This is a genomic window from Catenulispora pinistramenti (assembly GCF_018274385.1).
GTDB lineage: Bacteria > Actinomycetota > Actinomycetes > Streptomycetales > Catenulisporaceae > Catenulispora > Catenulispora pinistramenti.
On sequence record NZ_JAAFYZ010000017.1, the window covers coordinates 1 to 57,671 of the forward strand.

Here is a 57,671-nt window from a genome sequence, read left to right on the forward strand (position 1 = left end):
CGGACATGCAGGTAGGCGGCGGTTTCGCACGGCGCGAACTTGACCCCCGGCCACCGGCACTGTAGGCGAAGCCCTGCCGACGCGACCGAGGGGAACGAACCGAAAACCAGCCGGAGAAATACAAAACGGGGGGTTCGGTACCGGCGGCTCGGCGAGTTCGGCCGCCGGTTCAGGATGCTGGCATCGCGACAGTCGCAGGGTGCGCATTCTGGGCTGGCGGGTGCGGCTGCAGGTGTGGGCTCGCGTGGCCGCCGAGATGGCCGCCGCCGGATGGGTAGATAGACCCGGCCGCCGCCACCAAGATGAAGTCTGCTGGATAGCTGATTGGCCTGGCCGCCAGGCTGCTGCTGGCGGAGGGTGAGACCTGCCAGAGGATGTCGGTAGTCGGTGGCCGGTGGCCGGTGGGCTGGCTGCTGTGATGAGCGCAGCCGGTCCGTTACCGCACACGGCGCCCGGGCATGTTCTCGACCAACTGACCACCGGCCCGCCGCCCGCAGCCTCACCGGCAGCCGCATCGCCGACCTGCGTTGTTGGTCCCTGCGATTGCTATTCTTCCGGCTGGTTTTCGGTTCGTTCCCCTCGGTCGCGTCGGCAGGGCTTCGCCTACAGTGCCGGTGGCCGGGGGTCAAGTTCGCGCCGTGCGAAACCGCCGCCTACCTGCAGGTCCGCAAGCGCGCGGACTTTACCCCCGGACACCGGTGCTGTACCCCCCGGGCTGCCGACGCGACCGAGGGGAACGGACCGTAGCCACCTCAGGAACCGCCGCCGCTGAGACTAGATCGGCCACCCGAGGGAACCGCGCTAGTTTCCCTGAGGTTGCCGAGGCCCGCCGGAGGCCCGGCCCTTCACCATGGGTTTGACCTTGCGCTGGCTTACTGGAGTTGAAGAGGCCTGAGGTGGGGCGGGGTTGTGAACGCGGAAACCGGCAGCCGACACACAGACTCGCCGACCCGAACCCCGAACCGGCACACCTATAACCGAAGGCCGTAAAATGCATTTTAAGCCCACAGCTCAACAGCGACCCGGCTCACAAACTCCAGCCCTCAGCTAACTCCACCCGCCATGCACTCAGGCGACACCGAGCAACTCCCCGAGCGCCGCAAGAAGCCCGCCCTCCTCATCGGCAGCACGAACGCGGCAGCCTCCCAGAGCGCGTCCGGCAAGGGCGACGGCGATCTTCCAGGCGGTGCCGCCACCAAGCCCGGCGACCCGCTGCCGACCTCCAACGGCGCCCCACCGGCCGGGAGCAGCACCAGCTCGGCAGGCGGATCGGCACCTACCCAAGGCGCCCCGACCGGTCAAGGGCAGCCCTCGTCGACCGCCCACACGTCGGCCTCGTCGAGCGCCCCGGCCGGGCACGCCAGCACCTCGCAGCTGCCGCCAGTCACGCACACCAGCGTCGTCGTACCGCCGCCTTCGACAACGAGCAGGCTCCCGCTCCCACCGCGGTCCCGTGCAGCGGCTCGGTGTCGACGCCACAGGGCGCCGGGGTCAGGTGTGGTTTCGACGCATCGGGCAACGGCTACAGCGGAGGCTCGCCGGTCGTCAACGGCGGCACCGTCGGCTACCTTCCGCAGGGCACGAACTGGGTGATCTGCCAGGCCCAGGGCAGCACCGTGACTCATGGCCAGTACTACAACAACTGGTGGGGCTGGACCGAAGCCGACAACCAGAAGCGGGGCCGGGGCAACGCGGTGAACGCGCACGGCGGCGTCAACAACGGCGCCTACGGCAACGTCCCCCAGTGCGACGGCAGCCACGGCTCGCCGCCGTAAGCGCGATAAACAGGATCCTTATCTCGTCCCAGATAGCGTCATCACCGCATCAACGCAGAACGCGGACAACCGCCAACGCGCTCCCTGGGGGGAGGCATCAGGGGCCTGGTTCAGCCGAACCAGGCCCCTGATCGCGATCACGCCGCCAACATCATGACGGCGACATCATGACGGCAACGTCCACATCTGCCTCGGCGCGTTGTCGCACGTGGAGATCTGCAACTGCGTCCCGTCCGTCGTGGTGCCGTTCGGATCGTCCAGACACTTGCCGGACGGCAGGTTCAGCAACTCCCCGTCGGGCAGCGGCAGCCATACCTGCGATCCCGTTCGGCTGCAGGCGTTCCGCTGTACCAGCGTCCCGTCCGCGGTGCCACCCTGGGCGACGTCCAGGCAGCCGCCCATGATCTCCAGACCGCCGTCGGAGTTCGGGGTGAACTTCTGCGCGAACGAGCCGTCGCAGGTGCTGAGCTGAATCTTGGTCCCGTCGGTGGTGCCGAAGTCGCTGTCCTGCGCGCACTTGCCGGCGATGCCCGACGTGAGCGGGCCGGTGCCGGGCACGGTGCTGGTGTCGTACGACGGCGGCGCGTCGCCGGCCCCGGTGCCCCAGTTCGACGGCGTGGAGCCGAGGGTGAAGTCCAGCGTGACGCCGGACTTCCAGGTCGCGGCCGGCAGCCAGGTGTGGGTGCTGGCCGTGCCGTTGACGGTGAGCGACTGCACGTAGTAGTTGCTCGCCGAGGCGGCCGGGGCGTTGATGGCGATGGTCTTGCCGGAGTCCAGGTGGATGGCGATCTGCGTGAACAGCGGGCTGTTGAACGCCAGGTCCGCGCTGCCGGGGGTGACCGGGTACATGCCCAGCGCGCCCCAGACGTACTGCGCGGACTCCGCGCCCAGGTCGTCGTTGTTCGGGAAGCCGCCGGGAGAGTCCTGATACAGCAGGTTCTCGATCCGGTTCACCACCGACTGGGTGTGCGAGGGCTCGCCGGTCCAGTCGTAGAACCAGGGCGTGCCCAGGTCCACCTCATTGGACAGGCTCGCCTGGTCGGGCTTGGCGTTGGCGGCGGTCGGGAAGTAGTAGTCCAGGTCGGCGTTGATCACGCTGTTCCCGCCGTAGAGGGCGGCCAGCGCCGGCTGGTCGAAGCCGACGTCGAAGCGGTTCTGCGCGGCCGTGGCCTCGGTGAAGCCGGTCGTGGTGTCGGGGGTGATGGGGTCGAAGGTCCCGTTGCTCTCCCTGGGGTTCAGCAGGTTGTTGGCCGGGTTGAAGATGTTCTTCCAGTTGTTGGCCTGGGCGGTGAACTTGGTGGCGTCGGACCGGTCGCCCATGGACTTGGCGAACCGGGACAGCGCGAAGTCGGCGTTGTCGTACTCGATCAGGCTGGAGGCCGAGTCCCGGACGTGGCAGCAGCCCAGCGCGCTGGTGTAGAGGTCGGATGGCAGGTAGCCGTAGGTGTCCTCCAGCGCGTTGCCGGGGCGCACGTGGTTGGTCGTCGAGGCCTCGGTGACCATGTCCGACAACGCGGTCGAGGTGTCGAAGTCCGTGCCGCCGAAGGCGTAGTAGTTGGCGATCGCGGCGACGGCCGGGTCGCCGTCCATGGTCCAGTTGTAGGAGTTCATGAAGCCCCACTGCGGGAAGAGCCCGCCCTGGGTGTAGTCGTTGACCAGGGACTGCGCGTGGTCCGAGGCGACTGACGGGTCGAGCATCGCCTCGAGTTGGGTCTGCCCCTTGTAGACGTCCCAGCCCGAGAACTGGTCGTACTGCGCGTGGCCCGGTGGCGCGGTGTGCACGGCGTTGTCGAAGCCCATGTACTGGCCGTTGACGTCGGTCACCGTGTTCGGGTGCAGCATCACGTGGTAGAGCGTGGAGTAGAACAACTGCTGTTGCGCGGTCGTGCCGCCGGCTATCTGGACCTTGCCCAGCAGGGCGTTCCACGCGTTGTGCGCAGCGGCGTGGGTGGCGTCGAAGTCGAAGCCCGGGTTCTCGGCCGCCAGGTTCGCCGAGGCGTTCGCGGCGCTGACGAAGGAGATCCCGACCTTGGCCTGCACCACCTGGTGGACGCTCGCGTCGAACTGCAGGAACACCGAGTTCGGGCCGGGCTGGCCGGACTCGGTGACGATCTGCGAGGCCGCGGTGAAGGGCTGGTCGAAGACCATGTCGAAGTGCAGCGTGTAGGGGCCGGGCTGGGTGCAGAACCCGCCGGAGTCCACGGTGCCGACTACTTCGTTGTTCCCGACCAGCTGCACGCTGGAGCCGGTGGTGCCGTTCTCGCTGTCCAGCAGCTTCATCAGCAGGTCGGCCTGGTTGGTGGCCGGGAACGTGAAGCGGGCCATGCCGGTGTGCGCGGTGGTGGTCAGTTCGGTCTGCACCGGGGTGGTGCCGGTCTTCACCGTGTAGTAGCCGGCCTGGCCGACCTCGCTGCTGTGGTCGAGGGGCTCGTAGACCGTCTCCGGGTTGCCGGAGGGCAGGGCGCCGGTCAGCGGCAGCACCGGCAGGTCGCCCATGGCGTTGCAGCCGGGGCCGGACATGTGGGTCAGCGAGAAGCCCCGGGTCTGGGTGTCGGTGTAGTCGTAGCCGCCGCCGGGGGTGCGGTCGGTCGCCGAGTCCGGGCTCCACTGAACCATGCCGAACGGCGTGTCCGCACCCGGGAAGTCGTTGCCGCCGGCGGAGGTCATCAGCAGCGTGCTGACCGTCGAGGCCGGATCGGCGACGAAGGCGGGGTGCGAGCCGGCGTGTGCGGCGCCCGCTGACAGCCCGGTGGTGCCCAGGGTGGCCGCGGCCACCAGGGCACCGCTGGATATCAGGGAGCTGAGGCGTAGTTTCCTGCGCCTGGAGTGGGATGGATCGGTCACGGTGTCTCTTCTCTCGAGGTGTTGGCGTATTCGAGGATTGACGCGGATTGTGAACGTTCACAGAAGGCCGGAACTCTCCGGCCACTGACAAAGCCTGTCGGCGGCGCACATTGCCGAGGCATGGATGGTAACGTTAACCAGCTGAACTAGGGGGATGGGATGGCAGCCAGGCCCACGATGAAGGACGTGGCCAAGGCCGCGGGCGTGTCGCTGATGACGGTCTCGCGGGTGGTGGCCGGCGAGGCAGGCGTGGCCCCGCAGACCGCGGCTCGGGTCGAAGAAGCAATCAGGGGACTGGGATATCAGCGCAACGACATCGCCCGCAACCTTCGGCGCAAGGCCCAGGACTCACGCACCATCGGCTTGGTCGTCGACGACCTGGCCAACCCCTTCTTTTCCGCACTTGCACGCTCGGTGGAGGACGAAGCGTACCGCCGCGGCTTCCTGGTTCTGGTAGGTAGTACCAACGACGACCCCCGCCGGGAACGCGACGTGGTCTCGGCTTTCAGCGCCCGCCAAGTCGACGGTCTGGTCCTGGTCCCCACCGGCGGGAACCGGGCCTTCTTCCGCGCGCAGATGACGCGGGGGGTGAAGGTGGTCTGCGTCGACCGCCCGGCCACCGGCCTGGACGTGGACTGCATCGCCGTCGACAACCGGGCCGGCACCGCGACCGCCGTCCGGCACCTGCTGGACCGCGGCCACACCCGCATCGCCTACCTCGGCGACCGTCAGGAGATCTGGACGCAGAACGAACGCTTCGTCGGCTACACCGAAGCGATCACGAAGGCCCGCCTGGAAGTCGATCCCGTTCTGATCCGCCACGGCCTGCGCGGCCATCGCCAGGCCGCCGCCGCGATCGGCGAGATGATGGCCGGTCCCAACCCGCCGACCGCGTTCTTCAGCGGCAACGACCTGATCACCCTCGGCGCGGTGGAAGCCGGGGCCTCCCGCCGCTTCGGTTTGGTCGGCTTCGACGACTTCGTGCTGGCGGACAAACTGGATCCGCCGATTTCGGTAGTGAGTCAGGACCCTGCGGCCCTCGGCCGCACCGCCGCTCAGCTCCTCTTCGGCCGGATCGACGGCGACGACGCGGCTCCGCGCTCGGTGGTGCTGGCGACCCGGTTCATCGATCGGGGATCGGGCGGGATGGCGGCCGGGATGGCGGCCGGGTCGACGCCGGTGCGCGGCGGTTGAGCGCCCGGCCCGGTCGGGCTTGACCGGGCCGGGTTGGTCGGCTTGGCTGTCGGGTGCTGGTTCCTGCCCGGCAGCCTTGTCCCCTCAACCTAAATGAGTTGTTCCGAAGTCGGGGCCCGAAAACGAGGTGAGGGCCTCTCGTGCCTCGTTCCTGGACTTCCCGCTGGGCTGTCCGGCGGGTCGGCCGCGGGAGAAGGCGCAGCAGCGGGAGATCGTCAAGGCCGCACTCCGGCATGCCGAGCAGGCCGGGTCGGACTGGGAGTTGAAGCGGCTGCCGTTCCAGTGGGACGCGGACGGTAACCGGGCACTGGGAGGCGCTCGTCGCGGACGTCTACCGCCTCGACAACGCGATCCGGGGCTCGGCCCTGGCGAACGCGGCGGCCCACGCGCAGGTTCTGGGCGGCGGGAACGAGCGGGAGTTCGCCGTAGACGGCGACGCCGATATCGAAACCGATGGCAATGTCGATACCAATGTCGATGTCGCCGTGATCGGTTGTGGGACAACAGGTCTGGCGCTCACCCGCTTTCTGGAGTTGGAGGGTCTGCGGGTCGCCGTCATCGACCGGGGCCGGATGCCGATGGCCCGTCCGCGCGCGACATATGTCGACGACGAGACGATGTGGGCGTTCCAGACTCTCGGTCTGGAGCACCTCGAGAAGGTTTTCTCCTCGATCGGCACCTACCGCCACTACGACGACGATCGACGATCGGCGGTGCGGAGTGTGTACGAGAACTGATCGTCGGCGGCGCGGCGGGGGAGTGCCCTCAGCGGTGCGCGGGAGCCGACGGCAGCAAGCGCGCGACGGCGACACGCAGCGGCTCGAGGTCCACGTCCGCCGCGAGCGTTTCCTCTTCCGGCCGCACGGCCAGCGGTGTCCTGCACCCGAACAGGGCGCCCACCAGCTCGGGGTAGACGGCACGGCCGAACAGCAGTTTCGCAGCCTCCTGCGCGGTCTCGGCGTCGGCCTGGTAGCGGTCGGCGATATAGGCCGCGAGCCGCTGCTGCGGGATGTCGAAGATCGCTTCGTGGTACAGGGCGGCGGCGTCGGGCCGTCGTTCGGCCTCGGCGACCCCGAGCCGGAAGGTGCGCAGCGCCGCGGTCCACAGCTGGAGCTGGAGGAAGCGGCCGCAGAATGCCACGACCGCCTCGGCCGGATCGTCGCCGTAGTCGGCGGGGGTCTTCAGTCGGCCGAGGTAGAGCTCCCGTACGAGCTCCAGGACCGACTGGAACAGTACGTCCTTGCTGGGGAAGTGCGCGTACAGGGAGCGCTTGGAGGTCTCGGCCCGGGCGGCGACGACGTCCATCGAGGTGCGCTCGAAGCCCTCCTCGATGAACACGTCCTTGGCGGTCCACAGGATGTGCTCCCGCAGTTCCGCACCCCTGCGCGCCATGGTTCGCCTTCCTGTGATGATCCTCGGAGCCGCGGCGACGATCTGATCGCCGGCGTTTGCAGCAGCATAAACGGTGGGCCTGCCGCGGGCAGGCCCACCGATCCGCGTGCGAGTCCCAGGTCTCAGGCCTGAAGAACTCAGGTCCTGCCTCAGGCCCCGGTTCTGGTCAGCCCCCCGTCGACGTGCAGGACCTGGCCGGTGATGAAACCGGCGGCGTCGGAGACCAGGAAGCCGAGGGCGTCGCCGAGATCGTCGGGCACCGAGGCCCGTTTGATCGTCTGCATGGACGAGACCCGGGCCAGGACGTCCTGGGCGCTCGACCCGGCGGCCCGGGAACGCCCGGCGAAGCCCTCGGTGGCCACGACGCTCGGCGCGATCGCGTTGACCGTGATCCCACTCTCGCCGAGCTCGTTGGCCAGTGCGCGGGTGAGCGCGTGTACGGTGCCCTTGCTGGTGACATACGCCAGGTCACGTGTTTGCAGCAGGGTGTTGGCCGAGCCGGTGTTGACGATGCGGCCCCAGCCGGCGGCCTTCATGCCCGGGACGAACGCCTGGGCGAGCAGCAGCATCGCCTCGACGTTGACCGCCTGGACTCTCCGCCACACCTGGAGGGTGACCGTCTCCAGATCGGTGGTCGGGAAGATCGCGGCGTTGTTGACCAGGATGTCGCAGCGTCCGAAGCGTTCGAGCACCGCCGCCGCGGCCGCCTCGATCTGCTCCGGCCGGGCGAGGTCGCACACCTGGCCGACCTTTTCACCGGGGCCGGTCAGCGCGGCGAGGGCTTCGGCCGGATCGTTGACGTCGAGCGCGACGACATTGGCGCCGTCGGCCGCCAGCCGTCGGCAGTACGCGAGCCCGATGCCTCGGCCCGCTCCGGTGACGACGGCGGTCTTCCCGCTAAGACTCATCTCAGGACTCCGTCTCAAGCGTTCGCGCTGAAGGTGGCGCCGAGCTGCCCGAGGAGCCCGAAGAAGTCCTCCAGGTGCCAGGACTGCACGATCCGGCCGTCGGCCACCCGGTGGATGTCGCAGGCCCGGTACTCGGCCGGCCGACCGGTGGCCGGGATGCCCATGAGCTCGGCGCTGTGCGTGCCGCGGGCGAGCGTGCGCACGGCGACCTTGTCCCCGTCGACCAGGACGTCCTCCACGGTGACGGCCATGTCCGGGAACGCCTTGCGCAGCCCGTCGATCAGCTGCTTGTAACCCTCGGGCCCGGTGCCGTGGCGCAGGGGCGGGACGCATTCCCAGCCGACGGCGAGGGTCTGGTCGACTGTGGCCTCGTCGCCGGTCTCGATGGCCTGGTAGAAGCGGCGCGCGACGGCTTCGATCGCGCTGCGGTTGTTCGTGGACGCGGTGTTCGCGGACATGATGGCTCCTTGGTGAAGTAAACTCTACTGTACCGTTTACTTCACTCTGCCATCGCCGCCGGGCCGAGTCAAGACTCGGTAAAGAGTTCTTGACGGCTTGTGTTGGAAGTTGTTCGCTGACGTCCTATACAACGTTGTAAAGCCGAACAGGCTCCAACAGACGCCGATCCGAACTCCAGCTGTCCCGGCTCGGAAGGAACTGCCTGATGTCCAGCCCTCGTCATCAGCCACGCCGCAAGCCACCCCGTCGTCCCCTGCGTCTGTCGGCCGTGCTCGCGGCCCTCGCCGTCGTCGCCGGCCTGTGTCTGCCGACGGCTGCCGCGGCCGATGCCGGCAGCAGCACCCTGCGTTCCGCCGCATCGACCGCGGCATCAACCACCGCATCGACCGCGGCATCAACCACCGCGTCAACCACCGAATACCCAGGCCTCGAAGCCCAATACGGCCCTGCCACAGGCACCCCCGGAGGCAGCGACTGGACTCTGGGGCCGGTGAAGAACACCATCGTCGACCCCGACATCGACTTCTCGAACCTCCTGCCCCGCCTCCAGCAGTTCACCGGCGGGAGCACTGACGCCGGGATCCAGTGGAGCGGCGTCATCCACGTGCCGACCACCGGCAGCTACACCTTCCAGTGGTACGGGGACAACGGCTTCCGGATGACGATCGACGGCAGCTCCGTCATCAACCACTGGGTCGACGACTGGGACGTCCCGATCACCGCCACCGTGAACCTCACCGCGGGCGAGCACGCCTTGCAGGCGCAGTACTTCCAGGACTACGGCGGCGCGTCCGCGCAGCTGTCCTGGGCCCCGCCCGGCCAGTCGATGACCCCGGTCCCCGCCTCGGCCTTCACGTTGCCGCCTGGTTACATACCGACCCTGACCGACGCCTCGCTCTCCAGCGACGGCACGCGGGTCCGGATGACGTTCAGCAAGCCGTTGGCCGCCTGGCCGTCGGCGGCGACCAGTCACCTGAGTGTCGGCGGGTTCCCGATCTCCTCGGCGGCGCTGGACCCCAGCGATCCGGCGACGCTCGTGGTCACCCTCGGTGGCCCGCTCTATAAGACCTGGACCGACCTCACCGTCGGCTATGACGGTACCGGCGGCGCCGCTTACGCCGACGGCACGGCCGTCCCGCTGTTCTACAGCGGTCTGGCGAACACCTCGACGGCGAACATGACCACGCCGTGGGCATCGCAGGTCGACCCGAACAACCCGCTCCCGGACTACCCGCGCCCGCAGATGACGCGCCAGCGGTGGCAGTCCCTCAACGGCAAGTGGGGCTTCGAGGGGTTGCCCGAGAGCACCGGCGCGACCGACGTCCAGAAGCCGCCGGCGAGCAACGCGCACCTGACCGGATCGATCGTCGTGCCGTATCCGATGGAGTCGGAACTGTCCGGCGTCCAGCAGCACTACGACTACTCCTTCTACCGGCGCACGTTCACCGTCCCGGCTTCGTGGCGCAGCGACGGCCAGCGGGTCGTGCTCAACTTCGGCGCGGTCGACTACCAGACGACGGTCTGGGTGAACAACGTCCAGGTGGCCACGCACACCGGCGGCTATCTGCCGTTCAGCGCCGACATCACCGCCGCGTTGAAGGGTTTCGGCCCGCAACAGATCACCGTGGGGGTCACCAACACCGACGCGCCCAACCAGCCCCAGGGCAAGCAGCAGCTTGATCCATCAGGGATCTTCTATACCGCCTCCAGCGGCATCTGGCAGACCGTGTGGATGGAGCCGGCCCCGGCCAAGCGTCTGGACCAGGTGGTGTTCACGCCGAACCTGCCGAACGCGCCGAGCACCGCGAACGCCTCGGTGACCGTGGACGCGGTCAGCAGTACTTCGGCCGGCGGGCGCGTCGTCGTGGCCATCACCGACGGCGGGCGGATCGTGGCCGTGGGCACCGGGACGGCGAACACCCCGTTCACCATCCCGCTGGCCAACCCGCACCTGTGGTCGCCGTCGGATCCGTTCCTGTATCACGCGACGGTGGCGCTGGCTGACGGGTCCTTGCCGGACGTGGTCGGCTCGTACTTCGGCGAGCGCACGGTGAGCGTCGGGAAGGTGAACGGGGTCAGCAAGATCCTGCTGAACGGCCGTCCGACCTTCGTCGACGCGACCCTCGACCAGGGCTTCTGGCCGGACGGGATCTACACCGCACCGACCGACGCCGCCCTGAAGTGGGACATCACCGAGACCAAGGCGATGGGCTTCAACGCGATCCGCAAGCACATCAAGGTCGAGCCGGCGCGCTGGTACTACGACGCCGACACCACCGGGATGCTCGTGCTCCAGGACATGCCGTCGATGAACTCCGGGTACACCCCGACCCCGGCGGACGACACCGCGTTCCGGTCCCAGCTGCACCAGATGGTCCAGGACCTGCGCGGGGAGACGTCGATCATCTCCTGGGAGCCCTACAACGAGGGCTGGGGCCTGGACCGGAACACCGTGTCCAACGCGGTCAGCGAGGTCAAGACCGCCGCCGCGCAGGTGCACACCGACGACCCGAGCCGGCTCGTCGACGCCGAGTCGGGCTTCAACTGCTGCGGCAGCGTGAACACCGACACCGGCGCCGGCAACGTCGTCGACTGGCACACCTACACCGGCCCGGCCGACCCGCAGCCCGACAACGCGGACAACCGGCCCGCCATCGACGGCGAGCACGGCGGCTGGGGGCTGGCGATCCCGGCCCACGACTGGGACCAGGGCTTCATCAACTACGCCGGGGCCGCCGACAGCGCGCAGCTCACCCAGAAGTTCGTGCAGACCGCCGATGCGCTCAGCGAAGAGGCCCAGTGTCAGCTCTCAGGGGGCGTATACACCCAGTTGACCGACGTGGAGGGCGAGGTCAACGGGCTGTGGACCTACGACCGCCGGGTGTCGAAGATGGACGTCTCCCAGGTAGCGGCGGCCAACGCCAAGGTGATCGCGGCCGGGAGCACCGCCGGTGACTGCGGCCAGAACGTCGTCAGCAAAGCAGGGCACTGGCCGCTGGCCGACGGTTCCGGGACCGTCGCCAAGGACACGTCCGGCAACGGCGACGACGCGAGCCTGCCGAACGGCGGGGCCTGGGAAACGTCCGGGCCGAACGGCGGCGGGCTCCAGCTGAACGGAACCGATCAGTACGCTCAGACCCAGGGACCGCTGCTCAACAGCGGCCAGAGCTACAGCGTCGCGGCGTGGGTCAACCTGAGTAAGAAGGGCGCGTTCGCCACCGCGGTCAGCGAGGACGGCACGGTGAACAGCGTGTTCTTCCTGCAGTACGACTCCGCCGACGACCGGTTCGCGTTCAGCAATGCCAACGCCCGCGCGGTCGGCAGCAGCGGTGCGAACGGCGGGTCCCCGACGACCGGCACCTGGTACCACATCGTCGGGGTCCGGGACGGGGGAGCCAACACCATGTCCATCTACGTCAACGGCGCGCTCGCCGGCACGACGACCGTCGCACCGGCGGACCTGGCGGCCGGCCCGCTGGTCATAGGGCGCGGCAAATTCGGTGCGCAGCAAACGGATTTCTGGCCGGGAGGCCTGGACGACGTCCAGATCTTCCCGACGGCCCTCACGGCCGCTCAGGTGTCCGCGCTCGGCTGATCCACCCGCGGTCAGGCTGACTCATCCGCGGTCAGGCCGGCCCAGTGGCAGCCGGCTCTGTTCGTGACGCGCCGGCCAGACCGCCGGCGCGTCACGAACAGGGGTTGCGCCGCACTCGTCAGTACTCGACGTCGGCCGCCACGTATCCGAGGTCAAGCGATCGGGTCTGGCTCGGTGACCCGCGCCGTCCGCGCGGCTTGCTCCGAGAAGTCAACCCGCTCCAGCAGTTCCGCGGTCATTCGCCTCGCCTCGACCGTCGTGCCGATCGAGGCGGCGATGACCACCGAGCACAGCATGACCTCGAGAACAGCCCAGGCCCGCAACTGACCGTCGTTGCTGGCGGCGTTGCGGAACGCGATGTTCAGAAAGATGATCGAGAGGTAGCCGAAGAGCTGTGCCCACTGCCAACGCTGGAAGGTCTTGCTGCTCGGCGCAGTGCGGAACCAACTCAGGCCGACGTCGGGTCGGGTCAGCGCGTTGGCGTTTCCGGCATTCACCCACCGATGCTGGAGCCGTACGAGCACGAATGCGCTGACCACGGTGGCCCACCAGTCGATCGTCATCCACGTGTGATACGTGTTGATCTTGTCGATCGCGGTGAGGTCGCCATTCTGTAGATCGCCGACCGCGAGGTAGCTGAGCGCATAGAGCACGGCCCGGGCGCCGAAGACCACCGTGTTCGCCACCACGGTCCCGCCGACGAAGACCTTCAGCGCGCCGTCCATCGATACCCGGCCCGGGGATACCCGGGCCTTGGCGCGTTCGCAGTAACGACACGATCCATCCGCAGCGCGCCATGGCGCGATGCGGCATTCCGGGCACTTGGCCACGGTTCCCCCACCCTCTGAGATCGAACAGATCAGCGGGAATCTAGGGCCTGGGACTTCCCAGGTCAAGGCGTGATACTCCGGCGGCCGACGGCCATGGAAGCAGTTGTCTCGGGCGCCCGACGGGCCACGCCCGGCGGCGCTGGTGGGGGGATCAGCGGCTCGTCGCGCCCGGCCCGCACCTCAGTCGGCTCAGCCGGCTCAGCCACCGGTCAAGCGCTTGCCCATCTGTGCCGTCACCAGATCGATCCACCCCGTCTCTTCCGCGCCGCCGGGCATGACGGGGACGACCGCCGAGGCCACCCGGTCGCCGCTTCGGACGAGGATGTAGCAGTTGTTTCCCCCGGTCGTGTAACCGATCGAATCGTCGGCGACGGTCGGCGTGTCCAGCGTTCTGACGGCCTCTGGTTGCTCGCAGAAGACCCCGAGGGCTGCGTTCACCCGGTTCATGACCGCGCGCCCGGTGCCCGGGGCGAAGGTGTAGACGGCTTCGAACATCTCGATGGCCGGTTTCCCGGGCGGCGAGGAGGTGTAGAGGTAGTCCACAGCGGGTGCCACCGGTATCTGCGGGTGGAAGACGCCCTCCTGCTCGCACGCGCCGCCCATGTCCAGCTGCGGGCTTGGCGTGGCGCCGACCGGACCGGTCCATCCGGCGCCTAGATCCGTGGCTCGCAGGTAGTCCGCCGTCGACGTAGCCAGCGAAGGGGAAAGGGAAAGCGAAGGCGAAGGCGAAGGCGTCGGCCAAGGTGTCGTCGTCGGGGCGCCGTCGCCGCCGTCCCGCCCCGGCGCCCAGACCAGGGCACCGCCGACCACCGCGCTCGCGGCGGCGATGCCCGACAGCGCCTGAACCATCCGGCGCCGGGTCCGGCGCTGCCGTGCGCGCTGCCGAACCGCCGGGATCGGCGGCACGGAGACCGTGACGAGATCGGCCCGGGTCCGCAGCCCCGACCGCAGCGCGTCGGTGTCCGGCTCGGTGTCGTCGTCGATGGTGTCGTACATGGTCACGCGGCTCCCTTCTGGTTCTTGGACGTCTGCGCGAATTCTGCGAGCCGGCCGTTCTTCCGCAGCCGGGCCAGCGCCTTGGCCGTCTGGCTTTTGACGGTCCCGACCGAGCACCGGAGGATGTCAGCGGTCTGAGCTTCGGTGAGGTCCTCGTAGTAACGCAGGACTATGACGGCCCGTTGCCGGGGCGCGAGGTCGTTCAGCACCGCCATCAGGGCGTCGCGTTCGCCGTGCGCCTCCGTGTGGTCCCCGACGAGTTGCAGCCCTTCGGGCAGCACGGCTACCGGATTCTCGATCACCCGGCGCTTGCGGAACCGTCCGCGATGGCAGTTCACGAGGACGCGGTGCAGATACGCGTCCGGGTTGTCCGCGCGCCGTACTCTTCCCCACGCGGCGCACGCCAGCTCGAACGCCGCCTGCGCCAGGTCCTCGGCGTCGTGCTGGTTGCCGGTGAGCAGGAACGCCGAACGGACGACGCGCGGCCACCGTTCGGCCATGAAGCGGTCGAAGCCGTCATCGGGCGAATCTTGTGTGTTGGGCATGCCGACCCCCCTTCACTTTCGCACGATGCGGGACAGGGCGGGAAAGGTTGTCCCCTCGGCTGGCGATCATGAACGTGAGAATTGTTCAGCTGCCTCTTCCTACCGACAGGTAGCTGGGGCTACCCTTCCGGACACGGCTCGCTGTGACGACGGTCACAGCGCCGGTTTTCGCGGTTCACCCTGTCCCCGGGCGTGTCAGGAATAGACAAATATGCGTAAATCAGTTCTCGTATTCACCGCCGGCGCCATCGTGTGCGCCGCCGTCGCCGGGGTGATCCGGTTCAAGCTGGTGCCGGACGCCGAGCGCGTCCAGAGCGACCAGAACACCGTCACCCGCTACGCCGGGACCGCCTCGTATCTCGACCAGCACGCGGTCGCCGGCGGTGATCTGGCGAACGCGTTCGTCAAGAACTCGCCGTTCACGGCGGTGGAGACCGTGAAGGCGATCGGCATGCACGGAAACGTCGCGGTGCTGTCGGACGTCACCGCGATCAACGGCGCCGGCGGTGTGCTCGGCAACCCCGCCTCGACGTGGGCCGTCGACCGCAAAACCCTGATGCCCGCCGCCGCGCCGGCCGGCGTCACCGCCGACGCCCACCAGGGCCTGGCGGTCGGTTTCGCGTTCTCGCCCGACAAGCACGACTACCCGTGGTGGGACGGGGCGACCGGTACGCAGGCCACTGCCAAGTACGTGCGCAGCGAAAGCCACGTCGGCCGTTCCACCTACGTGTTCACCGTGGACGCCTCCGGGGCGGAGAAGGACCCGGCCACACTGGCGCAACTGCCGCCGGCGGTGCCGGTCTCGGTGCTCAAGGGCCTCGCCGCGACGATGGCCCCGGCCATGCAGGGCGCGCTGGCGGCGCTGCTGCCGCCGGGCGGGGACAGCGTGTTGGTGCCGCTGACCTACACGTCCTCGACGACGACCACGATGTGGGTGGACCAGCTCAGCGGCACCACCGTCGACGCCGACGCCCACCAGACGGTGACCGCGCAGATGAAGACGAAGCTGGGAACGGTGCCGCTGACGGCGGTGCTGGACGTGGACACCAAGATGTCGCCGGCCGGGATCGCGGACGCGGTCAAGCAGTCCAAGGACGACCAGTCGAAGGTGCTGTGGGAGGGTATTGTCGCGCCCCTGGCCCTGGCGGTCCTCGCCTTGGCGCTGCTCGTCGGCGCGGTGCTGGCGGGCCGGCGCCCCCGGACCGCCGACTCGGCCGACACCGCGAGCGGCGGTGCGGCCGGTGCGGCTGGTCCTACCGATACAGGCAGTGTCGGCGAAGCGGGCGAAGCTAGCCCCGAGACCTCCGAACCGACTACCAAGGAAGAGTGAAGCGGCACATCGCTTCGAGATAGCCAGGACGGGCACGCCGATCCGGCCCGAGCACGTCGTTTCCGGTGAGTACACAGAGGAAAGCAGCTATGCCACCCGCCCCCGGAGCGGCGTGCGGCCGGACCGCTGCTCGTGCCCACCCGGCTCGTGATCCGCGAATCCCGCGCCGCCGTCGCGGCATCCTGATCGGCGAGATCGTCGCAGGGGGCGTACCCGGTGAGTCTGCCGCGGGGTCCGCGGCCAATCTCAAGAGAGCGCTCTCACGCATTTCGGGCGGGCGGCCCGCCGCGCGGTGGGAGCGCCGGCATCGCCGCCGGAACCTCGATCATGGCGTCCACCTGTGCGTTCCAGGTGGATGACCGCACATCAGCCTCCTGAAGCCAAGATCAACGGGGCGTGGGAGGCGGTCCGACGGCAGCTGGTAACGCCTGGGTAACGGCTCCTGGAGCCTTGTGAGAGCGCTCTCTTTCGGTTACGGTACCGGCATTCCGCAAGGCGAGAGCACCATCGCGAGTCCCACCCGGCCGCCGTCCGTGCCACCCCGTCCGAGTCCAGCGCGCGGTCCCCGAAACGTAGGCAGTCTCATGATTCGTATTCCGGCGACGACGTCGCGGGCGAGAAGAAGGGGGTGCGTGCTGTGAGAGCCATTCTGCGCAGGCTCGCGTTCTACGTTCTCGCCGCCTGGTCGGCCGTGACGCTCAACTTCTTCCTGCCCCGCATGCTCCCCGGCAGCGCCTTGCAGGCGGTGCTCAGCTCCATCCGGTCCGCGCCGATCACGCCGGACGAGCTGCACGCGCTGGAGGCCGAATACGGTTCCGGCGGCAAAGGCCTGATGTCCCAGTACGCGACCTATATCAGCAACCTGCTGCACGGCGATCTGGGCACCTCGACCAGCAAGTCGGTCCCGGTGACCGACGTCCTGGGCGCGGACCTGCCGTGGACCATCGGGCTGATCGGGACCGCCACGGTCATCGCCTTCGTGCTCGGCACGTTCCTGGGGGTGCTCGCCGGCTGGCGCCGCGGCGGCCTGCTCGACACGCTGTTGCCGGTCGCGACCTTCTTCCAGGCGATCCCGTACTACATCCTGGCGTTCCTGCTGCTGATGACGATGGGCTACCTGTGGCAGTGGTTCCCGTTGGCCGGCGGGTACGACATCACCCGGGACTCGACGGTCACACCGGGGTGGAACACCGGCTTCATCGGCAGCGTGGCGGACCACGGCGTCCTGCCGGTCCTGACGATCGTCCTGGCCTCGATAGCCGGCTGGATCATCGGCATGCGCAACGTGATGATCACGACGATGGACGAGGACTACGTCCTGGTCGCCGCGGCCAAGGGGCTGCCCCGCTGGCGCGTGGTGTGGGTGGCGGCGCGTAACGCGATCCTGCCGTCCATCTCCTCGCTGGCCCTGTCGGTCAGCCTGATCGTGACCGGCTCGATCGTCACCGAGATCGTCTTCAGCTATCCGGGCCTGGGCCTGGCGATCAACAACGCCACGCTCGACGCCGACTATCCGCTCATGCAGGGCATCCTGCTGTGCGTCACCTTCGCGGTGCTGGCCGTTAACTTCCTGGCCGACATCGTCTATGTGATCCTCGACCCGCGCGCCCGCCGGGAGGCCTGAACCATGTCCGTCGTGGGTGTCGCCACCGCAGAGCCCGCCGGGAACCGCGCCAGACGGCGCAAGTCCCGCGTCACCAAGTCACCGAAGATCGTCGTGGGTGCCGCGATCCTCGCGTTCTTCGTCTTCATCGCCATCTTCGGTCCGACCCTGGCCCCGCACTCGGCGAGCTGGCAGGCCAGCAACTCCAGCGCCTTCGCGCAGCCGCCGTCGGCGAAGTTCTGGCTCGGTACGGACCGCCAGCAGCACGACATCCTCTCGCAGGTGCTCTCCGGCGGCCGCTCGACGATGGTCATCGCGTTCGTCGCCGGCATCGTCGCCAGCATCCTGTCGATCCTGTTCGGGGTGACGGCCGGCTACATGGGCGGGCTCGTCGACGACGTGCTGTCCATCATCGCCAACATCTTCCTGGCCCTGCCGGGCCTGCTGATCCTCATGGTCGTGATGAAGCCGCTGCCCGCCGGGGACACCGACAACCCGATCCTGATCGGGTCTGTCATAGCCCTGACGGCCTGGGCGTACGGCGCCCGGGTGTTGCGCGCGCAGACGCTCGCGCTGCGCGACCAGGACTATGTGGAGTCGGCGCGGATCATCGGCGAGCGCCGGCCACGGATCATCGTGTCCGAGATCCTGCCCAACCTGCTGCCGATCCTGGCCTCGTCCTTCATCTTCACCGTCATCTACGGCATCGGGATCTACGTCGTGCTGTCCATCCTCGGCATCATCAACCCGGCGCAGGCGTCCTGGGGCACGATGATCCAGAACGCCCAGGGGGCCAGCGCGATGATCTCCAACGACTGGTGGTGGTACGCGCCGCCGGCCTTGTGCGTGGCGCTGCTGGGCATCGGGCTGGCGCTGCTGAACTTCGGCATCGACGAGATCGTCAACCCGCGGGTCCGGTCCCGCAAGGGCAGCCGCCGCGGCGTGCGGTTCCAGTTGGGGCTGACACCGGTGGTGCGGGCCGCACGGCCGCACGCCCCATCGAGTCCTGATACAGCGGCGCCGGTCCTGGAAGGAGAGAGCTGATGGCCGATCCGGTCCTGGAAGTCCGCGGCTTGTGTGTCGACTACGGCCTGGGCGCGGAGGCGGTCCGTGCCGTGACCGACGCCGATCTGGTGCTGCGCCGGGGCGAGGTCCTGGGGATCGCGGGGGAGAGCGGTTCGGGCAAGTCCACGCTCGCCTACGCGCTGACCCGGCTGCTGCGCGCGCCCGGCGTGATCACCGGCGGCGACGTCGTGTTCCACTCGCGGTCGGCCGAGACCGGCGAGGTCACCGAGGTGGACCTGCTGGCCGCCGACGGGCACCAGCTGCGGCGCTACCGGTGGTCGGAGATAGCCGTGGTGTTCCAGAGCGCGATGCACGCGCTGAACCCGGTGGCCCGGGTCGAGAACCAGCTCACTGATGTGCTGCGGGTCCACCGGCCGGAGATGTCCGCCGAACAGCGGCGGGCGCGGGCGGTGGAGATGTTGCGGATGGTCGGTATCAACGCCGACCGGCTGCGCAGCTATCCGCACGAACTGTCCGGCGGCATGCGCCAGCGCGTGATGATCGCGATGGCGCTGATCCTGCAGCCGCAGATCGTCATCATGGACGAGCCGACGACCGCGCTGGACGTGGTCACCCAGCGCGAGATCCTCGAAGAGCTGATGGCGCTGCGGGACAAGCTGGGCTTCGCGGTCATCTTCATCACCCACGACCTCTCGCTGCTGATCGAGCTCGCGGACTCCATCGCCATCATGTACGCCGGGCGGATCGTCGAGCGGGCCAGGGCCGCGGAGCTGTTCCACGCGCCGCGCCACCCCTACAGCCTCGGCCTGCTGAGCTCGTTCCCGAGCCTGCACGGCGAGCGGGTGCGGATGGAGGGCATCCCGGGCTCGCCGCCGTCGCTGGCCGCGATGCCGGACGGCTGCAAGTTCCACCCGCGCTGCCCGTACGCGATGGACCGCTGCCGTACCCAGGAGCCGCCGTTGACCCGGCTGACCGATGACGGCGGTGTGGGCGGCGAGGGCGGCGACCGGGTCACGGCCTGCTGGCTTCACGACGGCCGGCAGGATCCGCCCGAGCCGCTGGGCCGCGCCTTCCCACTGCTCGCCTCGCCTCCGGCGCCCCGCCCCGGCGATCTGTCCAGGAGCACTTCATGACCGCCGAATCCGCCGAGTCCGAATCCGCCGAGCCGGTCGGCGGCACTGAGCCGGCCGAGGCCGCCGAGTCGGCTGAGCGCGCCGAACACAGTAAGAGTGCTGAGTCCGCCGAGCGTGCCGAACCCACCGAACCCGCTTCGCCGTCCAAGGTGGTGCACGGTCCCCGGCGTCCCGGAATCCCGGCGCTGGAGGCCCGCGGTCTGGTCAAGCACTTCCCGATGCACAGCGGAATCGGCCGGGGCCAGGTGGTGCACGCGGTGGAGGACATCTCCATGGTGTTGCCGGCCGGCACGGTCACCGCGGTGGTCGGCGAGAGCGGCAGCGGGAAGTCGACGCTGGCCCGGCTGCTGACCGGTCTGATCAAGCCCACAGGCGGCCAGGTCCTGCTGGACGGCGAACCGGTCGGCACCGGGGCGCGGGCGCGGCGCAAGTACACCAGCAGCGTGCACCTGGTGTTGCAGGACCCGTTTTCGTCCCTGAACTCGGTGCACACCGTGCGCTACCACCTGGAGCGTCCGCTCAAGCTGCACACCAAGCTGGGCCGTGCCGAACGGGCCGAGCGGATGCGGCAGCTGCTGGAACGCGTCTCGCTCACTCCGGCTCAGGACTACCTCGACAAGTACCCGCACGAACTGTCCGGCGGTCAGCGCCAGCGGGTCGCGATCGCCCGCGGCCTGGCGGTGGGACCGCGGGTCCTGCTGGCCGACGAGCCGGTCTCGATGCTCGACGTGTCGATCCGGCTCGGGGTGCTCAACCTGCTGGACGATCTGCGCTCCGGCGAGAACCTGGCCACGATGTACGTCACCCACGACATCGCCTCGGCGCGCTACCTCGCCGACTGCATCGTGGTGATGTACGCCGGCCAGGTCGTGGAGTCCGGGCCGGCCACCCAGATCACCGACAACCCCGCCCACCCCTACACCCAGCTGCTGCTCAGTGCCGCGCCCGACCCGGCGCGCGCCGAGACCCCGGTGCTGCGCGGCCGGGGCGCGCCGCCGAGCCTGGTGAACCCGCCGGCCGGCTGCCGGTTCCATCCGCGCTGCCCGTTCGCGATGAAGGTGTGCGCGGTCCGGTCGCCGGAACCGCGGCCGGTGGGCGAGGACCACGTCTCGGCGTGCTGGCTGCACGCATCAGAGCTCGACGACGACCAGCGCGAACCGCTGAGTGCGACCGCTACCGGCCCTGCTATCGGCACTGCCACCGCCGCCACCGTTGCCGCGCAAGCGGAATCGGCGGACGGAGCCACAGACGCGAACTAAGGCACTAAGGGCACTGAAGGCACTAAGGCACTAAGGCACCAAGGCACCAAGGCACCAAGGCACCAAGGCACGACAACCAACAGGAGAAACGCATGAAGAGCAACAGCGGTGAAGGGGGTCCGAGGGCGACCGCCGCCCGCCCCCCGCCGGGGGACGGGCGGCCAGGCTTCGCTCGAGGGGCAACTCGCGCGAAGGGGAAGTCAGACCCGTTCCACATCCCGTACAGCCACAGTTATCGCCCATGTCCGAGAACAGGACAGGCCGGCCTCATCGCCGGTCCGGATCTTTAGGGAAGTGTACGCAATGCGTCGTACAGCTATCAAAGGGCTAGCCCTGGTCGCGGCCGTCGGCCTCAGCCTGGCGGCCTGTAGCAGCAGCAAGGGTAGTAACTCGTCGGACAAGAGCAGCGGCTCCGGCAAGGTTCGCACGCTGGTGGTCGAGGACAAGCCGGTCGCCTCGTTCACCGACGACTTCAACCCGTTCGACGGCAACTCCTTCCTCAGCCAGGAGAACGCGCGCTCGTTGTTCTACGAGCCGCTGTACCAGTTCAACACCCTGAACTCGGCCCAGGCCCCGATCCCGTGGCTGGCGTCGAACTACACGTGGTCCAACGGCAACAAGACGCTCACCTTCACCCTGAAGCCGGGCGTCAAGTGGAGCGACGGGCAGGCGTTCACCTCTGACGACGTCGCCTTCACCTTCACCATGCTGAAGAACTACAAGGCGGCCAACACCGACAGCACGCCGATCCCGGACAGCGTCGCCACCCCGGACCCGAACACCGTGGTCCTGAACTACTCCAGCTCGCAGGCCGCCAACTTCCAGGGCATCGCCAACCAGATCATCGTGCCCAAGCACAAGTGGTCGGCGATCACCAACCCGGACAAGGCCGTCGTCACCGGCGCCGACTCGGTCGGGACCGGGCCGTATCTGCTGGACAAGTTCACCCCGCAGAACATCACGCTCAAGGCGAACACCGGCTTCCGGGACGGCGCGCCGGCCGTGAAGAAGATCTCGTTCCCGGCCTACGCCGACAACAACGCCGCGACCCTCGCCCTGGCCAACGGCGACATCGACCTGACCGGCAACGACATCAACGACGTGCTGAACACGTTCGTGGCCAAGAGCAAGGACAACCACCTGTTCCAGACCACGGCGCCGTACTTCCCGGCGTCGAACACGGTGGCCCTGCTCATGAACGAGAAGAGCCCCAGCGCGCCGGCCCTGGCCGATGTCGCGGTGCGCAAGGCGATCAGCGCCGCGATGGACCGCACCTCGATGGCGACCCAGTGCGAGACCAACTACGAGCTGCCGGCCACTTCCTCCGGCGGTCTGACCCTGCCGATCGACCAGAAATCGCTGGCCCCGGCGCAGACCAACGATCTGAAGCCCGGCCCGGACCCGGACGCCGTCAGCTCCCTGTTGACCGCCGACGGCTACGCCAAGAACTCCGCCGGCAAGTGGGCCAAGAACGGGGCCACGATCAAGTTCACGATCATCGACCCCAACTCCTTCACCGACTACTGGTGTGACGCCGAGGCCCTGGTCAAGCAGCTGAACGGCGTGGGCTTCGACATCAAGGACAACGGCGCCTTCGACTACAACAGCTGGAACACCGCGGTCACCACCGGCAGCTATGACGCCACGCTGCACTGGGGCCAGGGCACCACGCCGTTCCAGCGCCTGCAGTTCATCCTGGACTCCACCCTGGCCTCGCCGGCCGGACAGAACTCCGCCGGTGACTTCGGGCACTACCAGAGTTCGGCGGCGGACGCGGCGGTCGCCGCCTACGAGGGCGCGACCTCCCCGGCCGACCAGACCACGGCACTCAACACGCTGCAGGGCGTGTTCTCCTCGGACGTGCCGGCCGTCCCGGTTCTTTACGGAGCCGCCTGGTACGAGTTCAGCACGGCGAACTTCACCGGCTGGCCCACCAGCGACAACCCGTACATCAACCCCTCGCCGCGCAGCCAGGACTACGAGTACCTGATCCTCAAGCTCACTCCGAAGCCCTGATCACCGGCGGAAGACCGTGAGCGTCCCGGTCGGCGCGGCCCCGTCGGGCCGGGCCGACCGGGACGCTCGGGCGAGCAGGACATCACCACCGCGGCCCGGCAGGGCGGCCCAGGTTTATCGCAAGGAGTTGTCTGACAATGAGAACAGGTACGCGGGCTGTGAGCGGTGACACGTCGTCCGCGGGCAGCCGGAGGGCCCGCGCCAGGGCGTTCCCGACCGACTTCGTGTGGGGCGCGGCCACCGCCGCCTACCAGGTCGAGGGCGCGTCCTTCGACGGCGGGCGCACCGCCTCGATCTGGGACACCTTCAGCCGGGTCCCCGGCAAGGTCGTCAACGGCGACAACGGCGACATCGCCGCCGACCACTACCACCGGTTCCGCGACGACGTCGCGCTCATGGCGGGCCTGGGCCTGGGCGCCTACCGCTTCTCCTTGTCCTGGAGCCGGGTCCAGCCCGGCGGGCAGGGGGCGCCGAATCCCGCCGGGCTCGACTTCTACTCGCGCCTGGTGGACGAGCTGCTGGCTAAAGGCGTGCAGCCGGTGGTCACGCTCTATCACTGGGACCTTCCGCAAGAACTCGAGGACGCCGGCGGGTGGGGGAGCCGGACTACCAGCGAACGGTTCGCCGAGTACGCGGCCGTCGCCGCCGACCGCCTCGGTGACCGGGTCGAGCTGTGGACCACGCTGAACGAGCCGTGGTGCTCGGCGTTCCTGGGCTACGCCTCCGGCGTGCACGCGCCCGGGCGGCACGAGCCGGAGGTGGCCCTGCGCGCCGCGCACCATCTCAACCTGGCGCACGGACTCGGGACCCAGGCGTTGCGCGCGTCCCTGCCGGCCGGCGCGCGCGTCGCGCTGACCGTCAATCCCGCCGAAGTCAGGCCCCTGAGTCAGGAGCCGGCGGATCTGGACGCCGCACGGCGGGTGGACGCGTTGCAGAACCGGATCTTCCTCGACCCGGTCCTGCGCGGCTCCTATCCCGAGGACCTGATGCAGGACACCGCGCACCTCACGGACTGGTCGTTCGTCCAGGACGGCGATCTGAGCTCGATTCACGTCCCCGTCGACCTGCTCGGGGTGAACTACTACAACCCGGTGGTCGTCGGCGCTCCCATAGTCGGCGACGCCCCCGAGCCCGGCGTGGACGGCCACGGGGCCAGCGACTTCTCCCCCTGGGTCGGCAGCGAATCGGTGCGTTTCATCCGGATGCCGGGCGAGCCGACCGCGATGGGCTGGCCCATCGACGCCTCCGGGCTGCGCGACCTGCTGCTGCGCATCCACCGCGACTACGGCCCGATCCCGCTGGCGATCACCGAGAACGGCGCCGCGTTCCACGACTACGTCGGTCCGGACGGCGAGGTGCGCGACCCGCAGCGGGTGGAGTACCTGCGTAGTCATCTGGTCGCCGTGCACGAGGCCATCGAGGCCGGTGTCGACGTCCGCGGCTACTTCTGCTGGTCCCTGCTGGACAACTTCGAGTGGGCATACGGCTACTCCAAGCGCTTCGGGGTGGTCCATGTCGACTTCGCGACCCAGCGGCGTACGGTGAAGGCCAGCGGGAACTGGTACGCCGACGTCATCGAGGCCAACGCCGTTCAAGGCTGACGCCGGCGGTATCGGCTTGGCCGTCGGCATGACGCGCAAGGAGCACTACGAACACATGACAGGCAAGGACGGGGGAATCCCGAAGGCGGTGGCGCCCGGGCCGGAAGCGGTGGTGCCCGGGCCGGAGCCGGCCTCGGCCTCGGCACCCACCCTGGAGACCGTGGCCGCCGAGGCGGGGGTCTCCAGGGCCACCGTATCCCGGGTCGTCAACGGCTCACCCAAGGTCTCCGACGAGGTGCGCGCCGTGGTCCAGGCCGCGGTGGCCCGGCTGGGCTACGTGCCCAACCGGGCGGCCCGCTCGCTGGTGACCCGCCGGACCGGCTCGGTGGCGCTGGTGGTCAGCGAGGCGGAGATGAAGGTGTTCACCGATCCGCTGCTGGCGGCCATGGTGCGGTCGATGGGCGTGGCGCTGTCGGCGCGGGACGTCCAGCTGGTCCTGATGATGGTCCGCGCCGACAACGAGCGGCAGCGCCTGACCGGGTACCTGCTCGGCGGGCACGTCGACGGCGTGTTCCTGATGTCGCTGCACGAAGGGGACCCGCTGCCGCGCATCCTGCACGACTCCGGCGTCCCCGTGGTCCAGATGGCCCGGCCGCTCGGCGACGTCAAGCTGCCGTATGTGGACGTCGACAACGTCCACGGCGCGCGGCTGGCGGTCCGGCACCTGGTGGCCATCGGGCGGCAGCGGATCGCCACCATCGCCGGGCCCCCGGACATGGTGGCCGGCGTCGACCGCCTCGACGGCTTCCGCGAAGAACTCCTCGGCGCCCGGATGGCCGACCACCGCGTCGCCTTCGGCGACTTCAGCCAGTCCTCCGGCGAACAGGCGATGCTGGCGTTGCTGGCCGACCACCCCGACCTGGACGCCGTGTTCTGCGCCAGCGACCTGATGGCCGCCGGGGCGCTGCGGGCCCTGCGCCGGCACGAGCGCCGGGTCCCGGAGGACGTCGCCGTCGTCGGCTACGACGACCTGGACGTCGCGCTGCTCACCGAGCCCCCGCTGTCCACCGTGAGCCAGCCGGTCGAGGCGATGGCCGCCACGATGGTGGACATGCTGCTGGCCCAGGTCGCCGGCCGCCCCCTGCCGAGCCCGGCGATCCTGCCGACCCGGTTGGTGCTGCGGGCTTCGGGGTGAGGTCGAGCGGCGCCGGTGTGGGGCAGTCCCTCACTTGCGGAAGTGGCCGGCCGCGTCCGTGCCGTAGGTACTGCGATTCTTGTCGAGATTGATCGCGGTCCCGTGGAGCTGGGACGCGGCCTTCACCTTGTCGATGAACTGCGTCTGTAGTTCGTGGGTGTTGATGGTGAAGGCGGAGCCGGCTGAAGCTGCTGCCGTCTGCTGTGCGATCAGCCAGGTGTCGGCCGCGTCCAGCTCCTTGGAGCGCGGGGTGACCTGACCGTTGCCGTCGAGATTGACGTCCGCGAGGCCGGTCCCGCCGCGTCCCTTCTTGTGCGCCTTGTTGTCTGGATCGTCGTTTCGTGTCTTTGGCTCCGGCCCCACTATGTAGTTCGCGGGGAGGTTCTCCAGTGCTTCCTGGAGGCTCCCGGCGTGTGCCGTGAAAGCGGTAGGCGCGAGGGTACCCAGTTGAGCCTTGATCAGTGCCTCCTGCGCCGGGTCCACCGCGCTGGAGAGCCAGCTGAGACGGTTTCGGGGAATGACGTGATGGAGGGTTTCGACCCATTGCTTGTCGCCGGCCGGAGTGGCCTTCTTGAGGGTTTTGGTGGCGGCGGCGGTGTCGCTGTTCTTCCAGCCTGCGCGCTGGACGAGCGGGGCGCCGTGAGCGCTGTGAGCACCGTGGGCGCCGGTGCGTGGGGCCGTGTGGGCTTGCTCGATCGCCCGGGAGACGGCTGCGTTGCCGATGCTGCGCTGCAACGCCAGGACCGACTCCGGAGACGTCAGCCCCACGGTGGTGGGGGAGGCTGCGGCAGCGGTGCGGGCCTGGGGCCGTTGGCTCTTGCTGGAAGCGGGGACCCGCTCTAGTTCTGGCCCGGGCATGGAGGTGCTTCTTTCGGAACGAAGAGACAGTGCTGCCTACCATCAATATACGAAGGAGGCGGACACGGGGAAGGGGCCTCGGTGCAAGGCGGACCGTTCATAGGGGCACGCGCCGCTACCCGCGTGTACCTCTGGGGAGGCGCCGTCCGGCGGGTGGGTACGCTCCGTTCTGGCGACTAGATCATCGTCCCGACCATGGGAGTGAGCCGATGGGGAAGCTTCGTAGCGCGCAGTGGTACGCGGGCCAGGACCGCAACGCCTATATCCACCGGGCCTGGATGCGCCGAGGTGTTCCGGACGACGCTTTCGAGGGGCGCCCGCAGATCGCCATCGCGAACACCGCCTCCGACCTGACTCCGTGCAACGCGCACCTGAGTGAGGTCGCGGCGTCGGTGCGGGACGGCGTATACGAGGCCGGTGGCATTCCGCTGGAGATGCCCGTGGTCTCCCTCGGGGAGACCAACGTCCGGCCCACCGCCATGCTCTGGCGGAACATGGCGGCGATGGCCACCGAGGAGATGCTGCGCGCCAACCCGATCGACGGCGTGGTGTTGCTCGGCGGCTGTGACAAGACGATCCCGTCCCTCCTCATGGCCGCCGCCTCGGTGGATCTGCCCGCGGTCGTCGTGCCGGGCGGACCGATGCTCACCGGTACTTTCCGCGGGACTCCGTTGGGCTGCGGTACCGACGTCTGGCGGCTCTCGGAGGAGGTGCGCGCCGGCACCCTGTCTCAGGAACAGTTCGTCCGCTCGGAATCGTCGATGATCCGCAGCCGCGGCCACTGCAACACGATGGGGACCGCTTCCACCATGGCTCTGGTGGCGGAGGCCCTGGGCATGGTCGTGCCCGGGGTGGCAGGCACACCCGCGCCGGACAGCCGTCTGCTCCAGGCCGCCCACGGCACCGGGCGGCTGGCCGTGGACATGGTCACCGCCGAACGACGGCCGAGCACGTTCCTGACCAAGGCGTCGTTCCACAACGCGATCGTGGCGCTGGCCGCCGTCGGCGGTTCCACCAACGCCGTCGTCCACCTCCTGGCCATCGCCGGACGCCTGGGCATCGACCTGACCCTCGACGACTTCGACCGCATCGGCTCGCGGGTCCCGGTGCTGGTGGATCTCCAGCCGGCCGGCCGCTTCCTCATGGAGGACTTCCACCGGGCCGGCGGCCTGCTCGCGGTACTCCGTGAAGTCAGGGAACTGCTGGACCCCGAGGCCAAGACGGTCACCGGACAACCGCTGGTCGACTCCCTCGACGACGCCTCGATCTGGGACGCCGAGGTGATCCGGACCCGCGCGCAGCCGTTGGTCGCGCAAGGCGGCATAGCCGTGCTCCGGGGAAGCCTGGCACCCGACGGTGCCGTGATCAAGCCGGCGGCGGCCTCGCCGCATCTGCTGCGGCACCGGGGCCGGGCGGTCGTGTTCGACAGCATCGAGGACTTCCACGCGCGCATCGACGACCCCGGCCTGGACGTCGACGCCGATTCCGTGCTCGTCCTGCGCGGCTGCGGACCGAAGGGCTATCCGGGCATGCCGGAGGTCGCCAACATGCCGCTGCCGAAGAAGCTTCTCGAGGCGGGCGTCCGGGACATGGTGCGGATCTGCGACGGCCGGATGAGCGGCACGGCCTACGGCACGGTCGTGCTCCACGTCGCGCCCGAAGCCGCCGCCGGCGGACCCCTCGCCTTCGTGCGCACCGGCGACATCATCACCTTGGACGTCGAGGCCCGAAGCATCGACGTGGAGGTACCGGCCGACGAACTCCTGGCGCGCGGGCCGAACCCGGCGACCGTCGCAGGGTTCGCCGATCCGCGCCGAGGCTGGGAGCGGCTGTACATAGACCATGTCCAGCAGGCCGACACCGGCGCCGATCTGGACTTCCTCGTCGGATCCAGCGGCTCGGAGGTGGCCCGGGAATCGCACTGAAGGGGGTTTTGATCAGAAGGCTGATAGTCCGTTGGGCGTGCCCATGCCGGTGGACCCGTCGTAGCCGAGGACCGCGGTGCACTGGTGGTCACCGATCGAATCCGGGCTCGGCCGCTTCACACACATCCCTCGCATTCTCATAACCCTGATCCCCGTTAGCCGATGGTGTAGGCGTTGTCGACCGTCTGGCTGATCGACCCGCCGAGCGCGTCGGTCGCCGGCCGGTGGCGGCGCGGTCGCGGCGGCACCGCCGGCGGTGGCGGTGGCCAGGCCCACAGCCATGGCCGCCGCCAGGATCGGGACACGGCGGATACGTGCTAGCACAAGTGGTTCCTCCAGATCGTCGGATCGGCTCCGGGGCGTGGGACGTGTCCACCGTCAGAGCCCTGTGCCTTGTCGAAGTACTGATGACGTGGAGGCCGGAAATGTTATACGCGCTTTCATCTCAGCTGGTGGATTCCTGGATTCCGCAGCTATGATTAATGCCGCCTAACCAAGGGCTGTCATTCGGGGGAGGGACCGTGCGAGACACTGTCCGGGGGTTCAGTCGGTCGGCGGCGATCAGCGCCGTACTGGCGGCGACGATGGCGGCGGCGGTCGCGTGTTCCACGAGCGGGACTGTCAGGGCTGGCGGGGCCGCCGGCGGCGCGAATCCTTTGACCGGCACGGGTTCCGGGCCCGCGACCTCCGCGAGCGGGCCGGCGCCGACCGGCCAGTCGCTCGTCTCAGGCCGGCAGGGCTCGCCGACCACGTCGGCGTCGGCATCGGACGTCACCGTGACCCAGGGCGAGGCCGCGGCGGCGCTGGGGGCGTATCAGAGTGCGAACAACACAGTCAACGCCGCTCTGGACATCCCGGGGGAAGCGAAGATCGAGAGTGGTTCGCTGCTGACCCTGGACCAGGGCAGCCTGCTCTACTACCAGGGAATCGGCGGCGCCAAGGCCGCCCAGTCCAAGGCGCCGGTCACCTTCGCCGACCCGGTGTTCTACATCGCCCGCTCGATCGCGTACCCGCGTGGGTTCTACGTCACGGCGAACGCGGTCCAGCCGGGCTTGCCCGACGCCGGCTCGCTCCTGCACTTCACCCAGGAACAGGCCGGCGCGCCCTGGCTGGTCGACACCACGCTCGGGCTGACCGCGGGGCGGCAGTGGCCGGCCTTCGCCGTCGGTGCCGACGGGTTGTTGGACTACACCGCGACCCAGCTGACCCGACTGCCGCTCGACACGACCGACCTGGCCGTCGCCGACCGGACCCTGCTCACCGGCGACGACGCCGGCACGCCGGGCTCGCCGTTCGTGAGCGACGACGTGACCACCGCCGAGCGGAAGTGGATCCAGGACGACACCTCCGGCGTCTCCCCGGCGACCGTGACGCTGACGGTGTCCACGGCCACCGACCCGCTGCCGACGTACCTGCCGCTCAAGGACGGCGGCGAGCTGGCGATCTACGGCACGCGCCTCTCCTTGCGCGCGACCCAGGCCGGCCGCACCTTCACCTTCGCCGACCAGGGCTGGGCGAAGGTCGCCGGCGCCCAGACCGCCGAGGGCGGCTTCACCACGGATTCGGTGTGGATGGTCGCCGCCGTCGACCCGCCGGAGAAGTCGGGGAAGATCCAGAAGATCGCCTACAACGGGGGTTTGGTGTCCGTGGAGCACTGAGGCGGCGGTCCGAGCTCGGGCCTCATGCCTCAGGCCCCTGATTCCAAGTCTCAGGCCTCAGCCCCCGAGCCCGGCGGCGCGGACCTTGTTCTCCGCCGCTGTGATCAGCGAGGCGTCGACCGCGGGCGCCGGGGCTGAAAGGGAGCTCGCCGAGAACGTCACCAGCGTGCCGCCGACGCGATCGACGACGTAGCGGTCGCTCGGCTGCTTGCTGGGGTCGGTGAGGTAGTAGACGACGCAGTCGCTGGAGACCGGGTCGGGCTGCGGCTGGACGACGTAGGACGCGGGTGCCTGGCCGGCCTCGGACGTCTGGAACGGCTGCTGGCACTGCGTCTGCATCGCGTGGAACACGTTCATCAGGGCTGCGGCCTCGGCGTCGCCGTAGTACTCCACGCTTTCCGCGAGGAGCCCTGGTTCTCCGTTCGTGCCGACGGTCGGCAGATCGAATCCGATCGAGGCCGTGGGCGCCTCGAAGTCGGGGCCGCCGTTGTCCAGCTTCTGCGTCAGTTGGTCCATGGGCGCGCAGCCGCCGTTGGTCGGGTACAGGTACATCGCGATCCGGAATTCGAGGGTGTGGCTCTGCCCGAGGCCCGGTACGTCGCTCCCGGCCAGGAGCGCTTGCTGAAGCTGGGCCGTTGAGGGCGCGCTGGACGACGTGCTCGGGCTCGGGCTCGGGTTCGCGCTCGCGCTCGCACTCGCGCCCGTGGTACTGATGCCCGACGGCGTGACCGGCCCGGAGCCGCCGATCTGCCCGGAGCTGCCGATCTGCCCGGACGATGAGCACCCGGCCACGCCGAGTGCGGTCGCCGCGAGTGCGGCCAGCAGTGAGGAACAACGGATGACCCGCCCCATGGTGACCCCTGACTCCGTTCACACGCACTCGGCTTGACGAGTCCCGAGGCTAGGGGCTGCGCGAGAGGACCGGTCCTGACGGCGTCCTCCGAGCGCTTCGCTGCCGCACAGGGAGTATCCCGGATGCCGCCCGCGGCAGTGTGGGAAATCCGTGTCCATGACAGGCCGCGTGCCCGCAAGCACGGGGGCAGCACAACGGGCTGGCTGGACAAGAACGCGCCGGACATCGAATGGGAGCGAATGAATATTCGAATACTCGAGAGCGCAGGGGGACCCGCGCCGGATTGGGCGCAGGACATCGAGCCCCGCTGAACTCGCCGGTCAGCGCTTAGCAGTCGGCGCTCAGCGTTCAGCAGCCAGCAGCCAGCAGCCAGCAGCCAGCGCTCAGCGATCAGTAGTCAGCGCTCAGCAAAGGCCGCGAGTGTCGCGCCGAGCTGTCGCACCGGCTCCTCCCCGCTGAACCGGAGCACGACGCTCGTCGCGCCGGCCGCTTCGAGCTGCGCGATACGTGCGGCGGCGTCCGCCGGGGTCCCGCTGACGGTGAACACCTCGGCCGGAGTGCGGTCGAGCCAGGCGGCCTGATCCTCGACCGCCGGGCGCAAGACCTCCGCCGCCTGCCGGGCGTCGTCCGCGACGGCCGCGTACGCGAACGCGATCAGCTCGTGCTCCTGCGCGCCGCCGCCCTTGCGGATCAGGGCGAGCGCCGCCTCCAGATCCGCCGGGCCGTGGCCTTCGGCGAGTACCGTGCCGTCCGCGACCCGCCCGGACAGTTCCAGCGACCGCGGTCGCACCACGCCCAGCACCACCGGGGGGACCTGCGCGGGCGGGTGCACCAGCCGCAGGCCGTCGATCCGGACCTCGCCGCCCTGCATCTGTACCTGCTCGCCCCGCAACAGCGCGCGCACGGCTTCGGTGGTCTCCGCCAGCAGAGTCAGCGGCGAGGCCGGCGCCGCCCCGACCGACGCCATCCAGCCGGTGACGCCGTGCCCGATGCCCGCGACGAACCGGCCGGGATACACGCGCGCCAGGAATGCCACCTCCATCGCCAGCAGCGCCGGGTTCCGCAAGGGCGCAGGAGCGATCCCCAGCCCGACCCGCATCCGCGACGTCGCCGCCAGCGCGACCGTGGCCGCCGAGATGCCGCCGCCCCAGCTGAGGTCTTCCACGACCCACAGCTCGTCGGTGCCGAGCGCTTCGACTTCGCGCGCGAACGCCGGCAGCCCTTCCGGGGCCCAGGCGCGGTCGTACATGACACCGATTCGAAGACTCGACATGGACCGGGACGCTACCGGATCTGGAAGGTCTGGGCCGGGTCGTGAGTTCGACGGGGTTCTGCTTCGGGAACCGGCATCTGTATCAGTAGTCTGAGCCTGACTGTGCGCGCCGCCGAACGGGCCCGGTCCGCTCTACACCCGTGCACATCTGCCACTGAGGGGGAGCAATGTCAGCGCAAGCGGTCAGGCCCATCATCTTCTCCGGATACAGCAGTATCGCCCTGTTCGGCTATGCCGAGGTGCTGCCGCCGAAGTCCGTGATCATCGTCGAGGAGGCGGAGTACGCGCGCGAACGTGACGCGCAGGCGTCCGTCTCCTGGTCGCCGCTGGTGCGCGAGGTCCTCGAATGGGACCTCGTCGGGCCGGGCCGGGCCGAGGAGTTCTTCCTCGCCCACCGCGACCTGGATCCGGTCGCGGTCGTCCCGAACACCGAGGTGGGCACCTTGTTCGCGGCCCGCCTGGCCGAGTGTCACGAGCTGCCCGGTGCGGGATTCGGCGCGGCGCGGGCGATGCGGGACAAGCGCCGGTTGCGGGCGATCACCGGGGCGGCCGGGATCCCGAATCCGGAATCGGTCGTGGTGGCCGACGCCGCGCGGGCGCAGGCGTTCCTGGCGGCGGTCAACGGCCCGATCGTGCTCAAGCCGGCGGCCGGTATGGGCTCGACGGCCACCTGTGTGGTGCGCGATGCGGCCGAGATCGACGCGGTCTGGGAATCGCTGCGGCAGGAGGCGGCGCGGTTGGGTCCGGAGCAGCCGATGCTGGCCGAGCGCTTCGTGGCCGGTCCGGAGTTCAGCGTCGAGATGCTCGTGCGAGGCGGCAAGGACGTGTTCGCCAGCGTCACCGGCAAGCTGCTGTACCCCGGATCGCGGCCGGTGGAGATGGGCCACGTGGTCCCCGCGGACATCCCCGCGGCGCTGACCGAACTGCTGGTCCAGCAGACCCGTCGGGTGGTCGAGGCGGTGGGCTTCGCCGACGGCATCGTCCACTGCGAGTGGATCGTCGCCGACGGCGTCCCGTATCTGGTGGAGTGCGCGGGCCGGTGCGCCGGAGCCGGGATCATCGACATGATCCGGCAGGCCTACCCGGTCGACATCGTCCGGGCCTACGTCGACATCCTGTCCGGCCGGGCGCCCTCGGTCGAGCTGCCGACCCGGGCGCGGCGGGCGGCGTCGGTCCGCTTCACCAGCGCGCAGCCGGGCGTGGTCACGGTGATCCGGGGCATCGAAGCGGCCAGCGCGTCCGAAGGCGTCTTCTACGCCGGGGCCGCAGTGGAGGTCGGCGGCCGGGTCGACGAGCTGCGCAGCTCCGGCGACCGCCCCGCCTTCGCCGCGGTGACCGCGGACACCCCGGCCGAAGCGCTGCGCCTGGCCGCCGCGGCCGCCGCGTTGATCGAGATCGACACCCGCCCGGAGCAAGGAGAGTGAGCGGAGCGAGGAGGCGGGCTCACCCCATCAGACGTCGGCTCAGCCGCAGCATCTGAGCGAGCGTCGTGCGCGGCAGGTAGGCCCGCCCGATCGCGTTCGTGATCGCGGGCAGCGCGACCGGATCGGGATAGGCGATGTACAGGGGCTGATACTGCGGCTGGAACTTCGCCTTGAACGCCAGCAGCGAGCGGAAGCCGTACACCGGCTCCAGGACGCGGCCGACCGTGTCCAGCATCCGCTGCAAGCCGTCCGCGGCCCGCCGGTGGTCCGCGGCCCGGGCCAGGGGAGCGCCGGACAGGCTCATGAACTCGGCTCCCTCCTCCTTGAAACGCAGGGCCGCGGTGGCGATCAGGAACTCCATCACCCCGTGGAAGCTGTCGGTACCGCGCCGCATGAAGTCCAGCGTCCAGCCGACCGGTTCGCCGTCGCGGTAGCACGGCAGCCAACTCGTGATGCCGTGCAGCCGGCCCTGGTCGTCGGCCGCCACCAGACAGCGGACGTGCGGATCGTTCAGCTCGTCCAGGCCGCCGAGAGTGAAGCCCATCTCCGGCAGGCCCTTGGCGGCGACCCATTCCTGCGACAGGTCCCGCACCTGCTCACGCAGCAGCGGAGCCGCTGTCGGGAAGGAGACCCAGGACGCCGCGACCCCGACCTTGCCGGCCTTGTTCAGCGCCGTCCGCACGTCCTGCCACTTCTTGCCGGTGAACGCCAGATCGGCCAGCGGCAGCAGCGTGTCCTCGGCCACCTGCACACCGCGCCACCCCAGCCGGTTGGCGACGTCCAACGTCTCGGCCGTGACGCCGTAGAAGCAGGGGGACCAGCCCTGCTGATCGCAGTACTTTGCGAACTGCGCCAGCACCGCGTCGCGGGCTTCGGGATCGCCGTAGGGGCCGCCGGTGGTGAGGGCGACCTTGCCGATCACCCGGTAGGCCACGGCGGCCCGGGCGTCGTCGGCGATCCAGTACTCGTGGCCGGGCCAGGTCGTCATATAAGAGAGCGTTGATCCTCCGTACGTCGTGAGCAGCGCGCGCGCCTCAGATTCCGACCCGGCCCGGTGCCGCAGCGGGGGCCGCCAGAAGGCCAGAAGGAGCCCACCGAGCGTCACCGCCCAGAACGCCGGTCCCACCCAGAAGTAGAGGGTCCGCGCGGCGCCGCCCTGTGGGAGGAAATGAGCGTACGGCGCGTCGAGAATGCCCAGATAGACCGGCGGTATCAGACGTTTGATGAAGTCGGCCGCCAGATTGCCGTGGCCGGGGACCGGCGCGAAGTCGCCGCGCACGGCGTAGCCGAACTGCACATACGCGGCGCCGATGCCGACGAACGCCGCTGTCACCGCCACAGACACCCGCAGAATCGTCCTGCGCGGGACCCGCAGTTCGAAGTGGCGGCGCTTGACCAGAAGCAGCCCGATCACCAGCAGAGGCATCGCCACCAGAGGTATCGAATACAGGACGACGAACCTGTGGGCGTCGCCGTATCCGGGATCCGAGGGGTCGAGGAAGGACAGGCCCTGAGCCGCGTACCGCCAGGTGGCCAGGGCGGCTCCGGTCTCGATCAGAAGCGCGGCCAGCAGAGCCAGACGGCGACCTCGACGCAGCCCCTCGGCGACGATCAGCAACAGGATCGCCGGCACGAACAGCATCAGCACCGAGGGACTGCTCGCGAGCAGCGACTCAGATCGCACCTGAAGACAGCCCGCTGACATGTCCGCCGCGCTGGCGCAACTGCTCCGCAGATCATCGGCTCCGGGCCCGGTTCCCACGAACAAGTCGGAGTACAAAGAGAACGGCCCGTAAGGTGCCCTCGTCAGAAAGGCGATCAGCGGCCCCAGCGCAGAGGCGCCGACGGTGATCGCGACCAGGACGCGGCTCTCGGCGTGGGACACGACGCGCTCGTGCCGAGGACGCCGGCGACCCCACAGAAACGCGCCGCTCACCAGGCCGATCCCGGCACCGCAGAAGCGCAGGATGTCCTGTGCGGTTCCGTCGTAGAGCGTGAACAGCAGCACGCCGAAGCCCAGGACGAGCCGGAGCCGGCGGCGCCACAGCGAGGGCAGGCGCGCGCTGAGGGCCAGACCCACGCCGACGATGCCGACGCTGGCCCCGGTGGCCGCGTCGGTCTGGTCCGAGCTGAGCCAGACGTCGCCGGTGTCCGAGCCGAGCCCGATGATCCCCGCGCCGAGCAGTGCGCCGCCGACCTGGCAGAGCGCGAACAGACCCAGAGTCGTGCGGGTGCCCAGGCGGCGCTCCGCCGGGGCCAGCACGGCGAACGCGAGCAGGACCGTGGCGATCAGGGCCGTGGGACCGGCGCTCCACAAGCCGTAGCTCAGGACCGTCCACCACTTGCCCTCGGCGAGAATCGAGGCGCCGGTGCCGACCACCCGCCCCGGGCTGCCGTCCGCATCGGCGGGCACGCTGCCGCCCACCGCCGCGACCAGGACCAGGAGCGTGACGAGCGTCGCGGTCAGCGGCGCCCGGCCTGCCGCCCGGCGGACCCGCGCCGGCACGGTGCCGAAGAGGCCGAGTCTGCCGGCCGGCACAGTCTCAGTACTCATCGTCGGGCCAGCCCGTTGCGCTCGGCGATCCACGGCAGCTGCTGCACGAAGCCGGCCCGCCACACCTGCCAGCTGTGACCACCGGGCAGCTGGGTCATCTGCACGTCGACTCCGGCTTGCAGACACGCCAGGTACACGACGCCCAGCTGGGGTGTGAACTCCTTGTCAGTGGTCCCGCTGACGATGCGCCCGGCGAGATCCGGAAACTTCCGCGTGGCCAGGACGGACACCGGGTCGGCGCGCTCGAACGCGCCTTCGTCGCCGCCGAACGCCTTCTTCACGGTGTCCTTGTGGTTGCCGAGCGTCGGTTCGCGTTGCCCGGACAGGTCCAGGAACGTCCGGTAGAGGTGCGGAGCGCGGACCGCCAACTGGACCGAGCAGGTCCCGCCGAACGAGAACCCGCCGATGGTCCAGCCCCGGTCCGGTGGCGCGACCTGGAGATTGGCCGTCACCCAGGCCTTGAGGTCGGTGGTCAGGTAGGTCTCGGCGTTGCCGAGCTTGGAATCCATGCACAGCGAGTTGCCGATCGTGGACCCGGTCGCGTCCGGCATCACTGTGACCGGGGCCAGGCCGTGGTGCGTGGCGGCGTAGCCGTCGAGCACCTTCTGCACGCCGCCGGCGTCGATCCAGTCCCGTGGCGTGCCGGGCTGCCCGGGGAGCAGCACCAGCAACGGCAGTTCGGGGCGCGGGTCGGCCCGGTAGGCGGGCGGCAGGTAGACCCAGGCCTTGCGGGCGTTGAAGTGGGAGACCGTGCCCGGGATCGTGACCTCGGACAACGTGCCCGAGCTCGGCAGGCCCGCGGGCGCGGTCCACACGTCGGCGAGCATGCGTCCCGACGGCGCGGTGACCAGGTCGGTGCGGCTGCCGGCGGCCTTCTTGAAGTCGGTGCCGGTGTCGAGCCACGGGCCCAGGACGGCGCGCGTCGACGTATAGCTCTGGAAGTAGCGGTTGACCTGGTTCAGGCCGGTCAGGCCCACGACCACCGCGCAGCCGAGTGCCCCGGCCCGGCGGCCCCAGGACAGGGTCGGCAACCGCATGGCCGCGACGGTGACGCCGAGAATCGCGACGCCCATCCAGAGCAGGACCTCGGTGGGCAGCCCCTCGGGGAAGGGCTGCCACCACCGGTCGACGATGATTCCCAGGATCGCGGTGAGCACGACGCCCACCCCGACAGCCGTCGGCGCTTTCCAGACCCACCAGGTGCGGGCCCGGTCGGCCAGCAGCGCGGCGAAGGCCGCAGTCGTGAGAACCAGCAGGACGACCGGGATCGGCCCGCTGAGCAGAGACCAGTCGAGCGGATTGCTCACCGGGTGCCCCGCTGGGCCGGAGCCGGAGCCGGAGCCGGCGCCGGAGCCAGCGCCGGAACCGGACCCGGAGCCGGACCCGGAACCGCGGTCAGGGCCGCGGCCGGTGCGGCGGGACGGCTGGAACCGGCGTCCTCAATTCGCCGATTTGTCGGCTTCGGGTCGTCGGCGTCGTTGGTGAGCATGTAAAAGAGATGCCTACAGCCTTGCCCAGGTTGCCTCAGCGTGCGGTCGGCATCGGTTCTCAGCCGCCGGATTGCGCCAGCCAGGCGTGTCCTTCGCTGAGGATGGCGCGTTCCTGTTCGCTGAAGCGGATGGGGAACGTGCCGGTCACCGCGATGCCGCTCGATTCGATGAGGTAGGCCAGCGAGGCGTATTCGCGGGGGTGGCGCTCGCGCAGGGCGTCGGCGTCGATGTCCGGCGCGGCGGCCGGGCCGAAGGGGTAGGTGAAGCCGCCCAGGTCGTAGACGGCGTCCCGGCGCTCGATGCGCCAGGTCCCGGCGCGGCGGCTGACGCGGTCCAGGAAGCGGACGTGGACCGTCGCGCCGATGCCGAGCTCCGTGTGGTCGGCCAGCAGAATCGCGTTGGTCTCGACGAAGGCCCGGTCGCCGGCGAAGGCGATGGTCGGGTTGCCGATGAAGTGCTTGGTGCGCAGCGGGCCCTCGGCCATCCGCCGGGAGCCTTCGATGAAGTCGTGGGCCCGGCCGGAGAACCACATGACCCTGAGGGTCGCGTCCTCGTGGAACAAGGTGGCCAAGGTGTCCCAGTCCTGTCGGTCGCGGTGGATCCAGCCGGTCATCAGGTCGCTGATGGCCTGACGGTCGGCGAGGCGGTCGGCGGCGGGGCGGCTGTCGGGGTGGTTTTCGGGCATGGGAGCCTCCTCGGGATGGCTTGGGACTTGGGACTTGCTGCTTGGCGGGTTCGTTCACTGCCCCGCGACGACCGGATGCGCGGTGTTGTGCGCGGCGTCGTGTGCGGTGTCGTGCGCGGCGTCGTACGCCTGCCGCGCGGCGGTGAACCGCGGCATGTTCACTTCGGCCCAGTCGCCGATCACCGCGATCGGCTCGGCCAGGGAATGCCCCAGCCCGGTGAGCGTGTACTCGACCCGCGGCGGCACTTCGGCGAAGACCTGCCGGGTGAGGAGCCCGTCGCGCTCCATCCGGCGCAGCGACTGGGTCAGCACCTTCGGGGCGACGCGGCCGAGGTGCGTGCGCAGCTCGGTGAAGCGCATCGGGCCGTCGGAGAGCAGCAGGACGACCAGGACGGTCCACTTGTCGCCGATCCGGTCCAGCAGGAGCCGGGTCGGGCAGTCGGCGTCGAACAGATCCCCGCTCGACTCCCCGTTCTCCTCGTCTTCACTGTTCTCCCTGGTCTCGCGCTCGGCCCGGAGTCGGCCGACCAGTCTGGGCGCGGCAATAGTAACCATGAGGTACTTATAGCACGTTGAAGTAATCAGTAACTGATGGTTACTGTCACTGCCAGTACCGCTCGGAACGGGCCGGTACCAGTCGCTGGAAGCACACTGGAAGCCAGAACGAGGGAGACACGAGCATGAAGATCGCGGTCTACGGAGCCACCGGCATGATCGGCAGCCGGGTGGTGGCCGAGGCGCTGTCCCGCGGCCACGAGGTCACCGGCATCACCCGCTCCGGCGGCGCGCTGCCCGAGGGTGTGCACGCGGTCCAGGGCGACGCCGGCGACGCCGAGCTGGCCCGACGCGTCGCCGGCCAGGCCGACGTCGTGGTCTCGGCCATCGGCCCCAGCCGCACCGGCGGCGACCGGCGCGAGTACCTGGCCCAGCTGCGCACCCTGGCCGAGACGGCCGGCGAGGCCCGCCTGATCGTCGTCGGCGGCGCCGGTTCGCTGCTGGTGAACGGCCACCGCCTGGTCGACGACCCGGGATTCCCCGACGTGTACAAGGCCGAGGCGCTGATCGCGGCCGAGGGTCTGGACTACATTCGCGGGCTGGGCGACAGCGTCGACTGGACCTTCTTCAGCCCGGCGCCGGTGATCCAGCCGGGTGAGCGCACCGGCTCGTACAAGACCGAGGCGGACACCCCGGCCGGCGACACGATCTCGGCCGAGGACTACGCGGTCGCTCTGCTGGATGAGGTCGACAAGGCCGCCTACCGGCGCCGGCGGTTCACCGCGGCCAACTGAGGGACTCGCGGACCCGCGGACTCGCACATCGACCTCGGCCTTGCCCCCGGTCTTGACCTTGACCATTGGGGAAGCCACAGAGTGGGGAGTGACCGGGCATTCCGCCCGGAACGAGGGAGCCGTCCATGGGCCTGCTCAGCATCGGCGAGTTCGCGCGCCTGTCGCGCCTGTCGCCCAAGGCGCTGCGCCTGTACGACGAACTCGGGCTCCTGCGGCCCGCGCGCGTCGACCCGGACACCGGCTACCGCTGGTACGCCGAGACGCAGCTGGAACGGGCCCGGCTGGTCACGGCCCTGCGCCGGGTCCGGGTCCCGCTCGCCGGGATCCGGGACATCCTGGCCCTGGAACCGGCGGCGGTGGCCGAGGAGATCCGCGCCTACTGGGCCGGGTCCGAGCTCGAGCACGAGGCTCAGCGGCAACTGATGGGCGACCTCGTTGACCACCTCCACGGAGAGAAGCCCACCATGTACGAGGTCACAGTCCGCGACATGCCCGCCCGCACCCTGCTCAGCAAGCTGCGCCGGATCCACCAGGACGAGTTGCTGGCGGCGAGCCGGGAACTGTTCATCCACCGCCTGGCCCGCGGCGGCGTGCCCCGGCCCGAGGGGATCGCCGGAGCGCCGTTCACGATCTACTACGGCGAGGTGAGCGGGGACAGCGACGGGCCGGTGGAGTGGTGCTGGCCGGTGCCGGAGGATCAGGCCGAGCAGATCGCCGCCGGCTTCCCCGATCTCACGCTGCGCACCGAGCCCGCGCACCAGGAGGCGTTTATCCGCCAGAGCACACCCATCGGGTCGGGCAGCGGGACCGAGGTCGAGCTCGCCGTCGGGGCCCTGTTCGCCTGGGCCGTGGAACACCAGCGTGAGCCCGCCGGCGGTGTCCGGCTACTGCTGATCTTCAACCCGGCCAACGGGCCGGCCGGGCCCGACGGGGAATTCGCCATCGTCCTGAGCTGAATCCGGCCGGCGGCGAGATCCGCGACGAGGTCGGCGAGATCAGCCCGAACTCGAACACCGCTCCCTCAACGGTCAGGCCGAGTGCGTCCGCCACCGGCCCCCGCCCACCGATATCATGGTCACTCCCGAGCGCCGATGGACAGCGCGAACCACCCCCACCGAAGATGTCGGCCGAGCTCCAGGGGTTTGCACCATGCCCGATCAGCTGTTGTTTTCCTACGGGACCCTCCGCCTGCCCGGCGTCCAGCAAGCCCGGTTCGGCCGTGAGCTGCCGGGCCGCGCGGACGGGCTGCCGGGATTCCGGCTGGAGACCGTGACCATCACCGACTCGGCGGTGATCGCCGACAGTGGAAGCGGTCTGCATCCGGTCGCTGTGCGGTCCGACGAGCTCGCCGATGTCGTCGAGGGCACCGTGTTCACCGTCACCGCGGCCGAACTCGAGGCGGCCGACGCCTACGAGGCCGACGACTACACCCGGTTCAGCCTCGCTCTGCGTTCCGGGGAACAGGCCTGGGTCTACATCGACGCCGCGACCGCCGAGGCGCTGCGCGTGGAACGGCTGGTCGCGGCCCAGGCCAACGCCGAAGCCTTGTTCGCGGAGGTCGGCAGGCGCGGCATCATCCGGGCCGGTGTGGGCGAACGACAGGCGAGCCAGGAGATCCGGGACCTGGCGAACGAGCTGTTCGGCACCACCCGGCACTGGCACAAGCGCATCGTCCGGGCCGGACCCAACACGCTCCAGCCCTACCGCGAGAACCCGCCGGACCGGATCATCGAGGCCGACGACATCGCCTTCGCCGACTTCGGCCCGATCTTCGCCGAGTTCGAAGCCGACCTCGGCCGCACCTACGTCCTGGGCGAGGACCCGGTCAAACACCGGCTCGCGGCCGACCTGCCCCAGGTCTTCGCCGCCGGCCGCGCCTTCTTCGCCGAGCACCCGGAGCTCACCGGCGCCGAGCTGTACGCCGAGATCGGCCGGCTGGCCCGCGAGCGGGGCTGGACGTTCGGCAACATCCACTCCGGCCACCTCGTCGGCGAGTTCCCGCACGAGAAGATCGACGGCGCCGACATCGAGTCCTACATCGCCCCGGGGAACACCACACCGATGCGCCGCACCGACCGGCTCGGGCGCAGGTGTCACTGGATCCTGGAGATCCACCTGGTCGACGCGGAGCGCGGATTCGGCGGCTTCTACGAACAGCTTCTCGACCTGTGAGGACCGAGGTCAGGCCGGCGGCATCAGATCACTGTCGCTGATGGTGTACGTCAGCGGGGGATAGACGAAGTCCCTCTCGTGGTTCTCGCGGCGCCGCAGCCGGTAGAACTCCTGCTTCTGCTCCTCGTCGGCGGACGTGAGGCGCGCGCCGTCCGGGAGGTACACGTCCCCGTCACGAAACCGGACGAGGGTCTTCGACGTCCGAAAGGTGACGCCCAGCCATCGGTTGTCCGCGGCCTGGCCGGGCGCGTCCAACACGATCCTGTGCCTGAGCCGCCGATTCGCGGCGACCGAAAACGCGACGATGCTGTTGTGGACGAGGGGGATCTCGAACTTCTCGGCATCGGGCCCCGGCCCCTTGGACTCGAAGATCAGCTTCCGCGGCGGGCCGGATTCGGGATGCCGGTAGCAGGAGAAGACGGCGATGTGCGAGTCGCCGGCCAGATCGAGGGCCTGGTCGGAATGGCCGCCCATGGTTTTGTAAGCGTCCGTATACGTCTCGATCAGGGCATTGTTGAACCCGACCGGGAGCGCCGCGCGTTCCCGGATCTGTTGCGCCAACCGCTCGTGGATCGCCTGGAAACGCTGTGCCGGGCTGCCGTATCGAGTGGTGGTGCGCACGAGCGGTACCCCACCTGCCTCGTCGCTCCTGGCGAGCACCGCGCCCTGCCGGCCCTTTCCCACGTCTTCCCAACCGACCGAGGCGTACAGCTCCGTGAAGAGATCTTCCTCGGCCGGCAGAGCGCAGGAGATGATCTCCTCCGAGACCCTAGGCTCGCGGGGCAACGTAATCTCCCGCGTTCATGCTGAACAGGATGTCGTCGCCGTAGTCGATGAAGGACGAAGTCCTGTTCTCCTCGGCGTACAGCCTGCGCAGCTCATCCATGCCTTCCGGCGTGGGCGGCTCCAGCTTCACCAGATCCCCGGCCACCTTCAGGAACGTCTGGCCGTCCCGGTGAAGGGCTTCGGCGTTCGAGCAACGCACGACATATCCCAGGCGGGTCGGGAGCAATTCGGCGCCCAGGGTCGAGGGCCGGATTTCGTGGGTGTAGAGGCGATTGGTGGACAGCGGCATGAAGAACACGGAGCCGGGATACAGCGTCACAGAGAACTGCGAGGGCAACGCCGCGCCATCGCCTTCTCCGATCGGATCCTTGAGACGGAACTGGAGTCTGGTCATCCCGCTGGCGTTCTTCACGCCGTAGTCGAAGGCGTCGCCGGCCAGGGGCCGCAGCTTGTCGAGCCCTTCGTAGAAGGTGCAGAAGGCCATGATGCCGTTGCCGGGCATGTCCTTGGTCTTGTCGGCGTGCGAGGAGATCTTGGCCTTGGCCTGCTTGCGCTCGGCCGTGGCGAGCGTGTTGTGGTAGATCTGGGCCAGGACGTGGTTCAGCGGTGCCGGGTCCTGGAAGACGGCGGCGGCCTCGCGGTTCAGCGCCTCGACGATGCTCGTGTCGGTCGGGTGGAAACCCTCGGTCGGCCCCGAGAAGTTCGTGGAACACCGGAGCAGGCGGAAATGGAACTCGTCACCGTCTTGGGTGACAGGCGTCAGATAGATCCCGCTGCGATGGGCCGTTCCCGGCTTGGTGGACTCCGTCAGCGACTGGAACTCGTGCTCGGCACGGATCCGCCCGAAGTGATCGTCACCGGGGTCGAAGAAGCGGCGGTAGTACACGCCGACCCCGTGGACGCGGACGGGAACCCGGCCGAGGCCGACCACGGCCCAGGGACCGTCGACGTCCTCGCGGTACTCCGGTGACAGCTCCCGGACGACGAAAACGCGGTCGGCCGCATGCAGCCGGCGCTCGCTGACCGCCGAGATGTCGCCACACAGGTAGACGGTCTTGCGCGTGACATCGGACGAACCGGAGGCAAGGTCCTCTGGCGTGATCACGGATCCGAAGAAGTCCCTAACCAGGTCGAAGCCGTCGTCAGCCGACGACGAAGGCGCGACCAGGATGCTGCCCGTGTCGTCGATGCGGGTTTCTGTCAGCCGTGATGTCTCCATTGGACCTTGATGCTCTCACGGGTCCGACAGCCGGGCCAGGCGGCTGTCGCCCCTCGGGCGCTGTGTCTCATGCCGACCAGACGCGGCGGCACGTCAACGGCCTTGGCCGTGCGATGACTGTGCTCGGATTGTGAACAGCGGGGATGACACTTCGAGTTCGGCCACCACCGGCCGCCACCGGTCAACGCCGAGGCCTGTTCTATCAGCCCTCTGCGACATTCCCTGTTCAGGAGCGCTCCGTGAAACAACGGCTAGCCATCACCGCGGCGACGTTCGCCGCCGCCTCCCTCGCGGCCGCCGGCGCGATCGTCGGCCCCAGCGCCGCGCACGCCGACCCCTCCGGCCCGCCCGTTCTGACCGACGGCTACGGGCTGACGCAGGTCGACGATCCGTCCCTGTCCAATCCCGGCGTGCCCGCCCCGACCGCCACCGACTTCACCATCACGGTGTCCTCGGCGCAGGTCGCCAACGACACCGGGATGCTCGGGCACCACATCCGGATCAGCCTGCCGGCCGACTACTACAGCAACCCGACCAAGCGGTACCCCGTCCTGTACCTGCTCACCGGCTCTCCCGGCGACCCCTGCGACTACTTCGACAGCGCCGGCTTCCCGCAGCTCAACGCGCTGAAGGGGACGTCGGGGATGATCATCGTCATGCCCGACGGCGGACGCGGGTGGTTCTCCGACTGGCGCGACCAGTCCACCGCGCTCGGCGCCCAGAACTGGGAGAACTTCGAAGTCCAGCAGGTGGTCCCGTTCATCGACGCCAACCTGCGCACCGTCGCGGACAAGCAGCACCGCGCCATCGCCGGGGTCTCCATGGGCGGCTTCGGCGCGCTCCACCTCGCGCAGCTGCACCCCGACCTGTTCAGCCAGGTGGCGAGCCTGTCAGGGGACGCCGATCTGTCGCGCAACGAGATGGTCCTGCGCGAGATCGTCGTCGCCTCGCTCACCGATGCGCTCGGGGCGTTGTCCGGGGTCACCAGCGGCCTGCTCCCCGGCACCTCGGACTGGAGCGCGTGTCACCCGGTGAACGACCCCTACCAGCCGGCCGTCAGCAGCGACGCGTTGTTCGGCTCCCCGTATCCGGTGTCGGTGACCCCGCCGTTCGACGACTCCCTGTGGAACGCCGCCGATCCCACTCAGCACGCCGCGGCCTTCGCCGGGATGAACGTCTCCATCTACACCGGCAACGGCAACGGACCGGGAGGGGACTACCGGGAGTGGTGGCTGGAGAGCTCCTCCCAGCACTTCGCGGCCGCCCTGACCGCGGCGGGTCAGCACCCTTACTTCAAGGACTACGGCGGCGGCGCCGGATGGGGCCACTGCGACGGCGGTCATGACGTCACGTGCTGGGACGCGGACATGGCCGACCTGATTCCGCGCCTGCAACAGGCGTTCGGCATCACAAGCAGCAGTTGAACAGGCGCCGCCGCCCCGCACGAAGCCCCCACCTGGCCCGCTCAGCAGCGCGAACGGCGGCAGCGGGTGGATTCGACGCGATGTGCGATCGCTGTGTTCGGATTATGAAAAGGCGATGTGACACTTCCGGCCAATGCTTCATCAACCACTGAGAAGGGCACAACTGTGAGCACCAACGAACCGACCGCCCACCGCAAGCACGCCAAGGACAGCACCAAGCGCCTGCGCCGCATCGTGCCGCTGGTCACGGCCGCCACCATCAGCGCCTCGCTGGTCGCGGCCGCCGCCGGCCCGGCCAGCGCCGCCGCCCGGCCCGGCGAGGGCAGCGTGTCCAGCGCGGCGATGATGGACGCGGCGACCTACGTGCACGTCAGCGAAGGACACGTCACCATCGACACGCTCGCCGCCCAGAAGGCCGGCGTCAGCAGCCAGGCGCTGAGCGCCGAAGGCGCGATCGTGGCCGACCTGAACCGTTTCCTGGACACAGGCACCGCCGCTGTCGCCGCTGCCAGCGCCGCCCATCAGGGCGCGGCCGTCTCGGTCGCCATGGCCATCCCGGCCGCCGCCCAGGACAAGGTCATCCAGATCGCGCCCGGGGTCACCCTGACCATCGGCAGCACCTCTGTCGAGCTGAGCCTGTCCAAGGACGCCGTCACCGAGATCGAGAGCGTCGTCGGCTTCGGAGCGGCCGTCGCCGCGCTCGTCACCCCGGTCCTCGTCGCGGCGGGAGTCCCGAACGCCGCCCTGGTCAGCGGGGTCATCGCGGCCGCGCTCGGCGTCGGCGCCGCCTTCCTCAAGATCTGCACGGCCCCCGACGGCAGCGCCAGCTTCTCCGTCTCGTTGAACGCACTCCCCTCCTGCAGTGGTTTGAGTTCCCTCTAAATACCGCGCACGCACACCAGCTAGGGCCGAGATCGCTCTCGGCCCTAGCTGCTTTCGCGTCCGGGGACGGTAGTCGTGACAAACGTCGTGGGCATCGGCGGCCGGGGGTCCAGACCATGGTGGTGCACGGTGGCGAGGAGCGAGCCGGCCTCCAGCATCCGCCGCGCGAGCCCGCTCGTGAGCGTGATCACCGAGGCCGTGTGCCCGAGTACATCGTGCATGTCCCGGGCCACCCGGTCGCGCTCCTCATGTGCGCGCCCAGCCATCCCGTGGCCGCACTTTACCGCCTGGGCTGCCAGAAGAGGCCGTTGCGAGTGATCGCTCCGGGCCGCAAGAACGTCGGCGCCAGCAACAGCAGCGTCGCGACCTCGACCAGAACGCTGATCAGCGACTGCGGCGAGGGCTGCCGTCCGTGCTCGGTGAAGCCGAACACGCCGATCGTGCGGGAAGCGGCGAAGCCGCCGAGGGCGCCGGCCGCCGCGCCTGCCGCGCCGAGTCGTAGCAGGAGCGGGCTACTTAGCGGTAGGAGTGCCGCCAGGGTGAAAGAGACGCTGGCCTGGAGGAGGAACAGGACGCCCACGACGTGGATGAAGCGATAGCCGGTGATGTAGAGCTGGGCGTGGATGTAGCCGCTGACGGTCAGGGTGATGGCGGCCGCGATGCGTAGGCCGATCTCAGTCAGGGTTCTGGTTCCGGTTAGAACTCTGGTTCCGGTTCCGGTTCTGCTCCTCATGCCAGTCCTCATGCCAGCCTCGTGTCGGTGACGGCCAACGACGTGGCGCCGGTTTTGTACGTCACGGTGCGGATGCCCAGCGCGTCCTTGAGATGCCCGGCCGGCAGGACTTGCGGGGTCGGGCCCGGAGCCTGGCCTGGAGCGGGGAGGGGATAGGCCGTGGTGGTCGCGGAGTGGAAGGTGACGTTGCCCTCGGTCTTGCTGAACAGCTGGTGGACGTGCCCGTTGAGACAGGTGACCGACCCGAACCTGCGCAGCAGGGCCAGGACCTGCATGGCGTCGTCGGTGCCCCAGCCCCACGCCGGATACATGGCGAACAGGGGGATGTGGCTGAAGACCACGATCGGCGTGTCCGGGCTCAGCCCCGCCACGTCCCTGCGGACGAAGTCGATCTGGTCGGCGCCGAGGTGGCCCAGTTTCTCCAGGCTCAGGGTGTTGACCAGGGCTATGAAGTGCACGCCGTGGGTGTCGAAGGAATACCATCCGTCGCCGGTCGTGCCGCGGCCGAATGCCTGGCGGTAGGCGCGCCCGGCGTCGTCCACCGAGTCGTGCTCGCCCGGGACGGTGAACACCCGTCCGGTGCGCACCCCGCTCAGCATCTGCCGGACCTGGTCGAACTGCGCGGCGGTCGACAGGTGCGTCAGGTCTCCGGTGTGCATGACGAAGTCCGGCCGGAAACCCAGGGTGTTGATCTGGTCGATCGCCTCGCTGAAGGAGGCGGTGACGTCGGTGTTGGCCGGCCCGGTGAACCCGATGTGGCTGTCGGAGATCTGGACAAATCGCAGGGCATTGGCATCCGCGGCGGTCGCGGCGGCGACGGCGGCTGCGGCGCCGTCCTGGTCGTGGGCGATGTGGCTGACCACCTCGCCGCTGGCGACGGTGAGGACCACGGCGGAGCCGAACCAGCCGGCGTGGCGCAGGAGTTGGCGGCGGCTCATGCCATGCGGGCCGTCCGAGCCTTCCGGCTGGTCGAGGGCGGAGTCGTCGGTCATGGCGTCACCGTCACCGTCGCGGTCATGAACGGATGGATCGTGCACAGGTAGGAGTACGTTCCGGGCTTGGTGAAGGTGTACGAGTAGCTCTGTCCGGTGGCCAGCGCCGCCGATCCCAGCGGGCCGCCCGCGCCCTGGCTGGTGACGGTGTGCGCGTCAGAGTCCTTATTGGTCCAGGTCACCGTGGTCCCGGCGGCCACGGTCAGGGCGGCGGGGGAGAAGGCGAAGTTCATGATCGACACGGCGTTCCCGGCGACCGGTGCCGCGGATGCCGCCGGTGCCGTCGACGCACCACCGGTGGAACCGCTGGCCGTGGGCATCGTCATCGTCATGCCCGGCATCGCCGGGGCGTCGGTGACCGGTCCGGTGGCGGTCGACCCGGGGCTGCCGGCCAGGGACTGCCCGCTGCCCGGCCGGATCGCGGTGGAGACGTTCGCGGCGGCCGGGTGGGAAGCGCCGCCGCACGCGGACGCCAGGGCGAGGGTGATCACCGCCATGGCGACCAGATCCGGCTTTCGCGACCGCCCGGGACTGCCGGGGCTTGGGTTGGCACTCGGATGGTTGGCACTCGGATTCATCTGATTCCGGCTCCTGATTCCGTCTGCTCGATCGTGGTCGTAGACGGATAGCCGGCGGGGTTACAGGAGCGGCCGACAGGAGCGGGCCTCCGGCGGCGTCATGTAACCCGGATCCCTATCTGTCAGTGAGACTTGAACCTTCCGGCACCGACAGACGCTCTGCGAGGTCGATCACAGATGGAGCAGCCTGAGCGATTCGGGCAGCCCCGCCCCCTGCCCACCGCCGCGTATCCGGGCTGGGAGGCGATCTACGCCGACAACATCGAACGGATCTACCGGCTCATGTACGCCAAAGTCGGTAACCGCCAGGACGCCGAAGACCTGACGTCCCAGGTGTTCCTGACCGCCCTGGGGCCGCTTCGCGCCACGGCCAGTGTCGGCGAGGTGCGGTCCTACCTGCTCGCCACGGCGCGCACCGTGCTCGCCGCGCACTGGCGGGCGACCCTCGGGCATCAGGTCACTGTGATCGACCTCGACGTCGTCAGCCTGGAAGACGTCAGCGAACCGGGCCGGGAGGAGCGCGCCGGCCGGACGGACGAGCGGATCGGGGCGATCCTGTCCGGGCTGACCGAACGGCACCGCGCGATTCTGACGCTGCGCTTCCTGCGGGGCTACTCCATCAAGGCCGCCGCCGCCGAGCTGGGGGTGACGGTGGCCAACGCCAAAGTGCTGCAACATCGCGCGCTGCGCCGCGCCGCGGGGCTCGACAAGGAAGGGGAAGCGTCATGAAGCGCCCGATCGACCGCTACGTGGAAAGCCTGCTGCGCCGGCGCCGTCCCGCGGACTTCGTCCCCACCGAGGACGACATCGCGATCGCCCGCGCCGCCATCGACCTGGCCGCCGCCGCGCCCGACGCCCAGCGTCCGCGCGAGGCGTTCGTCGAGGATCTGCGCCGGCGCGTCGCCGACCGGCAGGACGCCGCCCCCGAGCCGGCGTCGGCGGCACCGCGGTCAGGGGGATCAGGGTCACCGGCATCGGCGTGGCCACTGGCGTCAGCGTGGTCGCCGGCGGCGCGCCGGATCCGGGGCCGCCGCCGCTTTCTGACCGCGACCGCACTCACCGCGACCGGCGTCGTCGCAGGCGTCGCCGGAGTCGCCGTCGATCGGGCCGTCACCGGCTCCGAGTCGCCGGCCACCGACGCCGACCAGGAACTGACCCCCACCATCGGCAGCTGGCAGACCGTCGCCGGCGCCGCCGACCTCGCCGAAGGCGCGGTGCTGCCGTTCGACCTCGGCGCGGTGTCCGGTTTCCTCCGGCGAGCGTCGGGCCGGGTCCAGGCCGTATCAGGGATCTGCACCCACCAAGGCTGCCGCCTCCACCTCGACACCCCCGGCGACGGCTTCGTCTGCCCCTGCCACGGCGCCACCTTCTCGTTGTCCGGAGCCCCGCTGACCCGCCCGCACGGCAGCTCGCCGCTGCCCGCGCTGCCCCGGCTGCCGGTGCGCATCGAAGGCGGCAACGTTCAGGTATACGCGCCGAACCAGGCGTGACTCACGCAGCGCCGAGAACTGCTCAGCGCCAAGAACTGCTCAGCACCCAGAACCGCTCAGCGCCGAGAACCACGCAGCGCCGAGAACCGCTCAGCGATCAGCCCGAACCCGATACAGCCGACGCATCTCCGCCTCCAACTCGGCCAGCCGCTCGGGGCGGGGCCGGCTCTGCGGTGCGAACAGTCCGTCCTTCTCCCAGCGGTCCGGGTCCAGGCTCAGCGCCGAGACGTTCAGCCAGCCGCGGCTGCGGAGCGGGGCGAGCAGGTCCGGGCGGGCGTCTTCGATCGCCAGGTAGAAGATCACGTGGGCCAGTTCCTCGATGCGCTCCAGGCCGTCGCGGATGCTGCGCAGGACGTCCGCGAAGGTGGGCGGCTGGTCGGTCGGCAGGTTCTGGCGGAACAAGCGGGCCAGGGTGGGAAGGTCGTCGTAGTAGTCGATGAAGTCGAACTCGAAGCGGCCCCGGTAGGTGTCGGCCCAGTCCTGGAGCAGCTTCACGACCGCGCCTTGGGTGGCCACCGCGTGGGCGCCGAGGGCACTGAGCGTGGTGCTGGCGGCGGCGTCCAGGAAGGTCTTGCCGTAGAACTGCGGGTCGGAGAAGGCCCAGCCGACGTAGTAGTCCCAGACGGTCTTCAGGGACATGACCATCGCGTTGCCGTGGAACGGGTAGGAGGACTGGATGTTCTGGGTGAGGCCCTCGGCCAGGGACAGGAACCACTTGTTGGCGTAGGCGACGTAGGCCGGGTCCAGACGGCCCTCCAGGTCGCGGCCGATCATCTCGGTCACGAAGCTGTTCGCGTAGCCGATCAGGTTCGAGCCCACCGAGTAGTAGGGGTCGGCGAAGACCCCGGCATCGCCGACGCAGGCCCAGCGGTCGGGGGACAGCGTCTGCTGCGAGGAGTGGCTGTAGTTCCTCAGGACCTTGAAATCCAGGACGTTCATCGAGGCCATCGCCGGTCCGAAGTCCGGCACCCGGCCGGTCACGAAGTCGACGGCCTTCCCGATCCGGTTGAAGCCGGTGATCGGGTGCATCTCGTCCCGGGTCACGATGCCGACGCTGGTGTGGTGCGGCGCCAGCGGGATGGCCCACACCCAGCCGCCGTCGAACATGAAGTGATTGGTGGAGTGCCAGCGCGGACCGGACACGCGCTCGTGCCAGTCCCGATGCTCGGCGCCGATCACGGCGTCGATGTCGAGCCGGCCGTCGAGCCGGAACCAGACCGCGTTGTGCTTCTTCGAGTACTGCTTCCCGAGCCCGAGCTTGCGTTGCAGCAGCCGGTGGCGGCCGGTCGCGTCCACCACCCAGCGACAGGAGATCGAGCGCGGTGCCGGTTCGGCGCCGGCAGTGGGTACGTGGGTGTCGCCATCAGCATCAGCATCGCGCTGGACGCTCACCCGGTGCGGTTCGCCATCCCGACCGAGCTCGATCGCCTCGACCCGGACGCCCTGTTCCAACCCGGCCCCGGCCTCGACCGCCACCTCCCGCAGGTGTTCCTCCAACGACCCGCGGTTGAGCTGGTAGGACTTGGCCGGCAGGAACCGCTCGACACCGAACTCCGGCTCGTCCTGGATCGCGGGCCGGCCGCCGTAGAAGTAGCGGAGCCCCAGCTTTTCCAGCTGCTCGCTCTCCAAATACTTGTGCAGGCCCAGGACCTGTGCGAAGTAATACGCGCCGACCTCGACCGACGACTCGCCGACCTTGTGTGCGGACAAGGGGATCGGCGAGCGCTCGCGCTCAAGAACCAGGACCGAGGCTTCCGGGCGCGCTTGCCTGAGCTGTATCGCCAGACACAGGCCGGCCAGGCCGCCGCCGGCGATGACCACATCGAAGTCGACTCCCTTGAACGCCGTCACGGCAGCACCCCTTGACTCAAGAATCCGAAGGTTGGATACGGGGCGACGTCTCGACGACCCGTGCCAGATCGTGGATGGTCCGGCTGATGTAGGGCTGCGCGCTGTCCACGCGGACCCCGAGCAGGCTCTCCAGTTCGGCGACCAGGTCCATGACGCTGAGCGAGTCGCCGCCGACCGCGAAGAAGTCGTCGTCCACGCCGAACCCGCCGTGGCCGAGGATCCGCTTCCACACGTCGAGCAGGCACGCCTCGACCGGGCTCGGGGCGGCGGCGCCGGGCGAGCCGTCGACCGGACAGGCCAACGCGGCCAACGCTTTCTCGTCCACTTTGCCGTGCCCGGTCAGCGGCAGCTCGTCGACCGGGACCACGTCCGCCGGGACCATGTACGCCGGCAGCCGCTCGGCCGCCAGGCCCCTGAGCCGCGGCACGTCATCGGCCCGCGCGCCGACGACGAACGCCACCAGCCGGGGCGTTCCCGACTCGGAGTCCTGGCACAGGATGTACGCCTCGCGCACCGACGCGTCCTCGGTGAGACAGGCGGCGATCTGGGCCGGCTCGACCCGCCGGCCCCGGATCTTCAGCTGCCGGTCCGCCCGCCCCACGAACTCCAGGGTCCCGTCTGACAGCCGGCGCACGAGATCCCCGGTGCGATACACCCGAGAACCAGAACCCGTACAAGACCCAGACTGAGTCACAGCCCCAGACCCCGGCACAGCGCCGGAGGGGCGAGCCGTGAACTTCTCAGCGGTCAGGGCGGGTTCCCGGTGATATCCACGCGCCAGCCCGGCGCCGCCGAGATAGAGCTCCCCGACCTCCTCGGCGGCGGCTTCGGCCCCCTTCTCATCGAGCACGACCGCCGCGACCCCGTCGATCGGCCGCCCGATCAGCACCCGCTCGTCATCGGCGGCGAGCAGCTGGACCGTCGAGCAAACCGAGTTCTCGCAGGGCCCGTACTCATTGAACAGCCGGGTCCCGGGAAGCCGCCGGTAGTGCTCCCGCACCAGATCAAGGGACAACTGCTCCCCGGCCACGGTGACGCTCCGCAGCGCCGAGGCGGCGGTCCGATCCAGACCGGAGAGCAGGCGGTGGTACAAGGACGGGGTGATCAGGAAGTGCGAGACACCCTGACGATCCACCAGATCGACCAGATACGACCGGTCCGTGATCTGGTCACGCCGGGGTAGCAGCAGCCGCGCGCCGCAGGCCAGGGCGCAGAACATGTCCTCGACCGAGCTGTCGAAGGTCGGACCCGGTATCGCGAGATGCACATCGCCCGGAGCGAAGCCGTAGTACGCGTTCCGCCAGCGCACGGTATTCAGGACCGCGCGATGCTCCACCGCCACCGCGCGCGGCGTTCCGGTCGTCCCCGACGTGTGCAGGATGTAGGCCAGATCGCCGGGGCCGGCCGCCGGAGTCGGGTTCGTGTCCAGAACGGTCTGCGGGGCCATGACGTCCAGGACGAACAGGTCGCCGTCGAAGAACGCCGCGCCGGCGGCCGTGCCGGACTCGATGAGCACCGCCCTCGGCGCCACCGCCTCGATCATCCGCCGGGTCAGGCCCGGGGCGTTGTCCGGGTCCAGCGGCACGTAGGCGCCGCCGGCCTTGAGTACGGCCAGGACGGCCACGACCACGTCCGGCGGGTGCCGGGCCGAGATCACCACCGGGTCGTCCGGCCGCACCCCGCTGACCTCGCGCAGATGGCGCGCGAGCCGGTTGGCCCGGCTGTTCAGCTCCCCGTAGGCGATCGTCCGGCCCTCGTACTCCACCGCCACCGCCTCCGGTGCCCGGCCGACGCGGTCCTCCACCAGGCCGTGCAGCGTCCCCATGCTGTCCATCCCCATGTCGTCCCCCATGCCCTCGCAGCCCTATTTCTCCAGGTGCCGGGAACCGAGCGCGCGCAGTACCGCGTTCAGCGTCGCCTCGGGCTCGGTCTGCGGAAAGTAGTGCCCGCCCGGGATCGCCGCGACCTCGATCGGCGAGCTGCTGACCGCCTGCCAGGCCCGGACGGCGGCCCCGGTCACCTCGGGATCGCCGAGCCCGTACAGCGCGGTGACGCCGATCGCCAGCGGCGGGCGCGACGCGGGCAAGTGGTACGCGGCCCCGGCGGCCAGATCCGCCCGCAGCGCCGGGAAGACCCGGTCCCGGAAATCCTGACGCCGCAGCCGGGCCGGGTCGCCGCCGAGCCGGCGCCACAGCTCCTCGATCTCCGGATCGCCCAACGCCGGCCCCGGCTCCGGTCTCGGGACAGGCGCGGCGAGGACCACCAGCCGGTCCACCGCCCGGCCGCGCCGCGTCATCCGATACGCGAGCTCGTAGGCCAGATGGGCACCGAAACTGTGGCCCAGCAAACAGATCCGCCCCGGCAGGGCGAGCAGCGCCGGAAGAATGTCGTCCGCCAAGGCCTGGACCGAGTCCAGCGGCGGGCGCGCCGAACGGTCCTCACGCCCCGGAGCCACATAGCCGTACAGGGCAAGCCAATCCGGCACCCGTCGCTGCCAGGACGCGAACGCGGTGGCACCGGCGCCGGCATACGGGAAGCAGACCAGGACGGCCTGATCCGCCTCCCCGTCCGGCGCCCTGACCGGGCCGAGCCGACGTAAGGGAAGGTCTGCGGGCGCGTCGAGCGCCGCCTGCGTCGTCACTTGTCAGCCTCCATCGCCGCCACGAGCGAGCCCGGACCCGAATCAGCCGTCCGGTCGTCGAAAGGGTCCGTCATGGCCTTCCTCCTCTGTCGGATCTCACCAGGACCGCTCCCCCTGACCGTGGAGCAACTCGGCCGGGACCCCGCGTCCGGCGCACATCTCCAGCAGCAGCCCGGTCTGGCGGACCTGTTCGGAGTCGGCGTCGTAAACGGAACCGGTCAGATGCCGGAGCCAGGGCTCGAAGCCCATCGCGTAGACATAGACCCGGCGCGCCCCGGTCAGCCGGGCCAGCGTGTCGGCCATCGCGGCGTCGGAGCCGGCCAGCCGCCGCCTGCGGTCGTTCTCGCGGCTCGGGCGGGCGGCGAGCAGCGGACCGTAAAGCCAGGACATCGGCGCGCCCACGCACTCCAGCCCGATGAACATCGCGTCGACGCCTTCGAGCAGGTCCGGGATCCGGCGGTGGAGTTCGGGTTCGAGGACGACCGTGTCGGTGGCGAACAGGAACCGGCGCCCGCCGATCTCCACCAGCGGCACCATCTTCGACCGGATGGCCAGGTCCGCGTGCTCGCCGAGGAACGGGATCGCAGTGACCGTGCAGGCCGCGCCGATCCGGGCGCTCTGGAGGTCGCCGAGGGCCGTCACGGTCTGGAAGCCCAGCGCCCGCAGCATCGCGTCCAGCGCGGGATCGAGTACGGTCCCGGCCGAACCGCCCGGCACCACCACCACATCGGCGCGGTGCCGCAGCTGGAGCAGCGTCTCGATCGAGACGTGGTCGGCGTGGGCATGGCTGAGCACGATCGCGTCTATGTGCCGGGGCAGGTCGACAAGCGTGAGGTGCTGATGGCCGTCGTCCCGGTAGCCGAGGATCGGGTCCAGCAGGACGCAGTCCTGCGCGGACTCCAGCAGGATCCCGGCATGCCCCAGGTAGCGCATGCGCACACCCGACTCCGGCTTCGGCACCGGTGCCGGCGGTGCATCAGTGCTATACAACGTGACGAATCGTTCGGCACCCGACCCCGTCAGCCCCAGGCGCTCGGCCAGCGCGGCCGGATCCACCGCCTCCCACCGGGACTGGAACAGCTCATCGAGTAAGGGCGAGTCGAACGGCAGCGCCACATCGACCCGGTCGTCATCGGTGAGCAGCGGGCTGTTGAAGATGAACGGCTGAGCCGGGTCCGGCGCGCGCCGCAGCGAGATCCGCTGGAGCTCGCGGCGGTACTGCTCACTGCGATAGAGCAAGGGTTCGAAGAAGCGGTACGACGCTTGCCCGAAGTCGTCGTAGGTGAGCTCGACCAGTCCCCGCAGGCTCTCCGGCAGGCGCGGATAGAGCGACGGTAACGGTCTGCCGTCGGCCTCGGCCCGCAGCAGGGCCCGCATCTCGCCGACGTCATCGGCGAAGCGCAGCAGCGGCGCGCACTCCCGCACGGCCTGCTCCTGGAACTCCCGCAGCTTGTCCTCCGGAACCCCCTGGGCATCGAGGAAGGGCCCTGCGATACGAGAGGGATTCGAGATCGCCTCGTCGTGGAAGGCGGGATCGGCCAGGTAGCTCTCGAGGATCGCGAGCTGCCGGTGCTTCAGGTTGAAGCCGGCGGTCAGCGGACTGATCAGGTGCGGATAGGCGTACCACCGGTGGACCAGCGGCTGCGGGCTGACGCTGGCGGCCAGGTAGTGTCCGGTGCCGGTCATCGTGCAGCCCGCTGCTCGGCCGCCCGCTGCTCGGCCGCCCGCGAATCGGCGGGTCGCTCATTGGGCGCCCGCGATTCGGTCGCCCGCTCATCGGGCGCGCGCCGGTCAGCCGGCCGGTGCTCGGTTGCCCGGTCGTCGGCCGGTCGCGGATCGCCGTGCGGGTCTGTCATCTGTTCCACCATCCGATCCAGGGCTTCGCGGTCGGTCTTGCCGTTCGGCAGCCTCGGCAGCGCCGGCACCGGCACGATCAGCCGGGGGACCGCGGCTCTGGGCAGCCGCCTCATCAGGTCGCGGCGGACCGCGGCCGGGTCGAACAGGCCGTCGGCGCCGGCGACGAAGCCGATCAGCGCACTGATCTCGCCGGTCTCGCCGGGCCCGCTGACCCGCCGGGCCACGCCGACCGCCGCGGTGCCGGCACCGACCGCCGCGCTCAGCAGATGCTCGATCTCGCCCAGTTCGATGCGGGCACCGGCCAGTTTGACCTGTGTGTCGCGGCGCGAGAGAAAGGACAAGGCGCCGGAGGCGTCGACCGATACCAGGTCCCCGGTGCGATACATACGGACGCCTGCCACCGTGGCGAACGGCGACGGCTCGACGGCCTCGGCGTACCCCAGGGCCACACCGGGCCCGCTGAGCCAGAGCTCGCCGACCAAGCTGTCCGACTCGCGGCCGGGCTGTTCGTCCTCGACCGGTTCGACGTGCACTCCGGTGCCGGGGATCGGACGGCCGATCGGCAGCCGCTCGCGCACCGCATCAAGGTTCATACATTCGTGCACGGTCGACCAGACGGTGCACTCGGTGGGCCCGTACTCGTTGTAGGCGGTGGCGTGCGGGACGACCTTGGCATGCAGGGCCACCAGCGGTGGTGGGAACACCTCGCCCGCGACGATGACTACGCGCAGCGTGTCCAGCCGGGTGCCGTCAGACTCCTGTGATTCCGTCTCAAGCAGCAGCCGGTACAGCGACGGGATGATCGCCATGTGGGTCCCGCCGTACTGCGAGCAGGCCTGGGCGATCTGCTCGATGTCCATCGGGTTGGCGCTCGGGATCACGATGTGGCCGCCGGCGGCCAGCGGCCAGTAGATGCCGGCGACCGAGCTGTCGAAGGAGATCGAGGAACACAGCAGGTACGTCGGCGGCAGCGGCGGGTAGTAGTCGATCCGGGCCTGCGTGGAGTAGCCCAGCGAGCCGCGGGACACGACCACGCCCTTGGGCCGTCCGCTCGATCCGCTGGTGTAGAGCGTGTAGGCCGGGCTGCCCGGTGCCACCGGCTCCGGGGTGAACCCGGACAGTTCCTTGGGATCACTCGGGTCCGCCGGTTCTCCGTCCGGCGCGGTCGCGGCCTCCACGACGTGCGCGAAGCCGTCGAGGCCGACGCTCGTCCCGGCGGCCGACTCCACGACGACCGCGGCTGCCGCGCTCGCTTGGATCAGGGCCATCCGGCGGCGCACCGGCAACGCGGTGTCGACCGGGATGTACTGGGCACCGGTGGCCAGGACGCCGAGCATGGCGGGCACCGCCCACCGGTTGAGAGGCAGGTGCAGCACAACGGCGTCGCCGGGCCCGA

The 57,671-nt window shown here is 69.7% G+C and carries 47 protein-coding genes and 1 pseudogene (1 of these 48 running past the window's edge); 23 read left to right on the top strand and 25 right to left on the bottom strand.

Features of this window, described 5'->3' with window-relative positions:
- Window positions 1-1,466 precede the first annotated feature (1,466 nt).
- Window positions 1,467-1,775: a hypothetical protein gene (locus KGQ19_RS07510; protein WP_212008356.1), complete on the top strand. Its 309-nt coding sequence runs from the start codon at window positions 1,467-1,469 to the stop codon at window positions 1,773-1,775.
- Window positions 1,776-1,940: 165 nt separating this feature from the next.
- Here the strand turns inward: KGQ19_RS07510 and KGQ19_RS07515 are convergent, their stop codons facing one another.
- A complete protein-coding gene (locus tag KGQ19_RS07515; protein WP_212008357.1) occupies window positions 1,941-4,619 on the bottom strand; it encodes a GH92 family glycosyl hydrolase in 2,679 nt (892 codons plus the stop codon).
- A gap of 159 nt (window positions 4,620-4,778) precedes the next feature.
- Here KGQ19_RS07515 and KGQ19_RS07520 point away from each other — a divergent pair, with 159 nt between their 5' ends.
- Window positions 4,779-5,813, top strand: a complete 1,035-nt coding sequence (locus tag KGQ19_RS07520; protein ID WP_212008358.1) for a LacI family DNA-binding transcriptional regulator — start codon at window positions 4,779-4,781, stop codon at window positions 5,811-5,813.
- 485 nt (window positions 5,814-6,298) lie between these two features.
- Entirely contained in the window at window positions 6,299-6,550 is a 252-nt protein-coding gene (locus tag KGQ19_RS50915; protein WP_212008359.1) for an FAD-dependent monooxygenase, read from the top strand.
- 28 nt (window positions 6,551-6,578) lie between these two features.
- Here KGQ19_RS50915 and KGQ19_RS07530 read toward each other — a convergent pair whose 3' ends face one another.
- The 3 genes from KGQ19_RS07530 to KGQ19_RS07540 form a co-directional block, all read right to left on the bottom strand.
- Window positions 6,579-7,205 carry a TetR/AcrR family transcriptional regulator gene (locus tag KGQ19_RS07530; RefSeq protein ID WP_212008360.1) on the bottom strand — a complete coding sequence of 209 codons (627 nt, stop codon included), beginning with the start codon at window positions 7,203-7,205 and terminating at the stop codon, window positions 6,579-6,581.
- Window positions 7,206-7,354: 149 nt separating this feature from the next.
- Window positions 7,355-8,113 carry an SDR family NAD(P)-dependent oxidoreductase gene (locus tag KGQ19_RS07535; RefSeq protein WP_212008361.1) on the bottom strand — a complete coding sequence of 253 codons (759 nt, stop codon included), beginning with the start codon at window positions 8,111-8,113 and terminating at the stop codon, window positions 7,355-7,357.
- A 14-nt stretch (window positions 8,114-8,127) separates the two neighbouring features.
- Window positions 8,128-8,571, bottom strand: a complete 444-nt coding sequence (locus KGQ19_RS07540; RefSeq protein ID WP_212008362.1) for an ester cyclase — start codon at window positions 8,569-8,571, stop codon at window positions 8,128-8,130.
- A gap of 206 nt (window positions 8,572-8,777) precedes the next feature.
- On the opposite strand from KGQ19_RS07540, the gene KGQ19_RS07545 reads away from it, so the two are divergent.
- The gene (locus KGQ19_RS07545) at window positions 8,778-12,167 is read left to right on the top strand and encodes a LamG-like jellyroll fold domain-containing protein (RefSeq protein WP_212008363.1); all 3,390 of its coding nucleotides are present in this window, start codon (window positions 8,778-8,780) and stop codon (window positions 12,165-12,167) included.
- A gap of 152 nt (window positions 12,168-12,319) precedes the next feature.
- Here the strand turns inward: KGQ19_RS07545 and KGQ19_RS07550 are convergent, their stop codons facing one another.
- The 3 genes from KGQ19_RS07550 to KGQ19_RS07560 all read right to left on the bottom strand — a co-directional run bounded on the left by KGQ19_RS07550 (window position 12,320) and on the right by KGQ19_RS07560 (window position 14,538).
- Window positions 12,320-12,892, bottom strand: a complete 573-nt coding sequence (locus KGQ19_RS07550) for a hypothetical protein (protein WP_212008364.1) — start codon at window positions 12,890-12,892, stop codon at window positions 12,320-12,322.
- A 303-nt stretch (window positions 12,893-13,195) separates the two neighbouring features.
- A complete protein-coding gene (locus KGQ19_RS07555) occupies window positions 13,196-13,999 on the bottom strand; it encodes a hypothetical protein (RefSeq protein WP_212008365.1) in 804 nt (267 codons plus the stop codon).
- Window positions 13,996-14,538 (bottom strand): SigE family RNA polymerase sigma factor, encoded by a 543-nt coding sequence (locus tag KGQ19_RS07560; RefSeq protein ID WP_212008366.1) that lies wholly within the window; start codon window positions 14,536-14,538, stop codon window positions 13,996-13,998. Before KGQ19_RS07560 ends, KGQ19_RS07555 begins: the two co-directional genes overlap by 4 nt.
- A gap of 211 nt (window positions 14,539-14,749) precedes the next feature.
- Here KGQ19_RS07560 and KGQ19_RS07565 point away from each other — a divergent pair, with 211 nt between their 5' ends.
- From KGQ19_RS07565 to KGQ19_RS07600, 8 genes are all read left to right on the top strand, one after another.
- Window positions 14,750-15,868 carry a porin PorA family protein gene (locus KGQ19_RS07565; protein ID WP_212008367.1) on the top strand — a complete coding sequence of 373 codons (1,119 nt, stop codon included), beginning with the start codon at window positions 14,750-14,752 and terminating at the stop codon, window positions 15,866-15,868.
- 637 nt (window positions 15,869-16,505) lie between these two features.
- Window positions 16,506-17,492: an ABC transporter permease gene (locus tag KGQ19_RS07570; protein WP_212008368.1), complete on the top strand. Its 987-nt coding sequence runs from the start codon at window positions 16,506-16,508 to the stop codon at window positions 17,490-17,492.
- A 3-nt stretch (window positions 17,493-17,495) separates the two neighbouring features.
- Entirely contained in the window at window positions 17,496-18,515 is a 1,020-nt protein-coding gene (locus tag KGQ19_RS07575; RefSeq protein WP_212008369.1) for an ABC transporter permease, read from the top strand.
- Complete coding sequence (locus KGQ19_RS07580; protein ID WP_212008370.1) at window positions 18,515-19,630, top strand: ABC transporter ATP-binding protein; 1,116 nt, start codon at window positions 18,515-18,517, stop codon at window positions 19,628-19,630. The genes KGQ19_RS07575 and KGQ19_RS07580 overlap by 1 nt, the downstream gene beginning before the upstream one ends.
- Window positions 19,627-20,889: an ABC transporter ATP-binding protein gene (locus KGQ19_RS07585; RefSeq protein ID WP_230418320.1), complete on the top strand. Its 1,263-nt coding sequence runs from the start codon at window positions 19,627-19,629 to the stop codon at window positions 20,887-20,889. The genes KGQ19_RS07580 and KGQ19_RS07585 overlap by 4 nt, the downstream gene beginning before the upstream one ends.
- A 303-nt stretch (window positions 20,890-21,192) precedes the next feature.
- The gene (locus tag KGQ19_RS07590) at window positions 21,193-22,905 is read left to right on the top strand and encodes an ABC transporter substrate-binding protein (RefSeq protein WP_212008371.1); all 1,713 of its coding nucleotides are present in this window, start codon (window positions 21,193-21,195) and stop codon (window positions 22,903-22,905) included.
- A 137-nt stretch (window positions 22,906-23,042) separates the two neighbouring features.
- The gene (locus KGQ19_RS07595; RefSeq protein WP_212008372.1) at window positions 23,043-24,506 is read left to right on the top strand and encodes a glycoside hydrolase family 1 protein; all 1,464 of its coding nucleotides are present in this window, start codon (window positions 23,043-23,045) and stop codon (window positions 24,504-24,506) included.
- A gap of 55 nt (window positions 24,507-24,561) precedes the next feature.
- Entirely contained in the window at window positions 24,562-25,641 is a 1,080-nt protein-coding gene (locus tag KGQ19_RS07600; protein WP_212008373.1) for a LacI family DNA-binding transcriptional regulator, read from the top strand.
- 30 nt (window positions 25,642-25,671) lie between these two features.
- On the opposite strand, the gene KGQ19_RS07605 is transcribed toward KGQ19_RS07600, so the two are convergent.
- Window positions 25,672-26,499 (bottom strand): hypothetical protein, encoded by an 828-nt coding sequence (locus KGQ19_RS07605; protein ID WP_212008374.1) that lies wholly within the window; start codon window positions 26,497-26,499, stop codon window positions 25,672-25,674.
- A gap of 209 nt (window positions 26,500-26,708) precedes the next feature.
- Between KGQ19_RS07605 and KGQ19_RS07610 the strand changes: the two genes are divergently transcribed.
- Both KGQ19_RS07610 and KGQ19_RS07615 read left to right on the top strand, forming a co-directional pair.
- Window positions 26,709-28,424, top strand: a complete 1,716-nt coding sequence (locus KGQ19_RS07610) for an IlvD/Edd family dehydratase (protein WP_212008375.1) — start codon at window positions 26,709-26,711, stop codon at window positions 28,422-28,424.
- 521 nt (window positions 28,425-28,945) lie between these two features.
- Window positions 28,946-30,082 (top strand): DUF8094 domain-containing protein, encoded by a 1,137-nt coding sequence (locus KGQ19_RS07615; protein ID WP_212008376.1) that lies wholly within the window; start codon window positions 28,946-28,948, stop codon window positions 30,080-30,082.
- 57 nt (window positions 30,083-30,139) lie between these two features.
- On the opposite strand, the gene KGQ19_RS07620 is transcribed toward KGQ19_RS07615, so the two are convergent.
- Together KGQ19_RS07620 and KGQ19_RS07625 are read right to left on the bottom strand one after the other, a co-directional pair.
- On the bottom strand, window positions 30,140-30,934 hold the full coding sequence (locus KGQ19_RS07620) for a hypothetical protein (protein ID WP_212008377.1): 795 nt from the start codon (window positions 30,932-30,934) through the stop codon (window positions 30,140-30,142).
- A 398-nt stretch (window positions 30,935-31,332) separates the two neighbouring features.
- Window positions 31,333-32,208 carry an LLM class flavin-dependent oxidoreductase gene (locus tag KGQ19_RS07625; protein WP_212008378.1) on the bottom strand — a complete coding sequence of 292 codons (876 nt, stop codon included), beginning with the start codon at window positions 32,206-32,208 and terminating at the stop codon, window positions 31,333-31,335.
- Between the two features lie 167 nt (window positions 32,209-32,375).
- On the opposite strand from KGQ19_RS07625, the gene KGQ19_RS07630 reads away from it, so the two are divergent.
- Window positions 32,376-33,632, top strand: coding sequence for an ATP-grasp domain-containing protein (locus KGQ19_RS07630; protein ID WP_212008379.1), 1,257 nt, complete (start codon window positions 32,376-32,378; stop codon window positions 33,630-33,632).
- Window positions 33,633-33,651: 19 nt separating this feature from the next.
- Here the strand turns inward: KGQ19_RS07630 and KGQ19_RS07635 are convergent, their stop codons facing one another.
- From KGQ19_RS07635 to KGQ19_RS07650, 4 genes are all read right to left on the bottom strand, one after another.
- Complete coding sequence (locus tag KGQ19_RS07635) at window positions 33,652-36,186, bottom strand: bifunctional lysylphosphatidylglycerol flippase/synthetase MprF (RefSeq protein ID WP_212008380.1); 2,535 nt, start codon at window positions 36,184-36,186, stop codon at window positions 33,652-33,654.
- Complete coding sequence (locus KGQ19_RS51770) at window positions 36,183-37,493, bottom strand: alpha/beta hydrolase (protein ID WP_212008381.1); 1,311 nt, start codon at window positions 37,491-37,493, stop codon at window positions 36,183-36,185. Before KGQ19_RS51770 ends, KGQ19_RS07635 begins: the two co-directional genes overlap by 4 nt.
- Window positions 37,494-37,734: 241 nt before the next feature.
- Window positions 37,735-38,361 carry a nuclear transport factor 2 family protein gene (locus tag KGQ19_RS07645; protein ID WP_212008382.1) on the bottom strand — a complete coding sequence of 209 codons (627 nt, stop codon included), beginning with the start codon at window positions 38,359-38,361 and terminating at the stop codon, window positions 37,735-37,737.
- 54 nt (window positions 38,362-38,415) lie between these two features.
- Window positions 38,416-38,916 carry a winged helix-turn-helix transcriptional regulator gene (locus tag KGQ19_RS07650; RefSeq protein WP_212008383.1) on the bottom strand — a complete coding sequence of 167 codons (501 nt, stop codon included), beginning with the start codon at window positions 38,914-38,916 and terminating at the stop codon, window positions 38,416-38,418.
- A 125-nt stretch (window positions 38,917-39,041) separates the two neighbouring features.
- On the opposite strand from KGQ19_RS07650, the gene KGQ19_RS07655 reads away from it, so the two are divergent.
- The 4 genes and pseudogenes from KGQ19_RS07655 to KGQ19_RS07665 all read left to right on the top strand — a co-directional run bounded on the left by KGQ19_RS07655 (window position 39,042) and on the right by KGQ19_RS07665 (window position 41,822).
- Window positions 39,042-39,650 (top strand): NAD(P)-dependent oxidoreductase, encoded by a 609-nt coding sequence (locus KGQ19_RS07655; protein WP_212008384.1) that lies wholly within the window; start codon window positions 39,042-39,044, stop codon window positions 39,648-39,650.
- A 125-nt stretch (window positions 39,651-39,775) separates the two neighbouring features.
- Window positions 39,776-40,606: a MerR family transcriptional regulator gene (locus KGQ19_RS07660; RefSeq protein WP_194891613.1), complete on the top strand. Its 831-nt coding sequence runs from the start codon at window positions 39,776-39,778 to the stop codon at window positions 40,604-40,606.
- Between the two features lie 193 nt (window positions 40,607-40,799).
- Window positions 40,800-41,120: pseudogene (locus tag KGQ19_RS52625) on the top strand (gamma-glutamylcyclotransferase family protein); the annotation flags it as partial.
- Between the two features lie 6 nt (window positions 41,121-41,126).
- Window positions 41,127-41,822, top strand: coding sequence for a M24 family metallopeptidase (locus KGQ19_RS07665; protein ID WP_413562448.1), 696 nt, complete (start codon window positions 41,127-41,129; stop codon window positions 41,820-41,822).
- Between the two features lie 9 nt (window positions 41,823-41,831).
- Here KGQ19_RS07665 and KGQ19_RS07670 read toward each other — a convergent pair whose 3' ends face one another.
- Window positions 41,832-42,608 carry a hypothetical protein gene (locus KGQ19_RS07670; RefSeq protein ID WP_212008386.1) on the bottom strand — a complete coding sequence of 259 codons (777 nt, stop codon included), beginning with the start codon at window positions 42,606-42,608 and terminating at the stop codon, window positions 41,832-41,834.
- Window positions 42,592-43,827 (bottom strand): hypothetical protein, encoded by a 1,236-nt coding sequence (locus tag KGQ19_RS07675; protein WP_212008387.1) that lies wholly within the window; start codon window positions 43,825-43,827, stop codon window positions 42,592-42,594. Before KGQ19_RS07675 ends, KGQ19_RS07670 begins: the two co-directional genes overlap by 17 nt.
- Window positions 43,828-44,066: 239 nt before the next feature.
- Between KGQ19_RS07675 and KGQ19_RS07680 the strand changes: the two genes are divergently transcribed.
- Together KGQ19_RS07680 and KGQ19_RS07685 are read left to right on the top strand one after the other, a co-directional pair.
- Window positions 44,067-45,251 (top strand): alpha/beta hydrolase, encoded by a 1,185-nt coding sequence (locus tag KGQ19_RS07680; RefSeq protein WP_212008388.1) that lies wholly within the window; start codon window positions 44,067-44,069, stop codon window positions 45,249-45,251.
- Window positions 45,252-45,416: 165 nt separating this feature from the next.
- Complete coding sequence (locus KGQ19_RS07685) at window positions 45,417-46,133, top strand: hypothetical protein (RefSeq protein ID WP_212008389.1); 717 nt, start codon at window positions 45,417-45,419, stop codon at window positions 46,131-46,133.
- 44 nt (window positions 46,134-46,177) lie between these two features.
- On the opposite strand, the gene KGQ19_RS53380 is transcribed toward KGQ19_RS07685, so the two are convergent.
- The 4 genes from KGQ19_RS53380 to KGQ19_RS07705 are packed head-to-tail and all read right to left on the bottom strand — an operon-like array spanning window position 46,178 to window position 48,355.
- Window positions 46,178-46,399, bottom strand: coding sequence for a histidine kinase (locus KGQ19_RS53380; protein WP_212008390.1), 222 nt, complete (start codon window positions 46,397-46,399; stop codon window positions 46,178-46,180).
- 14 nt (window positions 46,400-46,413) lie between these two features.
- On the bottom strand, window positions 46,414-46,866 hold the full coding sequence (locus KGQ19_RS07695) for a hypothetical protein (RefSeq protein ID WP_212008391.1): 453 nt from the start codon (window positions 46,864-46,866) through the stop codon (window positions 46,414-46,416).
- Between the two features lie 8 nt (window positions 46,867-46,874).
- Window positions 46,875-47,858, bottom strand: coding sequence for a metallophosphoesterase family protein (locus KGQ19_RS07700; protein ID WP_212008392.1), 984 nt, complete (start codon window positions 47,856-47,858; stop codon window positions 46,875-46,877).
- Window positions 47,855-48,355 (bottom strand): cupredoxin domain-containing protein, encoded by a 501-nt coding sequence (locus tag KGQ19_RS07705; RefSeq protein ID WP_230418321.1) that lies wholly within the window; start codon window positions 48,353-48,355, stop codon window positions 47,855-47,857. The genes KGQ19_RS07700 and KGQ19_RS07705 overlap by 4 nt, the downstream gene beginning before the upstream one ends.
- Before the next feature lie 258 nt (window positions 48,356-48,613).
- Here KGQ19_RS07705 and KGQ19_RS07710 point away from each other — a divergent pair, with 258 nt between their 5' ends.
- Entirely contained in the window at window positions 48,614-49,165 is a 552-nt protein-coding gene (locus tag KGQ19_RS07710; protein ID WP_212008394.1) for an RNA polymerase sigma factor, read from the top strand.
- On the top strand, window positions 49,162-49,926 hold the full coding sequence (locus KGQ19_RS07715) for a Rieske (2Fe-2S) protein (protein ID WP_194891605.1): 765 nt from the start codon (window positions 49,162-49,164) through the stop codon (window positions 49,924-49,926). Before KGQ19_RS07710 ends, KGQ19_RS07715 begins: the two co-directional genes overlap by 4 nt.
- 90 nt (window positions 49,927-50,016) lie before the next feature.
- Here KGQ19_RS07715 and KGQ19_RS07720 read toward each other — a convergent pair whose 3' ends face one another.
- From KGQ19_RS07720 to KGQ19_RS07740, 5 genes are all read right to left on the bottom strand, one after another.
- On the bottom strand, window positions 50,017-51,777 hold the full coding sequence (locus tag KGQ19_RS07720; RefSeq protein WP_212008395.1) for an NAD(P)/FAD-dependent oxidoreductase: 1,761 nt from the start codon (window positions 51,775-51,777) through the stop codon (window positions 50,017-50,019).
- Between the two features lie 16 nt (window positions 51,778-51,793).
- Entirely contained in the window at window positions 51,794-53,629 is a 1,836-nt protein-coding gene (locus tag KGQ19_RS07725; RefSeq protein ID WP_212008396.1) for a non-ribosomal peptide synthetase, read from the bottom strand.
- Window positions 53,630-53,641: 12 nt separating this feature from the next.
- Complete coding sequence (locus KGQ19_RS07730; protein WP_212008397.1) at window positions 53,642-54,418, bottom strand: thioesterase II family protein; 777 nt, start codon at window positions 54,416-54,418, stop codon at window positions 53,642-53,644.
- 96 nt (window positions 54,419-54,514) lie between these two features.
- Complete coding sequence (locus KGQ19_RS07735) at window positions 54,515-56,104, bottom strand: MBL fold metallo-hydrolase (protein ID WP_212008398.1); 1,590 nt, start codon at window positions 56,102-56,104, stop codon at window positions 54,515-54,517.
- On the bottom strand, window positions 56,101-57,671 hold the 3' portion of the coding sequence (locus tag KGQ19_RS07740; protein ID WP_212008399.1) for an AMP-binding protein. The gene runs 256 nt beyond the window's last position; the window shows 1,571 of its 1,827 coding nt (coding positions 257-1,827); the start codon falls outside the window, past its right edge; its stop codon occupies window positions 56,101-56,103. The genes KGQ19_RS07735 and KGQ19_RS07740 overlap by 4 nt, the downstream gene beginning before the upstream one ends.

Bases quoted from the DNA above. Each gene is read 5' to 3' on its own strand.
- KGQ19_RS07520 (WP_212008358.1), top strand. From the start codon at position 4,779: ATGGCAGCCAGGCCCACGATGAAGGACGTGGCCAAGGCCGCGGGCGTG.
- KGQ19_RS07530 (WP_212008360.1), bottom strand. From the start codon at position 7,205: ATGGCGCGCAGGGGTGCGGAACTGCGGGAGCACATCCTGTGGACCGCC.
- KGQ19_RS07535 (WP_212008361.1), bottom strand. From the start codon at position 8,113: ATGAGTCTTAGCGGGAAGACCGCCGTCGTCACCGGAGCGGGCCGAGGC.
- KGQ19_RS07540 (WP_212008362.1), bottom strand. From the start codon at position 8,571: ATGTCCGCGAACACCGCGTCCACGAACAACCGCAGCGCGATCGAAGCC.
- KGQ19_RS07545 (WP_212008363.1), top strand. From the start codon at position 8,778: ATGTCCAGCCCTCGTCATCAGCCACGCCGCAAGCCACCCCGTCGTCCC.
- KGQ19_RS07550 (WP_212008364.1), bottom strand. From the start codon at position 12,892: ATGGACGGCGCGCTGAAGGTCTTCGTCGGCGGGACCGTGGTGGCGAAC.
- KGQ19_RS07560 (WP_212008366.1), bottom strand. From the start codon at position 14,538: ATGCCCAACACACAAGATTCGCCCGATGACGGCTTCGACCGCTTCATG.
- KGQ19_RS07565 (WP_212008367.1), top strand. From the start codon at position 14,750: ATGCGTAAATCAGTTCTCGTATTCACCGCCGGCGCCATCGTGTGCGCC.
- KGQ19_RS07575 (WP_212008369.1), top strand. From the start codon at position 17,496: ATGTCCGTCGTGGGTGTCGCCACCGCAGAGCCCGCCGGGAACCGCGCC.
- KGQ19_RS07580 (WP_212008370.1), top strand. From the start codon at position 18,515: ATGGCCGATCCGGTCCTGGAAGTCCGCGGCTTGTGTGTCGACTACGGC.
- KGQ19_RS07585 (WP_230418320.1), top strand. From the start codon at position 19,627: ATGACCGCCGAATCCGCCGAGTCCGAATCCGCCGAGCCGGTCGGCGGC.
- KGQ19_RS07590 (WP_212008371.1), top strand. From the start codon at position 21,193: ATGCGTCGTACAGCTATCAAAGGGCTAGCCCTGGTCGCGGCCGTCGGC.
- KGQ19_RS07595 (WP_212008372.1), top strand. From the start codon at position 23,043: ATGAGAACAGGTACGCGGGCTGTGAGCGGTGACACGTCGTCCGCGGGC.
- KGQ19_RS07600 (WP_212008373.1), top strand. From the start codon at position 24,562: ATGACAGGCAAGGACGGGGGAATCCCGAAGGCGGTGGCGCCCGGGCCG.
- KGQ19_RS07605 (WP_212008374.1), bottom strand. From the start codon at position 26,499: ATGCCCGGGCCAGAACTAGAGCGGGTCCCCGCTTCCAGCAAGAGCCAA.
- KGQ19_RS07610 (WP_212008375.1), top strand. From the start codon at position 26,709: ATGGGGAAGCTTCGTAGCGCGCAGTGGTACGCGGGCCAGGACCGCAAC.
- KGQ19_RS07620 (WP_212008377.1), bottom strand. From the start codon at position 30,934: ATGGGGCGGGTCATCCGTTGTTCCTCACTGCTGGCCGCACTCGCGGCG.
- KGQ19_RS07625 (WP_212008378.1), bottom strand. From the start codon at position 32,208: ATGTCGAGTCTTCGAATCGGTGTCATGTACGACCGCGCCTGGGCCCCG.
- KGQ19_RS07630 (WP_212008379.1), top strand. From the start codon at position 32,376: ATGTCAGCGCAAGCGGTCAGGCCCATCATCTTCTCCGGATACAGCAGT.
- KGQ19_RS07635 (WP_212008380.1), bottom strand. From the start codon at position 36,186: ATGAGTACTGAGACTGTGCCGGCCGGCAGACTCGGCCTCTTCGGCACC.
- KGQ19_RS07645 (WP_212008382.1), bottom strand. From the start codon at position 38,361: ATGCCCGAAAACCACCCCGACAGCCGCCCCGCCGCCGACCGCCTCGCC.
- KGQ19_RS07650 (WP_212008383.1), bottom strand. From the start codon at position 38,916: ATGGTTACTATTGCCGCGCCCAGACTGGTCGGCCGACTCCGGGCCGAG.
- KGQ19_RS07655 (WP_212008384.1), top strand. From the start codon at position 39,042: ATGAAGATCGCGGTCTACGGAGCCACCGGCATGATCGGCAGCCGGGTG.
- KGQ19_RS07660 (WP_194891613.1), top strand. From the start codon at position 39,776: ATGGGCCTGCTCAGCATCGGCGAGTTCGCGCGCCTGTCGCGCCTGTCG.
- KGQ19_RS07675 (WP_212008387.1), bottom strand. From the start codon at position 43,827: ATGGAGACATCACGGCTGACAGAAACCCGCATCGACGACACGGGCAGC.
- KGQ19_RS53380 (WP_212008390.1), bottom strand. From the start codon at position 46,399: ATGGCTGGGCGCGCACATGAGGAGCGCGACCGGGTGGCCCGGGACATG.
- KGQ19_RS07695 (WP_212008391.1), bottom strand. From the start codon at position 46,866: ATGAGGAGCAGAACCGGAACCGGAACCAGAGTTCTAACCGGAACCAGA.
- KGQ19_RS07700 (WP_212008392.1), bottom strand. From the start codon at position 47,858: ATGACCGACGACTCCGCCCTCGACCAGCCGGAAGGCTCGGACGGCCCG.
- KGQ19_RS07705 (WP_230418321.1), bottom strand. From the start codon at position 48,355: ATGGCGGTGATCACCCTCGCCCTGGCGTCCGCGTGCGGCGGCGCTTCC.
- KGQ19_RS07710 (WP_212008394.1), top strand. From the start codon at position 48,614: ATGGAGCAGCCTGAGCGATTCGGGCAGCCCCGCCCCCTGCCCACCGCC.
- KGQ19_RS07715 (WP_194891605.1), top strand. From the start codon at position 49,162: ATGAAGCGCCCGATCGACCGCTACGTGGAAAGCCTGCTGCGCCGGCGC.
- KGQ19_RS07725 (WP_212008396.1), bottom strand. From the start codon at position 53,629: ATGGGGGACGACATGGGGATGGACAGCATGGGGACGCTGCACGGCCTG.
- KGQ19_RS07735 (WP_212008398.1), bottom strand. From the start codon at position 56,104: ATGACCGGCACCGGACACTACCTGGCCGCCAGCGTCAGCCCGCAGCCG.